The sequence below is a fragment of the Bacillus sp. Brlt_9 genome (genome assembly GCF_051948935.1).
Taxonomy (GTDB): domain Bacteria; phylum Bacillota; class Bacilli; order Bacillales; family Bacillaceae_G; genus Bacillus_A.
This window is the reverse complement of the sequence record NZ_JAYJLO010000019.1, coordinates 1-43,019: the sequence shown is the minus strand read 5'-3', so window position 1 is coordinate 43,019 and position 43,019 is coordinate 1. Positions and strand designations below refer to the sequence as shown.

The following is a 43,019-nucleotide window of genomic DNA, read 5'->3' as shown; positions in this document are numbered from 1 at the left end:
ATTCGCATTTGAAATAAAAGAGGATGGAGAAATTATTAAACATATTGTAAAAGATAAGAAAGAAGAAAAGGCATCGCTTCCTTCTAAGCCAAATAAGCCAACACCGAATGGAGAAGTGAAACCTTCCGCTGATGTGAAGCAGGTGCAACAACCTAATACTCATAATGAAGTGCGTTTACCAGCTACTGGCGGCGTCGGCAATGAATTTACCGCTTTATTCGTTTTAGGAATTAGTTTTATTATTGCAGGTGCTTATGTGTTAAGGATGAAAAATAGAAAAGAAATGTAGAAAAAAACGCCTTGTAATAGAGGCGTTTTTTTAGTATCTCAACTTCATCAACAAACTCTTAATTTCCTCATCTTCCATAAAGAGGTCATGGTGTTTCTGAGTAATCTTTGCAAGTGCAACGTCATGATAGAAAAATTCTGTAAAGAACTTCACGAATGGTTGTGACATTGTTTTCATTGCTTGCCATGACTCTTGTTCTACGCCAGCAAATAAAATTTCACGGTCGTCAACGATGAGCAGTAAGTATCGCTCTAGCGCGTTAGGCTCTTCCGCTGGGATTAGAAAATGCATGTTTTCTAAGTCTGTTTCTACTTTTCCAACTATAAGGGACTCGGTTTTGACGCCTTGTTTTGCCTTTTCTTCTAATAACGGAAGATATTCTAAAAGAGTATCGTTCCAAGCTGAAATACGAATCGATTCTTTTGCACTTTCGATGAGTTCTTTACTTTGAACGCGAATAGACGATTGCATTTTTAAGCTCCACACACGGTCATCTGTAAATGATTTTTTTGATATATTCGTTTCTAATTCTTTAATATTGGATTGAAATTCTGTCGTTAATTTTTCAATTGCTAGTTTGAGTGGTAATGCTGTATACAACTTTTTCTTTTCTGAAACAGAATCCATTACCATCCCTTTATCAATCAGTCGTGCTAATACTTCATATATTTTTGCTTTTGGAACACCAGAATGCTTCACAATCGTTGTGGCATCTAGCGGTTCGTTGCTTGATACGACAACTTCATAAGCTTGGCTTTCATATTGTGAGAAACCGAATTTTTGTAACATAGTTACCTCCGAACGAATGAGATTATATTTTAAGGATAATGAACTATTTGTTTTTGCACAAGTGGTAGTCAGTTTTCTAATTGTATTAAGGTGAGAATTAATTTCAATTTTTTAATTTTATCTATTATACTTAATATAATGATTAATAAGATTTTAATTCAATGCGAAGGGGATGCTTTGGGGGATATGTTAAGAAGTTTACGTTTAAAAATTGCGGTAGTATTTTCGGTGCTTATTTCTATGATGTTCGTAATATTAGGTACAGCTATGTATCAAATACAGAAAGAGAAGGAAGTGCGCTCCTTAGACCAGTATTCTCAAAATACGATGGATCTTGTGACAGAGCAGTTAACTGCATTTATGCAGCGAATTGAAGAAGATATGGGGCATTATGGAAGTCATGATGATATTCAAAATATGCTACAAGATGGAGTTACTCCAGAAGAAGAGAGCTTTATTTTAAAAGAGTTTTCAAGATTCAAAAAGAACCATCCTGATATTTTAGATGTATACATTGGAACGAAAGATAAAAAAACGTTGAGTGCAAATCTTGCTGACGGAGGAAAAGTACCAGAAGGGTATGATCCAACGAGTCGTCAGTGGTATAAAGCATCAGAATCTGATACAAAATCGATTATTTGGGGGCAACCGCAATATGAAATCGCGACAGGTAAGTTAAGTATTGGGGTTTCAAAAGCTATTGTAGGACAGGATGGTTCAGTATTAGGGGTAGTAGCAATGGATGTATCACTAGGAACAATTCAGAAGCTACTCCATAATATTCAATATAATAATGGCGGGGAAATGTTTATCGTAAATGATAAAAATATTGCCATTGTATATCCAGAGCAAGTGGGAAAAGATGTTTCCAAAGAAGCACTTGTAAAAAGTTTGAATAAAGATGAAACAAAATTTGCGGTGACGACATTAGGCGGGAAAGATGTAGTAGCCTATAGTCAACTGTTTGATAAGATGAAATGGAAAATTGGGATTGTTTATCCGAAAGAAACGATTGATGGGCTATTAAATAGTACGAGAAATACAGTCCTTATAATGGCATGTATTAGCTTATTAGTTGGAATCATAGCTTCATACTTGTTCTCAAGAAGGTTAGCAAGACCACTGCAACTATTAACGAATCACGTTCAAAAAGTAGCAGAAGGTGATTTAACGTTGCAAATGAAAGTGACAAGTAAGGATGAAGTTGGAGAGCTGACGAACCATTTTAATCATATGGTTGAGCAAATGAATGAAATGGTAAGTAAAATTAAAAATAGTGTATCAACCGTGCAACAATCAACGAATAATCTACATTATTTAACGAATGAAACTGTAGCAGCTAGTAGAGAAGTGTCAGGTGCAATGGATGACGTGAGTGGAGGAGCTTCTACGCTTGCTAATAGTGTAGATGAAGTGTCAGAGCAGCTCGAGAATATGGCGCAGTCAGTGGAACAAATGAATAACTCTGTTGGTGACATAAAAGACGTGGCTGGCAAAGCTGAAGAGGCATCTAAGCAAGGGCTAAATACGATGCGTAATTTAGTCCGTACAAGGGGTCAATCATCTTCAATTGTTGTTCACACAGAAGAAGCATCTGGAAAGTTAGAGCAAAGAGTTGGATCGATTCAAAATGTTGTAGAGCTTATAAAAGGTATTTCGGATCAAACGAATTTACTTGCTTTAAATGCTTCAATCGAGGCGGCACGTGCGGGTGAACAAGGTAAAGGCTTTGCTGTTGTTGCGGAAGAAGTTCGGAAATTAGCGGAACAATCAAAAGAAGCAACAGTAGAAATTGCGACGATGATTGGTGATGTACAAGTAGAGGTAAGAAGAGTTGTAGAAGTTGTAAGTAAATTGAAAGATATTGCGGATATACAAAATAAAGTTACGACCGAGGCAGAAACGGAATTCCGTACCATTATGTCAGTTGTAAATACGATTAATACGTCAGTGGAACAAATTGTAGCAGAGGTACATAACATCGGTCACGAGCAAGGAGAAATTACAGCGGTAATGCATACAATTGCTGGTACGAGTCAAGAAAGCGCAGCTGTTTCTGAAGAAGTAAATGCTGCAACTGAATCACAAGTGAATCATCTAGAAAAGGTAGCTCATACGATGGAAAGTTTGACGGAGCATATGAGAGACTTAGAAAGATTAGTTGAGCAGTTTAAAATAGAGGAATAACAAATTAGTAAAATGATGAGTATTTCGGTAAAATAGACAATGGATATATAAGAAGCAATTATAGGAGGAAGACTACTATGGCAATTGTTGACGTATCGATTATTCCAGTAGGAACTGGTAACCCAAGTGTTAGTGAATATGTAGCAGAAGTACAAAAGGTGTTAGAGAAAAATGCAGATCGCGTGAAATATCAATTAACACCAATGAATACAGTTATTGAAGGAGATCTTCCTGTCATTCTAGAAGTCATTCAACAAATGCATGAAGTTCCATATACGAAAGGTGCGCAGCGCGTTGCGACAACAATTCGTATCGATGATCGTCGTGATAAAGTAAGTACAATGGAGAAGAAATTAAACTCTGTTCGATCAAAATTATAAAAAAAAGCAGCGATTTTCGCTGCTTTTTTCATATAGGAGGTAGATAAGATGAGTGAAAAGTTTAACGAACAATTTGACGGGTTGTTAGAGAAATACACGGAACTATTACTTGGAGAAAGCAATGAAGAGAGAAAAGAACAGGTGCAGAAGTGGGCACTGTATTCTTACATAGCTAAGACGATGCCGGCTTTAGTAAAGCACTGGAATGAGACGTATCCAGATGCGAAAGAAGAGATGGTGAAGTTAATTACGGATATTAAAAAAATGAATGAAGAGAAGAGAAATGAGCAATAAATAGACTTGAGGTAAATATAATCTTAAGTTTTTTATATTAATATCCTTATATAATTTACATGGAATATAAAGGATTTTATAAGCATGTCGAATATTTTCGACATGCCTATTTTGTGCCTAGTAAACTCCATTTTTCTAAATGTCGAAAAATATTTCAGGCATATTTATAAGCGAGAATATGGGGTTTTAAATGTTTTTATAGTATTTTATAAATTATCTAAATAATTATTTGTATCCAATAATTTTAAACAATGATATAATTTTGAAGAGGGGTAAAAAACAGATAAATCACAGTCATAGGGGTGAATTACATGGAACAATTAATGCGAAATTCGTTTCTTTTCTTGTCAAAAAATAAAGCGCTAACAAAACTGGCTAAAAAGTACGGTTTACGCTTTGGTGCAGGTCGCTTTGTCGCAGGGGAGACAATTGAATTAGCGACAGCAGCTATTCAGGCATTAAACAAGCAAGGACTTTGTGTAACGATCGATTATTTAGGGGAATTCGTTGATAATGAAGCGGAAGCAAATGAAATGGCTAACCAATCGATTGAAGCGATCCGTGCAATCGGAAGAGAAGGTCTTGATTCGCAGCTTTCTTTAAAAATGACTTCTATGGGATTAGATATCTCTGATGAAATCGTAATGAACAATATGCGCCGTATTTTAGAAGCTGCAAAAGAAAATGGTGTGTTTGTTACTATTGATATGGAAGACTATACACGCTGCGGAAAGACAATTGATATCTTTAAACAGTTAAAATCTGAGTATGATAATATTGGTACAGTTATTCAAGCTTACCTATATCGTACAGAAAAAGATATGGAAGAATTAAATGCTTATAGCCCTAATTTACGTCTTGTAAAAGGAGCTTATAAAGAACCTGAAGAGGTAGCGTTCCCTGATAAAAAAGATGTAGATGATAACTATAAAAAAATTATTAAAATGCACTTATTAAATGGAAATTATACTGCAATTGCTTCACATGACGAAGCGATTATTGAATATACGAAAAAACTTGCCGAAGAACACAACATTCCAAGAGACCAATTTGAATTCCAGATGTTATATGGTATTCGTAATGAGCGTCAACTTGAGCTAGTAAAAGAAGGTTACAAAATGCGTGTTTATGTGCCTTATGGAAACGACTGGTATGGCTACTTCATGCGTCGTCTAGCAGAGCGTCCAGCAAACGTTGCGTTCGTATTAAAAGGTATGGTTAAAAAATAACCAAGGAGAAAATACTCCTTGGTTATTTTAATTGCTGAAATGCGTAATGTGCCATTTTCTTCGTATCAGGATACAGCTGGGTGCGAGTAGAAGATAATACAACATTAATGACGCGTTTACCGTCTTTTTCATCCACTGTTACGACCGTATATTTTCCGAGTGCTGATAGACCGCTTTTACTTCCGATTGCATATGGATCGTCATATAGTTCTTCTCGTCCATAGTTTGCGATGTTTGGAGAGCGTTCTGAAGTATGTAGAGTGGTACGTGTTGAATTCATATATTCTAAAACAACTGGGTACTTTAATGCTTCTTTCGTAATCATAGCAATGTCATATGGTGATACTTTGTTTCCGAGTGCATCAGCACCACTTGCGTTTTTAAAAGTCGCATGCTTTGTACCAAGTTCCTTCGCTCTCGCATTCATCATTTTTACAAATTCATTTTTTGACCCTGCAATATGTTCTGCGATGGATTCAGCTATTGGGTCTGCGCTAATGATAAGCATCAGTTTTAATGCCTCATCACGCTTTAATTTTTCCCCAGCACGTAGTTTAATCTTCTTACTTTGACTTTCCGTTTTAATTGCGTTCTCTGTAATCGTAATTTCTTCATCTTCTTTTACATTCTCTAGTAAAAGAAGGGTTGTCATCATTTTGGCTATACTAGCCGGATAAGAGCGTTCGTCTTCTCGTTTTCCATACAAGACTTCACCTGTGTCTGCATCAATTGTAATGGCGTATTGCCCAGTAATGCTAGGTTGATCAGCTCTTACAGCTTGTTGTCTTTGTGCGTAAGAGAAGAAAATCATCCCTGTAAATAGTGTAGCAATCATTACAATCATAACTATTGTTCGTTTCATCATCGTTCCCTCTTTTGTTTTCCATATGTACAAATAAATTGGGCAGAAAAAGCAGCCATTACCCATTATGCCACGTTTTCTGCCCAAAAATATACCGTTATTTTTCGCCCATATTATGCTTCTTATATTGCTGGTTATTACCTTGACGGCCCTTTTCCACACCGTGATTATGCGGACCTGCATTTCCAGTTACACTTGCGGCGCTAATTCCAGCTTTTGAAGGGTTCTTCTTAAGTTTTGCCATATATATTCCTCCAGTTTCGTCAGATTATAAAAAGGAAAAGTGTATTTGAGTGAAGAAAATACATACATATAGCATGAGCAAATAAAAGAAAAATATTTATTTCAGAAAATTTTATCAATAAATATATTGCGAAAATTCAAACTGTATCATATATTTATTAGTAGAGGCTCACTCATTGATTGCGACTTATGTCGAAAAATTGAATGAGCATTCATTCAAGAATAGGGGGAGAATTGGATGTTCCAAATTAAAAAGGCTGCTGTTCTAGGTTCAGGCGTAATGGGTTCGGGGATTGCGGCACACTTAGCTAATATTGGTATTCCGACATTATTGCTTGATATTGTACCACCTGCGCTAACAAAAGAAGAGGAAGCGAAGGGACTTACATTAGAACATAAAAGTGTGAGAAATCGTTTTAGTAATACGGCACTGCAAAAACTATTAAAGCAAAAACCAGCTCCTCTGACAGTGAAAGGAAATCTAGCACTGATTGAAGCAGGTAACTTAGAAGATGATCTTGAGCGTCTAGCTGATGTAGATTGGATTATTGAAGTAGTTGTTGAAAACTTAGATATTAAAAAGAAACTATTTGAAAAAGTAGATGCTGTTCGTAAACCGGGTTCTATCGTAAGCTCGAATACGTCAGGCATTTCAGTTGAAAAAATGGCAGAAGGTCGTTCAGACGACTTCCAGAAACACTTCTTAGGCACACACTTTTTTAACCCACCACGATATTTAAAACTTCTAGAGGTAATACCGACGAAAGAAACAGATCCACAAGTATTAAGCTTCATGAAACTATTTGGCGAAGACGTTCTTGGAAAAGGCGTTGTTATCGCAAAAGACACACCAAACTTTATTGGAAACCGCATCGGTACGTATGGTTTATTAGTAACTCTTCAAGAGATGATAAAACGCGGCTATAGCATTGGGGAAGTTGATTCTGTAACAGGCCCACTTATTGGTCGTCCGAAGAGCGCGACGTTCCGTACATTAGATGTTGTTGGTTTAGATACATTCGTACACGTTGCAAATAACGTATATGAAAACGTAAAAGAAGAAGAGCGTGATGTATTTAAAGTACCAGCTTTCATGCATGACATGCTTGATAAAAAATGGCTTGGAAGCAAAACAGGTCAAGGCTTCTTCTTAAAACAAGGAAAAGAAATTTTAGAATTAAATCCTGAAACGATGGAATATGAAGCTCGTAAAAAATTAAAAGCTGCATCTATCGAGTTAAGTAAACAAGAAAAAGGTTTATCGAATAAATTGAAAGCGCTTGTATATGCGAAAGACCGCGCAGGAGAGTTGTTATGGAACATCATTACACCAACTCTTTTATACTCTGCAAAACTTCATAAAGAAATTGCTGACGATATCGTTGCAATTGACCAAGCGATGAAGTGGGGCTTCGGCTGGGAGCAAGGACCATTTGAAGTTTGGGATGCAATTGGCGTTGAAAAGTCCGTTCAAAAGATGGAAGAAAACGGCGTAGTTGTTCCGACTTGGGTGAAAGAAATGGTAGAGAAAGGTTTCACTACTTTCTACAAACATGATAACGGAGATAGCTACTATTACGATAATGGCGAATATAAGCTAATTGAGCGTAATAAAAAGGCAATTTCTCTTAAACAATTAAAAGCGAAAAATGGCGTATTAAAGAAAAATAGCGGAGCGAGCTTAATCGATTTAGGCGACGGTATCCTTTGCTTAGAATTCCATTCGAAGAGCAATGCAATCGGTATGGATATTACGCAAATGATTAACTACGCTGTTGATGAAGTAGAAAAGAATTACAAAGGTCTTGTTATCGGTAACCAATCGAAGAACTTCTGCGTTGGTGCGAACTTAGCAATGATCTTAATGGAAGCGCAAGATGACAACTACTTTGAAATTGAGTTGGTTGTGAAAAACTTCCAAGATGCAATGACGAAAATTAAATACTCTTCTAAGCCAGTTGTAGCAGCACCATACGGTATGACGCTTGGCGGAGGTACAGAAGTTTGCTTACCAGCAGCGAGCATTCAAGCTTCTAGTGAAACGTATATGGGCTTAGTAGAAGTTGGTGTTGGCTTAATCCCTGGCGGAGGCGGTAATAAAGAGCTATATATTAAGCACTTAAATAAAATGCCAAACGGCGTAGAGTTTGATCTGCAAAAAGTTGCGAATAAAGTATTCGAATCTGTAGCGATGGCGAAAGTTTCTACATCAGCACAAGAAGCTGTATCGAACAACTTCTTAGGCGATAAAGACGGTATTAGTGTGAATGGTGATCACTTACTATATGATGCGAAACAAAAAGCACTTTCTTTATATGAAGCGGGTTATAAAGCGCCGATTCGCAAAAAGATACCAGTTGTTGGTGAAACAGGCTATGCAACACTTGTACTTGGTGCAGAAGCAATGCATTTATCAGGTTACATTTCTGAACATGATCTTCACATTGCGAAGAAACTTGCATATGTCATCGCGGGCGGAAAAGTGCCGTACGGAACAGAAGTTGATGAGCAGTATTTATTAGATGTAGAACGTGAAGCATTTATTAGCTTAGTAAGTGAGATGAAATCACAAGCAAGAATGCAGCACATGCTTGTAAAAGGAAAGCCATTACGTAACTAATAACGAGGGGAGATATCGTTCATGAGAGAAGCTGTCATTGTTGCGGGAGCAAGAACACCAATTGGAAAAGCAAAGAGGGGTTCATTAAAAACAGTTCGTCCTGACGATCTAGGGGCATTAGTAGTAAAGGAAACGTTAAAGCGTGCGAATTATGAAGGACCAATCGATGATTTAATTTTCGGTTGTGCGATGCCAGAAGCAGAGCAAGGTTTAAATATGGCTCGTAATATCGGCGGATTAGCAGGACTTTCTTACGATGTTCCAGCTATTACAATTAACCGTTACTGTTCTTCAGGGTTACAAAGTATCGCTTACGGAGCAGAGCGTATTATGCTTGGTCACTCGGAAGCTGTATTATCAGGCGGAGCGGAATCAATGAGTTTAGTTCCAATGATGGGACACGTTGTTCGTCCAAATAGTCGCCTTGTAGAAGCAGCTCCAGAATATTATATGGGCATGGGACATACAGCAGAGCAAGTTGCTGTGAAATATGGAATTTCTCGTGAAGAGCAAGATGCATTTGCAGTAAGAAGTCATCAACGCGCTGCAAAAGCATTAGCTGCAGGGAACTTCGCTGATGAAACAGTATCGGTAGATGTAACGTTACGTACTGTTGGATCAAACAATAAACTGCAAGAAGAAACAATCATTTTCGCGCAAGACGAAGGTGTAAGAGCAGAAACGACGCTAGACATTTTAGGTAAATTACGTCCAGCATTTAACGTTCGCGGTTCTGTAACAGCTGGTAACTCTTCACAAATGAGTGACGGTGCAGCATCTGTACTATTAATGGATCGTGAAAAAGCAGTGAGTGATGGCATGAAACCACTTGCGAAATTCCGTTCATTTGCAGTAGCTGGCGTACCACCAGAAGTAATGGGAATCGGCCCAATTGCTGCAATTCCAAAGGCGTTAAAATTAGCTGGCTTAGAGCTATCAGATATCGGTCTATTCGAACTAAATGAAGCATTCGCTTCTCAATCCATTCAAGTTATTCGTGAACTTGGATTAGATGAAGAAAAAGTAAACGTAAACGGCGGTGCAATTGCACTTGGACATCCACTTGGCTGTACAGGAGCAAAACTAACACTATCTCTTATTCACGAAATGAAACGCCGCAACGAACAATTCGGTATCGTAACAATGTGTATCGGCGGCGGAATGGGAGCTGCGGGAGTGTTTGAATTACTATAAAAAAAGTGCAGGTGGCTTGCTCAGAACAGGAGGGCGTTGGAAGCCCTGACGAAGAGGCGCTTTTTGCCTCACAGGAAGGGGTGAAACGACCGACTGTTCTAGCCACCGGAACTGGATTATATAAAAAAGTGGAAGCGGCTCGTTCAGAATGTGAGGGGGATGGAGCTTCAGACGTAGAGGCGCTCTTTGCCTCGCAGGAAGAAGCGAAGCCACCGAACATTCTAGCTGCTGGAACTGGATTATAAAAAAGTGGAAGCGGCTTGCTCAGAACGAGACGTCGCCAATGCAAAGAATGGAAGCAACAACGGTTTATAAAAAATAAAATTGAGAGCCAGCTTCTTTCAAAAAGAAAGAAGCGGCTCATGAAAATATGAAGGAGGAAATTTTCATGGAAAAAACAGTAGGAAATGCGGTTAAAGGCGGTAGCTTTTTAGTAGATGAGATTACGATTGATCAAGTGTTTACGCCAGAAGATTTTTCATCTGAGCATAAAATGATTGCAAAAACGACAGAGGACTTTATCGTAAATGAAGTTCTTCCAGAGCTTGAATATTTAGAGCAACATGAGTTTGATCGTTCTGTTCGTCTTTTAAAAGAAGCTGGGGAACTTGGTTTATTAGGCGCTGACGTACCAGAAGAGTATGGCGGAATTGGCCTTGATAAAGTAAGCTCAGCGTTAATCGCAGAGAAATTCTCTCGTGCTGGTGGCTTTGCAATTACTCACGGTGCTCACGTAGGTATCGGATCTTTACCAATCGTATTATTCGGTAACGAAGAGCAAAAGAAAAAGTATTTACCATTACTTGCAACTGGTGAAAAATTAGCTGCATACGCATTAACTGAGCCAGGTTCAGGATCTGACGCATTAGGTGCAAAAACAACTGCACGTTTAAATGCAGAAGGTACACATTACGTATTAAATGGTGAAAAACAGTGGATTACAAACTCTGCATTCGCTGATGTATTTATCGTATACGCAAAAATTGATGGAGAGCACTTCTCAGCATTTATCGTAGAGAAAGAATACGCTGGCGTATCTACAAGCCCAGAAGAAAAGAAAATGGGTATTAAATGTTCTTCAACTCGTACATTAATTTTAGAAGATGCATTAGTACCAAAAGAGAACTTACTTGGTGAAATCGGTAAAGGTCATATTATCGCATTCAACATTTTAAATATCGGTCGTTATAAATTAGGTGTTGGTACAGTTGGATCTGCGAAACGTGCAGTAGAAATTTCAGCACAATATGCAAACCAACGTCAACAGTTCAAACAACCAATTGCTCGCTTCCCATTAATTCAAGAAAAACTTGCGAATATGGCAGCGAAAACATATGCAGCTGAAAGCTCTGTATATCGTACAGTAGGTTTATTTGAAAGCCGCATGAGCACATTATCTGAAGAAGAAGTAAAAGACGGTAAAGCAGTAGCAGCTTCTATCGCTGAATATGCAATCGAGTGCTCTTTAAACAAAGTATTCGGTTCTGAAGTACTAGATTACACAGTAGATGAAGGTGTTCAAATTCACGGTGGTTACGGATTTATGGCAGAGTACGAGATTGAAAGAATGTACCGCGATTCTCGTATTAACCGTATTTTCGAAGGAACGAACGAAATTAACCGCTTAATCGTACCAGGTACGTTCTTACGTAAAGCGATGAAAGGTGAATTACCACTTCTTCAAAAAGCACAAAAATTACAAGAAGAGTTAATGATGATGATGCCAGAAGAAGTAGGCGATGAGCCATTAGCACTTCAAAAATATTTAGTAACTAACGCGAAGAAAATCGGCTTAATGGTAGCTGGATTAGCTGCTCAAAAATACGGTAAAGCATTAGATAAAGAGCAAGAAATTCTTGTGAATATCGCTGACATCGTAAGTAACCTATACGCAATGGAGTCAGCTGTTCTTCGTACAGAAAAAGCAATTAAAACGACTGGTCTTGAAAAGAATAAACAAAAAGTGTTATACACTGAAGTATTCTGCCAAGAAGCATTCAACGAAATCGAAGCAGATGCGAAAGAAACACTTATTGCAGTTGAAAACGGCGACATGCTGCGCATGATGTTATCATCATTACGTAAATTAACACGCCACACACCACTTAACGTAATTCCGAAAAAACGTGAAATCGCTGCGAAAATTTTAGAAGATGAGCGTTACACAGTTTAATAGTTGTAAAGAAAAGTAGTCGTATAAACGGCTACTTTTCTTTTTTTTGTAAAAATGAAATTTTTAGTGACATAAAACTAATGCCATTAGTATAATAAAACTAATGATATTAGTTTTCGTGAAAAGGGAGATGGAAATATGAGAATGATACATGAGCAAACAGTATATCAATTGTCATTTTTGCCAAGAGTGTTTCCTGTGAATTGTTACTTTGTGGAGGAAGAAGATGGTTTAACTTTAATTGATGCGGCTTTGCCATATAGCGCAAAAGGTATTTTACAGGCGGCTGAGAAAATAGGAAAACCAATTACTAAGATTGTATTAACACATGCGCATGATGATCATATCGGTGCATTAGACGCATTAAAGGAAGTACTTCCTAATGTTCCAGTCTATATTTCTAAGCGGGACGCAAAGCTGTTAGAAGGAGATACGACGTTACAAAAGGATGAACCGAATATACCGATAAAAGGCGGTGTACCTAAAAAAGTAAAAACGGTACCTGATGTTTTATTGGAAGATGGCGACCGAGTTGGATCGCTTCTTGCGATTATGACACCAGGACATACGCCAGGTTCCATGTCGTTTCTTGATGTACGGAATAAAGCTCTTATTGTTGGGGATGCATTTCAAACAAGAGGGGGCATGGCTGTTTCGGGACAAATGAAATTTTGGTTTCCGTTTCCGGCGATGGCAACGTGGAGCAAAGAAATATCATTACAAAGTGCAGAAAAGTTAAGCGAATATGAGCCTTCCTTACTTGCGGCAGGACATGGGAAAATGATAAAGGATCCAAGCACTGTCATAAAACTTGCTATTAAGGAGGCTAAGCGGAATATAGAAAGTAGAAAAGAGGGTTAATTGATGTCACCAAGAATCGGACTTACATTACAGAAAATTGTAGAAACAGCGGTAGAAATTGCGGATGCAAATGGAATACAAGAAGTAACGTTAGCTTCATTAGCACAAACATTAGGGGTACGTTCACCCTCGCTATACAATCATGTGAAAGGTTTACAAGATGTACGGAAAAATCTTGGTATTTATGGAATCAAACAGCTGCATAACAGACTGGAAGAAGCTGCTGAGGGTAAACGGATGGATGAAGCAATTCATGCTTTAGGAGAAGCGTATGTAGCATTCGTACGCAAACATCCTGGACTGTATGAAGCAACCTTTTTACGAGATGAAGAAGTAAGAAAAGCAGGTGACGGAATTGTAAAGCTTTGTCTTCAGGTTTTACAACAATACGGCTTAGAAGGAGAGAATGCACTTCATGCGACACGTGGATTCAGAAGTATTTGTCATGGGTTTGCGTCGATTGAACAACAAGGTGGATTTGGTCTGCCGCTAGATTTAGATACAAGTTTACATGTATTATTGGAAACGTTTATTAAAGGATTACATGTTATGCGAAAGTGAATAAGAAGTGAGGTAATCAGAAACCTTAGAAGCGATTCTAAGGTTTTTTTGTGCAGATGATTCGAAAAGAATGGTAGGCTTTTTTTGATGAAATGATATCATTTTACAGGCTTGAAAAATGTATATATCGCTAAGAAAAAGCAAACGAAACTGAATGCGATAGGATCTTGATAGGGACTAGGTTCAGAGCCTTTCTGGATTTCTGTAAGGAAGTCATGTGTTTTCATGTTCATTTCTCCTTTAATTAATAAGTTTTATATGATGCGAGGGTTATGGTGGATAGATAAGAAATTTTTGGAATTTCATCTAATAATTATTCTATAGTAATTTAATTCCAAAAACTATATAATACAAAGATTTCATGATATGTAAAATTGCATATTATTCTTTTTGAAAAAATTGTTATATTATCTATATATTTGTATTAAAGGTTTTTTGTTAAGGTAATGAAAACAAATGGAGGAATAGTATGAGAAAAACAGTATTAGACGCGTATAATGCAGAAAGAGAAGTAGATAACATAACATATAAAAATCTAGTTGTAACGATTGCAAGCATTCTAGGGTTCTCACTCTTAGGGGGATTATTCCTTGCTTTAGCCCTTGGAATTTTTGGAGAAGAGGTATTACGTGCTAATTTAGAGGGATATTATTTACTTCTATTTGATGCAGCGGTTGTTACTATTGTTTTATTTGCTTATAAACCAGTGCTTCATTTTATTAAGAACATATGGGATGTATCTGTTTTAAAAAATGGGAAAACCTACTTGTATTTATTAATAGGTTTTATCATCATTGCATTAACTCAGTATGTAATGTTAGAGTTGTTTAGCTTTGAAAGTGCAGAGCAGCAGCGAGATCAATTAGGAAGCTTAGGACTTCAAAATAGTCTACAAAGTATTATATATGTGTTAAGTGTTGCTATAATTACACCAATTAAAGAAGAAATTTTATATAGAGGTATTTTGTATCGATTTTTTGAAAAGAAATATAGTTTTCTAGTTGGTATCATTATTTCTTCCTTCATCTTTGGGATTCTTCATGGTGGTTTTCCGGTTACGGCAATGATTATGGGGATTGTATTTGCTATGTTATACAAAAAGACGCAATCTATTATACCTAGTATTATTTTACACATCATATGGAACTTACTTGTGAGTATAAGTGTGATTGTGTCTCTATAAAAATAAATACATAACCAGTATAAAAGATGAATGGCTTAGCTATTCATCTTTTATTTTGTATGCACGTGAAAAAGTTAATTCATGTATACAATCAAAAAAGAGCTAAATACTAACAGTGAACGAATAAAGAAAGGTAGGAGTATCCTATGCAAAACTTAACAGAGCTTGAAGTAGAAAACTTACGTCATTTGATCGGTGGACACGCAACAATTATTAACAAGTTGGAGCAGTATGCACAGACGTGTACAGATCCACAACTGAAACAAATGTTACAAAAGGATGCGCAAGATGCACGAAATACGAAGCAACAATTAATGACTTTCCTAGGATAGGAGGAAGCGGAACATGAATGAAAAAGATATGGTAAATGATTATTTAGCAGGATTAAATGCAAGTTTAACGAGTTATGCAAATTATATTTCTCAGTCTGATAATGAACAATTACATCAAACGTTAATCCAAATTCGTAATCAAGATGAGATGCGCCAACGTAATATGTATGAGTACGCAAAGCAAAAAAATTATTATAAACCAGCTGCACCCGCGAATCCAATGATTGTCCAGCAATTAAAAGGTCAATTAAGTGCAGAATAATGGGATGAAAAAACGGGCGAATGAAGTCGCTCGTTTTTTTCTTTTGTGTATGTCAATAAATATATAATAAATATTTTTCCAGTTGTAACAAATATGACGAAAATTGAATATAACAATTCACAAAAAGGACAAAAACTTTGTTCAATAATTCACAAACTATCCATGGTTTCTATCGTGAGAACCTCTATAATGAAGAGTGTAAAGAACAAAAAAATAGATTACATGATCAATTAGGAGAGATTGCTATGAAACGAAATACAAGAAAAATTGCAATTATCGGTACTGGATTAGTTGGATCAAGTTGTGCATATTCCATTGTCAATCAAGGCATTTGCGAAGAGCTATTATTAATTGATATAAATCATGAACGTGCAGTTGGGGAAGCAATGGATTTATCACACTGCATTAACTTTACAAATACAAGAACAAAAGTATATGCAGGAAGTTATGAAGACTGCAAAGATATGGACATTGTTATTATTACAGCAGGACCAGCGCCAAAACCAGGGCAAAGTCGCTTAGATACTTTAGGAGCAAGCGCAAAGATTATGGAAAGTGTTGTTGGCGGCGTAATGGAAAGTGGATTTGATGGTATTTTCTTACTTGCATCGAACCCAGTTGATATTATTACATATCAAGTTTGGAAATTATCTGGATTACCTAGAAATCGTGTAATCGGTACTGGTACATCACTAGATTCTTCTCGCTTACGAACAATTTTATCTGAAATGTTACATGTAGATCCTCGCAGTATTCACGGGTATTCATTAGGGGAACATGGTGATTCTCAAATGGTTGCTTGGTCACACGTAACTGTTGGTGGAAAACCAATTCTGCAAATTTTAGAAGAACAAAAAGAACGATTTGGTGAAATAGATTTAGATGAAATTGTTGAGAAGACTGCAAAAGCTGGATGGGAAATTTATAAACGAAAAGGTACTACTTATTACGGAATCGGAAATTCTCTAGCATATATTGCGAGTTCAATCTTTAACGATGATCACCGTGTCATTGCTGTATCGGCCATTTTAGATGGGGAGTACGGTGAATATGATATTTGTACAGGAGTACCAGCTATTATTACTAGAGATGGTATGAAAGAAGTTGTAGAACTAAACTTAACAGAGGATGAAGAATCTCGATTCGCAAAATCAAACGATATTTTACGTGATTATATGAAAACAATTGGTTACTAACTTATAGGAGAAGGTGAAACAAATGAAGGAATATATAATGTCTCGTGTATTTAAAGCGTCAGCTGGAATCGCGCAAGGTATTTTCGTATCCCTTGGAATTGGTTTACTAATCGAAAATATAGGAAGAATTGTTGATATTCCGTTGCTTATTACAATCGGAGTTGTTGCAAAATCACTTATGGCACCAGCCATTGGTGCCGGAATTGCTTTTATGCTCGGTGCAAATGGTCTTGTAATCTTCTCGGCTATGGTAGCTGGAGCGATTGGTGCTGGATCCATTTCAATTACTGAAGCAGGTCTAATTATTAAAACAGGTGAGCCAATTGGTGCATTATTAACAGCGACTTTAGCTGTATATATTGGTAAACGTTTAAGTGGAAAAACTGCGTTAGATATGATGCTCGTTCCATTTGCAGCAATATTAGGTTCTGGTTTAGTCGGTATTTGGTTATCTCATAATATTACTCCTGTGTTAAATACAGTTGGAGCATTTATTAAAGATAGCTCAGCTGGTAGTCCGTTCATCGCTTCTATCGTCATTGCAGTCGTTTGGGGATTATTACTTATCTCTCCAGCTTCATCAGCTGCGTTAGCAATCGCACTTAGCTTAGACGGTGTTGCAGGTGGTGCTGCTCTTGCAGGCTGCGTAGCTCAGTTTATCGGATTCTCTGTTATCTCAGCGAAAGAAAACAATTTAGGCGGCATATTAGCTCAAGCACTTTGTACTCCGAAAGTACAGTTGCCAAATATCACTAAAAATCCAATGATTCTCGTCCCAACTGTCGTCGCGAGTGCTATAGTTGGTCCAGTATCCGCATTAATTTTCCAACTGGAAGCAGGAAAAGAAATTGCAGGTCTTGGATTAAGTTCTCTTATCGCACCAATTAATTTAATTTCTAGCGAAGGATGGGAAGTTGTCCCAGCGATGGTAATCACTTATATCATCATTCCGGTAGCTGTTTCTTATATACTTTACATTGCTCTTAAAAAAGCAGGTCGTATTCACTCTGGTGATATGACTGTACCGCAATCTTAAATTGAAAATCTCCTTTTATCCCGCATTTAACGGGCAGTAAGACCCCCACCTCAAAATTCAGCGAAAGCAAAGAAGTTAGGTGGGGGATCAACTGCCCGTAAAAGCCCGATTGGTTCAACTAATAATCAGTGGGGGATGAACAAAACCCACACTGATTAAAGTTTCACTTTATATAGAGAAAAGCAGACTGGAAGCCACAGTCTGCTTTTTACATTTTATGATTTTGTTTTACTGGAACACGTACTGTTTCTTTTGCTAATAACAGCTGAACGCCGAAGTAAAGTATACTTGCAAGCGTCATTCCAGAAATGGCATCTACAAATGCGTGTTGCTTCGTAAATAGTGTTGATAAAATAATGAGCGTACCGAAGAACATAAGGATGTAATATTCAAAAGCATGTTGTTCTCTACGTTTAAAGGCAGCTAACATAATGATAAATGTAGTAAGAACGTGAATGCTAGGGAAACAGTTTACCGGTTGATCGATACTATAAATATAGCGGACTAGTTCGGAAAATACGTCAGATCCAACGACTGTTGGACGTGGTACAGTTGTCTGCCAAAAATAATAAATAGAAAAACAAGCAAGTTTTCCAAGAATGATACTACTTAAAGTGACATAATATTGTTTTCGATCCGCAAAGCAGTAATAAATAAGTGCGCCGTATAAGTAAGGAAACCAAAGTAAATAAGGAATAATAAATGCTTTTACAAATGGAATCCAATCATCTACTACAGTTGTGACATCTACTGCGTGTACAGTAGATTTATTTAATACATCGTAAAGGGGACTTACGAGTACGAGTAGAAGTATATAACTTAACGGAAGAAAAGATGAAAGTTTAAATTTCTTCATGATAATCTCCTATGTTTAGTAATGTAAGTAAATTCAATTGATTATAATATAGAAACGTAATTTGGGCTATCGATTTTACTTACATTTTCTTGAATTAACCTTACGTTTTTGTCACTTGACTGAAAAGAAGGGGAGGGTGCTATATGAAGCGTTTATCGTATTTCTTATTTTTTATATTGATATGCCTAGTCGGTGCTGGGTGTGCAAAGGATAAAGAAGGAGAGAAATTAGAATATAACGGAAGAGCACTCGTAATTGGAGTTGTTGGAGAAAAACCGAAAGATACGTTTAGGAATATAAAGTTTGAGGAAATGAAGTTAGAGGAACTGGAAAAGAAATCTAAGGAAGTAGATGGTTTTCTAATAATGAAAGATCACTTTCAAGAAGCCTCAACAGAGCAGTATAAAAATGTATTTTCATCGCTAAAGAAACCAGTGTTTTTTATCGGTTTGCAAGATAAATCATATTCGATTTTTATTACAAAAGGGATAGAGTATAACAGCGCCCGAAAAGATGTAAATGCTATGTATACGCAAGGCTTTGCAAATATCGGAAGTGGGGAAGGACAACAATGGGCAGTTGGTTTATCGAATGGTGGAAATACTGAAGAAAGTATTCACAATATGTATATCGTCGTATTTCAAATAATTGCAGATTATTTGAGTCGATGATGAAGAAGGGTCCTGTAAACGAAGCTTCTCCTTTATTTCGCATGCAGGAATCGGGTACATAGTGGGTTCAACCGATGCCATTGTTTATGAGGTAACTAGTCGAAATTATGGAATACTGTAAATACAATATGCAAATATGCATATTGTATTTATTTGGATATTACGTGTGTTAAAATTAAATATAAGGATTTTTGTATATAAAGAACTGAAATCAGAAATATCCAGTGAATTTTGAGAGGTGTTACATGTTTACAAACAAGAAATTAATTCGTTTTGGTCTAACATTACTTGTATGTTTATTTGTAATTGATTTTACAATCGGTTATTTTCAAGCATATCTTGAATCAGCAGGTATTAAATGGGTAATATCAGAAACTTGGAGAACTATTTTGTTAGATGCCCCTGAAAGTATATTGGTTATTTTAGGTGCAATTACTTTATATGATTTTACAAAAGAAACATCGCCAAAAGACGCATCCATTTAAATGCGTCTTTTTTCTTTGCAGTAATTTCTTCAAAATCATGGAACACTCTCATTATTACGGCCAAAATCGTTAGTTCCTTTTATCTGTACATCTTTGTCATGTAAAGTGTTTTCAGGTTTTGTGACTATAGGGTGAAATGGTTAAATAAACGTTTGTTTAAGATGTATGTTCGGTAGGAAGAAAGCGATGTAGATCAAGGGTTAACAAAGAAAAATGAGGAGTTAATCAAACGTTTGTTTAAGATATACGTTCGGTAGGAAGAAGTCGATGCAGATCAAGAGTTAACAAAGAAAAATAGGAGTTAATCAAACGTTTGTTTAAGATATATGTTCGGCGAGTGATAAGAGAAGAATCTAAAAAAATTATATATTTATTTTTTCTTAACAAATGGCGGAAAAATAAGAAAAATTAGCAGGATTATTAAAAATAATCACGAAATAAGTAAAAGTTTAGCGAATAATCGTTTGAAATAATAAAACGTTTTCTATATGATAAAGGTAAAGGTTAGTAAAAAAGTAGGTGAATTTATGACAGTAACATTTTATTCATATCCAAAGTGTGGCACATGTCAAAAAGCAAAGAAATGGTTTGAGGCAAATGATGTAGCATATGAGATGATTCATATTGTTGAAAATCCACCATCAAAAGAAGATTTACGTAATTTACATGAAAAAAGTGAATTACCATTAAAAAAATTCTTTAATACAAGTGGAATGCGTTATCGTGAACTTGGTCTGAAAGATAAGTTAAAAGATGCAAGTGAAGACGAAATGTACGAGCTTTTAGCATCTGATGGCATGTTGATTAAACGTCCAATTGTAACAGATGGAACGAAGGTAACACTTGGTTTTAACGAAGAGCAGTTTGAAAGTGTGTGGAAAAAGTACCAATAAGGTATTTTTACATAATTAATACATTCACTGGAGGTACAGTCATGAGCATTCCAAATAATTTACGTTACTCTGAAGAACACGAATGGGTAAAAACTGAAGGTAATGAAGTTGTTATCGGTATTACTCACTTTGCACAAGGTGAGTTAGGCGATATCGTATTCGTTGAACTTCCAGAAGTAGGTGCAACAATCGAAGCTGACGAGCCATTCGGAAGCGTAGAATCTGTTAAAACAGTTTCTGAGTTATACGCACCTGTAAGTGGTAAAGTTGTAGCAGTAAACGAAGAATTAAGTGACCAACCAGAACTTGTTAACGAATCTCCATACGAGGGTGCATGGATGGTTAAAGTTGAACTTTCTGATGCAAGCCAAGTTGAGAAGTTATTAACTGCTGAAAAATATGCAGAAATGACAAACCAAGACTAATTATAGTCGACTAAAGGACAGCCTTTGTGCTGTCCTTTTTTATTTTGTGAAAAATAATGAACGTAGAATCATATACTAATTATCGTGTAGGAGAACGTTTTTTATTGTCTAGCTCCAGCGGCTAGATTGTTCGGTGGCTTCGCTTCTTCCTACAAGGCAAAAAGCGCCTTTACGTCAGAAGCTCCATCCCCCTCACAATCTGAACGAGCCGCTTGCGCTTTTCATTGTCCAGCTCCACCTCCTAGCCCTTCATGTCTAAGAACCTTCCGCACGAGAAGACAAAAAGCGTCTTCTGTGCGAAAGAACCTTAGCCAACAGGGCTAAGCAGTCGGTTCCGCTTTTCTTTATGATCCAGCTCCAGCGGCTAGATTGTTCGGTGGCTTCACTTCTTCCTGCAAGGCAAAAATCGCCTTTGCGTCAGAAGCTCCATCCCCCTCACAATCTAAACGAGCCGCTTGCGCTTTTCATTATGATCCAGCTCCAGCGGCTAGAACAGTCGGTCATTTCACTCCTTCACTTGAGGCAAAAGGCGCCTCTAGTTCAGGAGTTCCAATGCCCTCCTGTTCTAAACGAGCCGCTTGCGCTTTTCTTTTGCAAAAATAAACAGGAAACAACATGAAAATAACGAATATACTATATACTAAGTTAAAGGTTGTATAGTATATGGTGATCGGGTGATGACATATGATTTATGTGGAAAAAGTCATTATTGTAGAAGGTACATCAGATAGAAGAAAGATTGAATCTATTATTCGGGAACCGGTGGAAATTGTTTGTACAAATGGTACAATTGGTTTGTCGAAAATGGATGAGCTCGTTGATCAGTTTTTTGATAAGGAAGTGTATGTGCTAGTGGATGCTGATGATGCTGGAGAAAAGTTAAGGAAACAATTTCGCAAAGAATTCCCGCAAGCAGAGCATATTTATATTGATCGCTCGTACCGAGAAGTGGCAACTGCGCCATCTTCACACTTAGCAAATGTATTATGGGGAGCTGACATTGACGTTTATACAGAATATTTACGGTAAGGAATGATAGAAGTGATTGACTGGACAGGAGCCGAAGCAACAGCCCTAATAGAGAACGAAGAAAAAACAGTGTTATATGTATATACTCCAATGTGTGGAACATGCCAATTAGCAAAAAAGATGTTAACTGTCGTTGAGATGACAATTGAAGATTTGAAAATTGGAATGTTAGATTTAAATTATGCTCCGCATTTAGCGAAAGAGTATGGAATCGAAAGTGTACCGTGTTTACTTGTTTTTGAAAATGGGACACTCATGAAGAAGATATATGCATTTCATTCGGTTGAATATTTATATACGGAATTAAAGTAGGCGGCAAAGTTTTTGCCGCCTCGACATATTTCTCGGGAAATATGTCGAGAGGCAGGGTGGTTACAGTATTTGTCGAGCGAAAATAACAGGATTGCTCTTTAGTGAGAGGGAATGGTATGTGTAATAGAAAGTGATATGAAGGATGTGATTTAGGGTGAAATTATATTCTTTGCTGCAATCATTTGTAAATTATGCTAATGGTCAATATCATTTAGAGCCGCTTTTAAGACAAGGAGAAAAAACTGTTAATTTCCGCTTTGGAGATGAGAGTTGTTCGTTACAAATTTCAAGAGATTATATAGAGTTGCTACATGAGGAAAGAGGCACGGAGCAAATCGTTTGTGTAGATGAAGAAGATGTAAAACAATTGGTGAACGGAAATGTACGATTGCAAATGTTAATGAACGATGGGCGTGTACAATATTCGGGAACGTATCGAACGATGCTGTTAGTTGAATCGATGTTTCATATATGTAAACCGATGTCAGTAGGCGCTTAAAATTCTGAAGTTTCATTTTTTGCGAAAATTTCTGTTGACATGGTGTGTGGATGTTGATACAATTCAATTCATAAAATATAGACAATTTCATAAATTACAAATCAGACGAAAATGTAATCTGATTTCTCTTATCAAGAGAGGTGGAGGGACTGTGCCCTGTGAAGCCCGGCAACCGTCAACTTATGTTGAAATGGTGCCAATTCCTGCAAAGCAAATGCTTTGAGAGATGAGAGAGAGGGATAATGTTGTTATATACGCACATAAACCTTTCTGCTTCTCTAGAGCAGAAAGGTTTTTTTATTGTTTGAATGTGGAGGACATTCAAATAATAAAAGTAGTGATAACGGTGGACTACACGCATTAAACATAAAAAATTGCGGAGTCGATCCAAACAAAAAGGGGTGAACATCATGATCTTATTAGAAAATGTAAAGAAAATATATAAAGCAAAAAGCGGTGATGTCACTGCTGTAGATAATGCCAATTTAAAAATAGACAAAGGCGAAATATTTGGTGTTATCGGATATAGTGGCGCTGGGAAAAGTTCGTTAATCAGATTATTCAATCAGCTAGAGAAACCAACTTCTGGTCAAATTACAATTGCAAATCGCGTGATTTCAGCAATTACAGGAAGTGAACTTCGTAAGGCAAGGCAAGAAATCGGAATGATTTTTCAACACTTCAACTTACTTTGGTCACGAACTGTACGAGAAAATATCGAGTTCCCACTTGAGATTGCAGGTGTTGATAAGGCGAAGAGAAGAAAACGTGTGGATGAGTTAATTCATCTTGTTGGATTAGAGGGAAGAGGAGACGCGTATCCTTCTCAGCTGAGCGGAGGACAAAAGCAACGCGTCGGTATTGCAAGAGCATTAGCTAACAATCCACAAGTGCTTTTATGTGATGAAGCAACATCAGCTCTTGATCCAGAAACGACAGATCAAATTTTAGATTTATTATTAGATATTAATAAGCGTCTCGGTTTAACAATTGTACTTATTACACATGAGATGCACGTCATTCGAAAGATTTGTAATCGAGTAGCGGTAATGGAGAAAGGAAAGATTGTAGAAACGGGTCCAGTACTTGATGTATTTCGCAATCCGCAGAAAGACATTACGAAACGATTTGTACAGCAGTTAACGGATTCTGAAGATACAAATGAAACGATTGAAAGTTTAATTGAAAAGTATCCAGATGGTAAAGTCGTTCGTTTGCAGTTTATCGGTGAGGCTGTAGAAAGACCAGTGCTTCAAAGATTAATGCAACGCAGTGATATAGAAGTTAGTATTTTGCAAGGAAATATCGCACAAACGAATAACGGCTCTTACGGTAGTTTAGTCGTTCATTTAAATGGTGAGGAGACAGCGATTCAGCAAGCAATAGAGGGAATACATCAAGATCAAGTAGAGCTGGAGGTGATTGCACATGGATAAGTTACTCACAAATGTTGATTGGAATCAAATGTTAGAAGCAACTGGTGAAACGTTATATATGACGGCAATCGCAGCTCTTGCCACATTTGTTTTAGGACTAATTTTAGGATTGTTACTTTTCATGACGGCGAAAGATAATTTATGGGAAAACAAAACGGTTAATACAGCGATTGGAGCGTTCGTAAACATTTTCCGTTCGATACCGTTCATCATTTTAATTATTTTATTAATCCCATTCACAAAGATCTTGCTTGGAACAATTCTTGGAGCAAGTGCAGCACTTCCGGCTTTAATTATTGGAGCGGCACCATTTTATGCAAGAATGGTTGAAATTGCACTTCGTGAAATTGATAAAGGTGTAATCGAAGCTTCAAAAGCGATGGGAGCAAAAACAAGCACAATTATTTTGAAAGTGTTAATTCCAGAATCATTACCAGCGTTAGTATCTGGTATTACGGTTACGACAATTGCTTTAGTAGGCTATACAGCGATGGCGGGAGTTGTTGGTGCTGGTGGCCTTGGCACACTTGCCTATTTAGAAGGATTCCAACGAGGAAATAACGATGTAACAATCGTTGCGACAATTTGTGTATTACTAGTTGTATTTTTCATTCAGTGGATTGGTGATAGTTTAACGACTCGAATAGATAAACGATAATAAAAAACAGGAGGATGTTTCAAATGAAAAAATTATTACTTACAGCACTTATTTCAACTTCAATTTTTGGGTTAGCTGCCTGCGGTGGGAAAGATAAAGATGAAAAGAAACTTGTTGTCGGTGCTTCTAACGTACCGCACGCTGTTATTTTAGAAAAGGCAAAACCGTTACTTGAGAAAAAAGGAATTGAATTAGAAGTGAAAAAGTTCCAAGATTACGTGTTACCAAATAAATCGTTAGCGGATAAGGATTTAGATGCAAACTACTTCCAGCACATTCCGTATTTAGAAAAAGAAATGAAAGATAAAAAGTATGACTTTGAAGTAGCAGGAAAAATTCATTTAGAACCAATTGGTGTATATTCTCAAAAATATAAAAGTTTAAAAGAGCTTCCAAACGGAGCGACAATTATTATGAGTAACTCTGTTGCTGACCATGGACGTGGTTTAGCAATTTTACAAAAAGAAGGTATTTTAAAAATTAAAGACGGAGTAGATCCAGTTAAAGCGACGCCAAAAGATATTGCGGATAATCCGAAAAACTTAAAATTCAAAACAGATATCGAGCCGGGTTTATTACCACAAGTGTATAACAATAAAGAAGGCGACGCTGTTTTAATTAACTCGAACTATGCAATTGATGCGAAGTTAAATCCAGAAAAAGATGCAATTGCAATTGAAGGTGACGATTCTCCATACGCAAACGTAGTAGCTGTTCGTAAAGGTGATAAAGATAAGAAAGAGATTAAAGCTCTTGTAGAAGTACTACATTCTAAAGAAATTGAAGACTTCATTAATAAAGAATATAAAGGGGCAGTTGTTCCTGTAAAAGAATAATTGCTGCGGAAGGGTTGGTGTATGCTGGCCCTTTTTATAACTACATAATTATACGGGAGAAGGGGATATCATATGAAAAAGATTCTATTGTCAGTTGTTACAGCGCTGTCTGTATTTACATTAGCTGCTTGCGGAGGGAAAGAGGAGAATAAGCTTGTTGTGGGAGCTTCTAACGTGCCGCACGCTGTTATTTTAGAGAAGGCACAGCCGATATTAGAGAAAAAGGGTATTAAATTAGAAATTAAAAAATTCCAAGATTATGTGCTGCCGAATAAAGCGTTAGCGGATAAGGAAATTGATGCAAACTACTTCCAACACATTCCTTACTTAGATAAAGAAATTCAAGAAAAGGGATATAAAATTGTAAACGCAGGAAAAATCCATTTAGAGCCAATGGGCATTTATTCTAAGAAATATAAAAGTTTAAAAGAACTTCCAGATGGCGGGACAGTTATTATGAGTAATAACGTAGCAGAGCGTGGACGTATGCTAGCACTTTTACAAAAAGGTGGCGTTATTAAATTAAAAGAAGGTGTAGATGTTGTTAAGGCAACAGTAAAAGATGTTGTAGAAAACCCGAAAAACTTAAAGTTTAAAACAGATGTTGAACCTGGATTGTCACCGAAGTTATATGAAAATAATGAAGGTGACGCTTTATTCATTAATTCAAACTATGCAATTGATGCGAAATTAAATCCAACAAAGGATGCAATTGCGATTGAAGGATCAGACTCTCCATACGCAAATATTATTGCAGTTCGTAAAGGTGACGAGAAGAAAAAAGAAATTAAAGAGCTAGTAGAAGTACTACATTCAAAAGAAATTCAAGACTTTATTAATAAAGAATATAAAGGTGCTGTACTTCCGGTAAATGAATAAATATAAGGAAAGGACTGGAAAATTACCAGTCCTTTTTTCTTTATATAAATAAGAAGAAAGGTGTATCATATAAAGATGCAAGGGAAATACTTATATACATTTGTGAAAAAATTGTTACTTTTTTTCGTCGTTTGCGATATCATTTTATTTGATATAAGATTAGAATGAGAATAAAATGAGAATATGAACGTTTTAGGAATTTTTAAAATGTATATATAGGATTAATGGAGGTATTGAGATGGCTGGTTCTACATTAACGGTTAAAGACTTACACGTATCAATTGATGGCAAAGAAATTTTAAAAGGTGTAAACCTTGAAGTAAAAGGTGGAGAAATCCACGCAATTATGGGACCTAACGGAACAGGTAAATCAACTTTATCTTCTGCGATTATGGGTCACCCAAAGTATGAAGTAACAGAAGGTAGCATCATCATCGACGGTGAAGATGTATTAGAAATGGAAGTAGACGAGCGCGCACAAGCAGGTCTATTCCTAGCAATGCAATATCCAAGTGAAATTAGCGGAGTAACAAACGCTGACTTCTTACGTTCTGCAATTAATGCACGTCGTGAAGAGGGCGATGAAATTTCTCTTATGAAATTTATCCGTACATTAGATAAAAACATGGAATTCCTAGAAATGGATCCAGAAATGGCACAACGTTACTTAAACGAAGGTTTCTCTGGTGGAGAGAAAAAGCGTAACGAAATTCTTCAATTAATGATGATTGAGCCAAAAATCGCAATCTTAGACGAAATCGACTCAGGTCTTGATATCGATGCATTAAAAGTTGTATCTAAAGGTATTAACCAAATGCGCGGCGAAGAGTTCGGTTGCCTAATGATTACGCATTACCAACGTTTATTAAACTACATCACTCCAGACTTCGTTCACGTTATGATGAACGGTCGTATCGTTAAATCTGGTGGCCCTGAGCTTGCACAACGTCTAGAAGCTGAAGGTTACGACTGGATTAAAAAAGAATTAGGTATTGAAGACGAAACAACAGAGCAAGAAGCGTAAGAGAGGAGCATAAACATGACAATCGGTACATTACCTTTCGATCAAGAAACAATCCGTCAACGCGCAAGCGAAGTAAACGAAGCTGCTTGGTTGACTGAGTTCCGCTTACAAGCTCTTGCACAAGCAACTGAACTTCCAATGCCAACGCCTGATAAAACGAAAATTGAAAAATGGGACTTTATCGGAAAAGGCGACGCTGCTAAGCAAGAGCCTGTAAGTTCTTTAACAGAGCTTCCAGAAGCAGTGAAAAACTTAATCGATGAAAATAACAGCGTATTAGTGCAACGTACTGGTACAACTGCATTCGTTTCTTTAGCAGACGAAGCAAAAGAAAAAGGTGTTATTTTTACAGATATCGTAACAGCTGCAACAGAGCATGCTGAACTAGTACAAAAGTATTTAATGAAAGACGGCGTGAAGGTAGACGAGCATCGTTTAACTGCACTTCATGCTGCATTAATCAACGGCGGTGCATTTGTATATGTTCCGAAAAACGTTGTTCTTGAAACTCCACTTCAAGCTGTATTCTTAGTAGACGGCGAAGAAGCTAACGTATATAACCACGTATTATTCGTAGCTGATGCGAACAGTACTGCAACTTATGTAGAAAACTACGTTGCAAATGAAAATGCTAAAGGTATTGCAAATATCGTAGCAGAAGTAATCGTGGAACAAGGCGCACAAGTGAAATTCGGTGCGGTTGATCTATTAGCAAAAGACGTAACAACTTATGTTAACCGCCGCGGCACAGTAGGACGCGACGGCCGTATTGATTGGGCTCTAGGCCTTATGAATGACGGAAACACAATTTCAGAGAACGTTACAAACTTAATGGGCGACGGTTCATATGCTGATACGAAAACAGTAACAATTGGCCGTGGTAACCAAACGCAAAACTTTACAACTAAAGTTGTTCACTTCGGTAAACACTCTGAAGGTTGGATTTTAAAACACGGTGTACAAAAAGATAGTGCAACATCTATCTTTAACGGAATTGGTAAAATTGAACACGGTGCATCTAAATCAAATGCACAACAATCTTCTCGCGTTCTTATGTTAGATGAGAAAGCACGTGGGGATGCAAACCCAATTCTTTTAATCGACGAAGATGATGTAATGGCAGGTCACGCAGCTTCAGTAGGCCGCGTAGATCCGTACCAATTATACTACTTGATGAGCCGTGGTATTCCAAAACGCGAAGCAGAACGTTTAGTCATCCATGGATTCTTAGCACCTGTAGTAAATGAGCTTCCAATTGAAGGAGTAAAAGCACAGCTTGTTGAGGTAATTGAAAGGAAAGTTCGCTAATGAATATTCATGAAATACGCAAACAGTTTCCAATTCTTGATCAAAAAGTGAACGGCAAACAACTTGTATATTTCGATAGTGCAGCAACTTCTCAAAAACCAATTCAAGTCATTGAAACGCTAGAACGTTACTATAAAGAATATAATTCTAACGTGCATCGTGGTGTTCATACGCTCGGTACGAAAGCTACCGACGCGTATGAAGGTGCACGCGAGAAAGTTCGCAAGTTTATTAATGCGAAATCAATGGAAGAGATTATTTTCACGCGCGGAACGACAACTGCATTAAATACAGTAGCGGCTAGCTATGGTCTTGAAAATGTAAAAGAAGGCGATGAAATCGTTATATCTTACATGGAGCACCATAGTAACATCATTCCGTGGCAGCAAGTTGCGAAGAAAACGGGTGCAACTTTAAAATACCTTCCGCTTCAACCAGACGGTACAATTTCTTTAGAAGATGTTCGTCAAACAGTTACACCGAATACAAAAATCGTTTCTATTATGCAAGTATCAAACGTACTTGGAACGATTAACCCTGTAAAAGAAATCGGAGCAATCGCACATGAAAACGGCGCAATTATGGTCGTTGACGGTGCACAAAGTACACCTCATATGAAAGTGGATGTACAAGATTTAAACTGTGATTTCTACGCATTATCTGCTCATAAGATGTGCGGACCTACAGGTATCGGCGTATTATATGGTAAGAAAGAATTGCTGAACAATATGGAGCCAATTGAATTTGGCGGTGAAATGATTGATTTCGTGGATTTACAAGAATCTACTTGGAAAGAGCTTCCGTGGAAGTTTGAAGCAGGTACACCGATTATCGGTAATGCAATCGGACTTGGTGCGGCAATTGATTTCCTAGAAGAAATCGGTCTTGATAATATTGAAAAGCATGAGCATGAATTAGCGCAATACGCTTTAGAAAGACTATCAGAAGTAGACGGCGTTACAATTTATGGTCCAAAGCATCGCGCTGGTCTTGTTACATTTAATATTGAAGACGTACATCCTCACGATGTAGCGACAGTATTAGATGTAGAAGGTATTGCGGTTCGCGCAGGACATCACTGTGCACAACCGCTTATGAAGTGGCTGAAAGCTTCTTCAACAGCACGTGCGAGCTTCTATTTATATAATACAAAAGAAGAAATTGATACATTTGTTGAATCGCTAATCAAGACAAAGGAGTATTTCACAAATGTCATTTAATAATTTAGATACGTTATATCGTCAAGTTATTATGGATCATTATAAGAATCCTCGTAACAATGGCGTGCTAGAAGATAGTGTTACAGTAAACTTGAACAATCCAACTTGCGGCGATCGTATTCAACTTACGATGAAAGTAGAAGAAGGTATTGTGCAAGAAGCGAAGTTTGAAGGAGAAGGATGTTCTATCTCAATGTCTTCAGCTTCCATGATGACACAAGCAGTAAAAGGTAAGAAAATTGAAGAGGCACTTCAGCTTTCTAAAATTTTCTCTGACATGATGCTAGGAAAAGAGTACGATGACAGCATCGATTTAGGAGATATTGAAGCATTACAAGGCGTATGCAAGTTCCCTGCACGTATTAAATGTGCAACATTAGCGTGGAAAGCGTTAGAAAAGGGCTTAAACGAAGATAAGTAATGTTAAAGGTTCCTAAAAACGAGGTTATCTAAGGAGGGACACACCAACATGGCGAAGCAACTGCCAGATATCGGCGATTACAAATATGGTTTCAAAGACAAAGACGTTTCGATTTTCCGTGCTGGACGCGGTTTAACAAAAGAGATCGTTGAAGAGATTTCACGTATGAAAGAAGAACCACAGTGGATGTTAGACTTCCGTTTAAAATCACTGGATAAGTTCTATGAAATGCCAATGCCACAATGGGGCGGCGACTTAAACGACTTAGATTTCGATGAAATTACGTACTACGTAAAACCATCTGAGAAATCTGAGAAGTCTTGGGATGAAGTACCTGATGAAATTAAAGCAACATTTGATAAATTAGGTATTCCAGAAGCTGAGCAAAAATATTTAGCTGGTGTATCTGCACAGTACGAATCTGAAGTTGTATACCACAACATGAAAGAAGACCTAGAAGCTCTAGGAATCGTCTTTAAAGATACAGATAGCGCATTAAAAGAGAACGAAGATATTTTCCGTGAGCATTTCGGAAAAGTAATCCCACCAACAGACAACAAATTCTCTGCATTAAACTCTGCAGTTTGGTCTGGTGGATCATTCATCTACGTTCCAAAAGGTGTAAAAGTTGATACACCACTTCAAGCGTATTTCCGTATTAACTCTGAAAATATGGGACAATTCGAGCGTACGCTTATCATCGTAGACGAAGGTGCACACGTACACTACGTAGAAGGTTGTACAGCACCTGTTTACACGACTAACTCACTTCACAGTGCGGTAGTAGAAATCATCATTAAAAAAGATGCATATTGCCGTTATACAACAATCCAAAACTGGGCGAACAACGTATACAACCTAGTTACAAAACGTGCGGTTTGTGAAGAAAACGCAACAATGGAATGGATTGACGGTAACATTGGATCTAAATTAACGATGAAATACCCAGCAGTTATCTTAAAAGGCGAAGGCGCTCGTGGTTTAACATTATCTATCGCGATTGCTGGTAAAGGCCAACACCAAGATGCTGGTGCGAAAATGATTCACTTAGCACCAAACACGTCTTCAACAATCGTTTCTAAATCGATTGCGAAGCATGGTGGTAAAGTAACTTACCGTGGTATCGTACACTTCGGACCAAAAGCGAAAAACTCTCGCTCTAACATCGAGTGTGATACATTAATCATGGATAACCAATCTACATCTGATACAATTCCTTATAACGAAATCAAAAACGATTACGTTTCACTTGAGCACGAAGCGAAAGTATCGAAAGTATCAGAAGAACAATTATTCTACCTAATGAGCCGCGGTATTTCTGAGCAAGAAGCTACAGAAATGATCGTAATGGGCTTCATCGAGCCATTCACTCGCGAACTTCCAATGGAATACGCAGTTGAAATGAACCGCCTAATCAAGTTTGAGATGGAAGGTTCTATTGGTTAAATAGAAATGCGGAGCCGACTGTTCAGACCCGTTGGCTAAGGTTCTTTCGCACAGAAGATGCTTTTTATCTTCTCGTGCGGAAGGTTCTTAGACATGAGGGTCTAGGAGGCGAAGCTGGACATATTTAAAGTGGAAGCCACCGAACATTCTAGCCGCTGGAACTGGATAATAGATAAAGTGAAAGCGCCCTGCTATGCAGGGCGCTTTTTTATGTTGTTTTTGGTTCGATTCAGTTTAGACAGTGCAGGCTGGGATACCCAAGTGGGTTTCTAGTCAGATATATCAGCGATTTTTCAAATATATCGATCACAACTTGGAATATATCAGCGATTATTGCAATATATCGACGATTCGACAAGGAATATCGACTTATCAACAAATTACAACATGGCAGAGAGAAGCAAATACCCCTCAACATAAAAATAGAGCTAGCGATAACTAGCTCTAAAATCCGAATCCTACAAATATAAAAGGAATACCTATTAATACAAAGAGAATTAATAGAAGTAAGATAAAAATACCGGCAAATCTCAATTTGCTAGCTTCGTTTTTAGATATTGCAACCATGCTAAACATGAAGCCGAGAATAACGAGAGGGAAGCTAATAAATAGATATAGATTAGGTAAGTAAAGTACGGAAGCGATAAATAAAATACTTCCTATTAATGAAAACACGAGTGAGAGTAAGCTATAAAGTTTAATAAGAACACCTCCTATATAGATGATAATGCAGAAAAATTCATATGGAAAGGGTAATCTTTTGCTTTTTCTCACAATGCGAGTACAATGTAAAATAGCAAGAAAAGACGAAAAGTATTTACAGGATTATTGCGTACGTGTAGCGTAAATGGCAGTAAGGAACTGAGAGGAGGTTTTTTCTCTGAATATAAATAAAGAAACAATCATCCACCTTTATCATACAAACGATATACATAGTCATTTTGAAAATTGGCCGCAAATTTCTCGGTTTGTACAAGGGGAGAAAAAGCGAAGACAAGAAGCGGGAGAGACCGTTTTGACGGTTGATATCGGCGATCATGTGGATCGTTTTCATCGTATTTCGGAAGCGACGAATGGACTTGGTAATACGAAGCTTTTGAATGAGGCGTTATATGATTATGTAACGATCGGAAATAATGAAGGAATTACGTTAGCGAAGGAGCATTTGAATCGTCTATATGATGATGCTGGATTTGAGGTGCTCGTCGCGAATTTATTTGAAAAAGAAGGTGTACGTCCAGCATGGGCAAAACCTTATAAATTACATACAACGACAGATGGAATTACAATTGCTTTTATCGGGTTAACGGTAGCTTATCCAGAGTTTTATCATATGCTCGATTGGCATATTGAAGATCCGCTTATCCATTTAGAGTCTATTTTAGAAGAAGTGCGAGATGAGGCTCATATTACAGTTGTCCTTTCTCATCTTGGAAAGAGCATGGATGAGTATATGGCAGAGCATTATGATATAGATGTTATTTTAGGTGCACATACGCACCATTTATTTGAGCGTGGCGTTCTTATGAATAATACGTTACTTTGTTGTTGTGAAAAGTGGGGACGTTACGTTGGGCATGTTCAGCTTACTGTGGATAAAGAAACGAAGAAGTTGTTGAAAAAGGACGGTAGAGCGATTAAGACAGAACGTTTAGGTGCTTATAGCAAACCGTTATCCACAATTGAATTGCTGCAAGAAGAAAGTAAACAGATTATGGCAGAGCCTGTCGTTCATTTAAAGGAATCATTACCAGTCGATTGGTTTCAGGAGACAGCATTTTCGCATATGTTAGCAAATGCGCTGAAAACATGGTGCGGTGCAGAGATTGGCATGGTGAACGCTGGTGTACTTCTTGAAGGGTTAGATGAAGGTATTGTGACGCGCGGAGATATTCACAGAATTTGTCCACATCCAATTAATCCATGTTTATTAAAAGTTCCGGGGAAAACGCTAAGAGAAGTTATTTTAAAAGCGCGTCGCCCGAATATGGAGAAACTTGAGGTAAAAGGATTCGGATTTCGCGGGAAAGTGATGGGGAAAATGATTTACGCTGGTGTCGAAGTCATTCCAGATACGATTCCTGGGAATAAAATTTTACTAGAAGATGTATTGATTAACGGGGAATCGCTGGAATTAGATCGTATATATACAGTAGGAACGATTGATATGTTTACATTCGGCTACTTATACCCAGAGCTATCCACACTTTCTGACAAACAATATTATATGCCAGAACTACTTAGAGATGTGTTAACAGACATGTTAATAACTCATACATCTTCCGTCAAACTATAGGCTAGTTAACTTGTAACACTCATTTTTCTCTTGTCATACAGATAAGAAAGAGAGGAGTGTGAACTATGGTTAATGTGGAGCCAATTATAATTGATAATTATACGTTTATTGCGGTTAGCGTCAAACTTCCAAAGACAAATTTGCTAGCTGTAATGAGCGATAAAGGATATATTATGTGCGGTGCATTAGATGTAGGTCTTTTAAATGAGAAGTTAGGGGATCGAGGAATTATTGCTGGCCGTGCGGTTGGTGTAAGAACGATTGAACAACTTCTTGAAGCGCCGTTAGAATCAGTAACGGTTGAAGCCGAAGCGTTAGGTATTACGGCCGGCACAATCGGAAAAGAAGCATTATTAAAAATGAGATAAGCATATATCGTCCCTCCTTCTTGCATAGAAATGATATAAGAAGGAGGTTTTTTATGAGTATATTTCGTTCGAAAAATTCGCGGTTTCGAAGGGGACCTATTTCTTTTCGGCACATACTGCTTATGTCGTTTATTCTTTTTATCATATTACTCGTGCAAGGATTATGGATTGTGAATAGTAGCATTCAGCCGACATTAATTAAATATGGAGAAGTAGAGACGCATAAAATGGCGACAGCCGTTATGACGAAGGCGGTAAAAGATAGGATTAATGAAGGATTCGATGTTGATTCATTAATGAAAGTACAAAATGATAAAAACGGGAAAGTATCCACAATTAATTTAAATACGAAGCAAGTAAATGAAATCGTAACGTCAACGACCATGTACATAGAAAAATATTTACAGCAAGTAGAACAAGGGGATTTGAAAGGGCTAGGTATTTCTGAAAAAAATGGAGCAACGATGGCAGTTCCTTTTGGTCGTGTAACGGATAATGCGCTTCTTGGAAATATAGGACCTGATATTCCAATTGATTTCACGACGATTGGTCATGTAAATACAGATATTAAACAAAAAATTGAACCGCACGGAATCAATACGACAGCAATTCAAATTATTATGGAGATGGAAGTCACGTTGCAAGTGATTATTCCATTTCATACGAAAGAAATAAAAGTGAAGCAAGACGTTCCAATTGCAACGCGTATTGTTCAAGGGGAAGTGCCTACGTATTATGGAAGCGGAAGTGTTGTTGTACCTGATAAAAAGAAAACGGATAGTTAGCTGTAAATAAAAAATAACCGTAGCATATTGCTACGGTTATCGTTTTGTATTTGCGCGTTCTTTTCGCTCCCAAAGACTTAAATGCATGTATGGATCGAAAGCCCATTCTGTATAGCCATTATCTTTATACATACCGAAATGTAAGTGGGGCGGGAATTTTCCAGCTGTGCCGGGAGGGCCGTAACCGGTGCTACCAACAAATCCGATTACTTTTCCGGGTTCGACAATTTGTCCGAGCTGTATTTCTTTTGAGAATCCGCCTAAATGAGCGTAGTAATGGTAATTATTATGAAGGTCGCGAATGCCGATGCGCCATCCGCCAAGGCGATTCCAGCCCTTTGTTTCAATGATGCCATAGCAAGTGGATCTTACTGGTACGCCATAGCCTGCAAAAATATCGGTTCCTTCATGAATTCTCCTTCCCCCAAAACTTCTTCCAGCACCGAAAGTACTACGGTAGCTATGGTCACTACGAATTGGAAGAGGGAAAGCATTTCCTTCTAAATTAATACGTCCGTAATGTTTATAAATTTGGGCGTATTCGGAAATTAATTCGACTGTTTTCGCACGTCTATAATATTCCCAAAGCATAATGTGAACACGGTCTTCGGACGTTCCTTGTTTCTTTAAAATGGTCGCTGCTGTATGCAGAAGATCACGGTCGTTATTTGCATTTGCAAATCCATCTTTGTCCCCATCTAAACCGATTCCGCCAAATAGAGAAATTGTATGGGGAAGGGTATCGTTACCATTAACAGGTCCAGCCCATATTTCTGGTTTGAAATAAAGGGAAATGATGGCATCTGGTTTTTTCGGAATATCTTTTCTTACGCTCCGTATATTTCTTTCATATTGATCCATTGCAGCTAAGTAATACCACGGAATGCCTGAAGATTGCTCGGTTTCTTTATATAGTGCCATGCGCTTTTCGTATATGCTTTGCTGATTATCTTCACCGTAAGCGATGTTTTGGTGGAGAAGAAAGCAAATCGAAAGCAAAAGAGAAATTTTTCGAAGCATGAAATAGACTCCTTTCACAACATCACTCTTTTTAGTGTGGGATATACGGAGTATTTCATTATAGGGAACGATTGGAAAAAATCTTAGAATCTTCATTTGAGCAAATCGCTTTCATACGTTAGAATAGATATGTTACATTGAAAGAAGCGAACACGGTAAACTATTTCATATTGTGCGGAGTTGATAACCATGACAAAACAAACAGAATATAAGCGCAAGCCCGAATGGTTGAAAATTAAGTTAAACACGAATGAAAACTATACAGGCTTAAAGAAAATGATGCGTTCTAAGAATCTTCATACAGTTTGTGAAGAGGCGAAATGTCCGAATATTCATGAATGCTGGGCTGTAAGAAAAACAGCAACATTTATGATTTTAGGTGCGGTTTGTACACGTGCTTGTCGTTTCTGTGCGGTTAAAACAGGCTTACCAACTGAGCTTGATTTACAAGAGCCAGAACGCGTAGCAGATTCTGTAGTACAAATGGGCTTAAAGCACGTTGTTATAACAGCGGTTGCACGTGATGATTTAAAGGACGGCGGAGCAGCTGTTTTTGCTGAAACAGTACGCGCTGTACGTCGTAAAAATCCATTTACGTCAATCGAAGTATTACCATCTGATATGGGTGGAGTAGAAGAAAACTTAAAAATGTTAATGGATGCAAAACCAGATATTTTAAACCATAACATTGAAACAGTACGTCGATTATCTAACCGAGTTCGCGCTAGAGCAAAATATGACCGTTCATTAGAGTTTTTACGTCGAGCGAAAGAAATGCAGCCTGATATTCCAACTAAATCGAGCATTATGGTGGGCTTAGGGGAAACGAGAGAAGATTTAATTGAAGCAATGGATGACCTACGTGCAAACAATGTGGATATTTTAACTCTTGGACAATACCTACAACCATCTAAGAAGCATTTACCAGTTCTTAAATATTACCCACCAGCAGAATTTGCAGAGCTTAAAGAAATTGCACTTAGCAAAGGATTTAGCCACTGTGAAGCTGGCCCGCTTGTGCGTTCTTCTTATCATGCGGACGAGCAAGTTCGCTCTGCTAAAGAAAAAACAGCAGAAGCAAAATAATGAAAAAAGGGAGCTAATGATTAGCTCTCTTTTTGTTTATCCCGCTTTAATGGGCAGTAAGACCCCCACTGATTAAAGTTTCACTTTATACTCTAAAACAGTATTTGGACATGTTAATAAAATCTTTTTTAATTCCTCTGTGGATAATTCAATTGTAAATTCAGGTACACCAGGTGTAATTAAAATTTTATCGTAAGCGTATATAGCGCTATCCACAATAATCGTTACATGCTGTGAATAACCGAAAGGAGCGACACATCCTGGCGTACAACCAGTTTTGTCTCGCATTTCATCAGGAGAACAGAGAGATAAGCGTTCTCCAGTTATTTCTTTCATCTCTCCTCGGTTGAACCTTGTGCCCTCTAATGTGAAAAATACGTAATAATCTCCAGACTTTGATTTTAAAAATAAGCTTTTGCTTGGAGTACCGTGTAAGCCAAGCCTTTCACGTACGATACGATCTGTTTCATAATCGAGTACTGGTTCGTGTTCAAACTTTTCGTAAGAAGCATTTGTTTTATGTAGTAAAGCAAGTACATCTTCGTACATATGGAGTGATACCCCTTTCTATTGTTAGTACAGTTTCTTCTCGTGGCGTCAACTGAATGTGTTGGAAAGAGATATTACTTGGATGGTGCTCCCCATAATCGCTTTATAGTACATTGTTCATCGATTATAATTTCATAAACATCAGGATTCGTTAAAGCTCTCCATTCATGAAAGCTGATCGTGTGATCAAAGTGCTTTAAAATGAGCGTAAGTAAGTTTCCATGTGTAACGAGTAGTGTTGTAGTATGGTTTAATTTTAAAACGTCTTGGATAAGCGATATAGCACGGTCTGTTGCTTGTTTTGTTGACTCTCCGCCTGAAAAGGCAATATCTATATTTGTAAAAGTAGATTCTAGTTTTTGCATCCAATCGTCCATTGGAACGTCGCTTAATATGCGTTCAGCTAATCGTTCGTCTTCTTGGATAGACAAGTTAGCTTGGAGCGCATAAGGCCGAATAGAATCGATAGCTCGCACAAATGGGCTTGAAATAATCTGATCTATTTGTGGTTGGGTTTCTAAGAGGAATGTAGCAAGGGTGTTTGCTTGGTTTTTTCCTGCAATCGTTAATTCCGCACCACGTTCTTGGCCAGTTGCTGAACAATGTCGTATTACAATCAATTTCTTCATAATTCATCCCCATCTTTCAAGTTGACGCTATATACTTCGACAAATGTGGAAAAAATTCCTTTTTATTGGAAACAGCATATTGATTGAAATGTGTGGAAAAGTAATGTGGATAATGAACATTTGAGGTGCAATGATGAAAAAATTGATATGTATTATATTCATTCTTTGTTTTTTTATACACTTGTCCACAACATATGCAGAATCGAATACAAAATTAAATTATCCAAGCAACCAAAATAAATCGTTTGTGAGTGAAGATGTATTTTATGAACAGTTAGATAAGAAAATCTACAAAGAATACAACAATGCAGCATATAGCGTTCGGAAAAAGATCTTATTTAAAGAAGTGCCTGATGAAGAATTTTCTTTCTTACAAAAAACAGCCGCTGGTTGTCGGAGTAGTGTGGTGTTTCAAGAATTTTTTATTCACCCTGATCGCCAAGTCTATTTTTTCGCTTCCTTTTCTCAAAATGAAGTAGACGAATTTCGTAAGTACATTGTTATAGATGCAGAAACGAAGAGGGAGTTGCAAGCGGGGAAAAGCTATCGTCATTATGATAATCCTTATAAAAAATAACCCACCAATTGGTGGGTTATTTTTACGCCGGCACACTCATTAATTTTTCTTTCATTTTACGAATAAGAACAACAGCACCAATTGTAAAGAGAAGGGTAATTCCTTCTGCAACGAAGATGTTGATTGTTTTTGTTTGGTAAAGTGCCGCGAAAAAGTCTACAAATGCGTGGAATAATATAGCGTAAACAAGGAAGATATATTTCTTCTGTTTTACTGCGTATAAGACAAGCATTGTAAAGGCGATTTGCAGTACAAGAGCCATAATTCTTTCTAAGCTGCCAAGGAAGTATAAATAAGCAGGCTGTTCTATTAACATATCCTTTACAACATTTAATTGTGGTAGTTTTTCCGCCATTTGAGCGAAGCTACCGTTGTTAATAGCATTTGCGAATATAAGTGTCTGTAATGCGGAGAATCCGCCAACTAAAATAGACTCTATCCCGCCGTGACCAATTCCGTAAGCAAAACCATCTTTATATTCTTGATATTTTTTTAGTAGGAAGAAGAAGGCAACGAAACGTCCTAATTCTTCAAAAATACCAGCGGTTAGTCCGCCATAAAGTGCAAAGACAAATGGATTTTCTAAAATTGGAGCGATTGCCGGATTCCCGCGCATAAATAGGTGGAATGGTGTCTCGAGAATTTGGGTAAATCCAATAAAAATAAGAGCACCAACGCCGACTACTTTCCAATTAATATGATATTTTTTACGAAAATAAACAAACGCAATAATGGGTACCAGAATCGAAAGCACAAGTTGAATTGTGATACTGGCAATTACCGTATTTGAAACCATACTTTCACCGCTTTCTAATATATGTACATATCTATTATGCATGAAATATAGTGGAGATGAAACTTTTAACAAAAAATGAATGTACTTATTGACTCTAACGTTGCGTCATACTTTATCGTATGTATTAAGGGGGAGATACACATGACAATGAAGGTAAAAGAAGTAGCTAATTTAGTTGGAGTTAGTGTGCGCACACTGCATCATTATGATGAAATTGGGTTGTTAACCCCAGACGAGACGACAGAGTCTGGATATCGTCTGTATTCCAATGAAAATTTAGAGACATTGCAGCAAATTTTATTTTTTAAAGAACTAGGCTTCCCTTTGAAGAAAATTAAAGAAATTATCATGAGTCCATCATTTGACCGAGAAGAAGCACTGCAGCTTCATAAAAAAATGCTTCTTGAAAAGCGTGCTAGGTTAGATAAAGTGATTGCGACGATTGATAAAACAATTCAACATACAAAAGGAGAGATTGAAATGACGAACAAAGAGAAATTTGAAGGCTTCGATTTCAGCCATAATCCGTACGAAGAAGAAGCGCGTGAAAGATGGGGAGACGCAGCTGTAGATAAAGCGAATGAATATGCGAAAGGTATGTCAAAAGACAAGCAAGAAGAGTTCAATGCGATTTACAGAAATTTAGCGGCGCTTAGACACGATGCACCAGATTCTAAAGAGGCACAAGAAGCAATCGGTGTATGGTACGATTACTTGCAAAACTTCGGTGAATATTCATTAGATGCTTTTAAAGGACTCGGTCAAATGTACGTCGCTGATGAGCGCTTCACGAAAAATATTGATAAGTTTGGCGAAGGGTTAGCGCAGTTTATGTGTGATGCGATGGAGGTTTATGCGGATCGTAAGAAATAGTCAAAAATAAAGAAGGTGGAGGTTTTCTCCATCTTCTTTATTTTTTTATCATATCATTCAAAGTCTGATCCCCTGTATTGTTCAAATGAGGGTTTTTACTCATTTCACGCTTTAACATATCGAGGCTTTGCGTATATTCTGTATCATTTAATGCGCCAGATTGAAGTCCTTGAATTTGAGAAATCAACTTTTGGTCTGTTGATACATATGCTTTATAATAGCGAGGAACGATGGACAAAGCAGCTTTATATACTTGATCTGCTACGAGTTTCTGATCCGTTGTGTTTGCACGGTATACAACAAATACTTCATCATCGGTAACGAGCGTAGCGGCGTTTGTAACGTCAGGAAGTTTGACTGCCATGCTTGTAATCATTTCAGCGACTTTCTCACGGTTAATGGCTCCTACTTGTTTGTTAGATACTTCATGCTTTTGTTTAGATGAATAGCCGACTCTCGTTAATCGTGTATTTGTATTTTCCGTATGATACATGTCGTTTTTATTGGAAACAAGAACACGACTTCCTTCTTCACGTTCCATTTCGGCTTTATTATTTGTTTGACAGCCTGCAAATAAGGAAAGAGTGAGGAGAGAGAGTATAATTTGTTTTTTCACGATGTATCACCTCCTTCTCCATAGCATGCACTAATTTTCAATTTTTTGTATTTGAAATTGTTGGTTGGTATGCTTTGTGATACGATAAAAAGAAGAATGCTTAGAGAGGAAGTTAATGATGGAGCAAAAGCAAGAGCAAGAGATGCATGCTACGGTGAGCATTAATAATGTTCAGTACGAAGTAATTAAAAACTTTCGTGATGGTTTTAGTGAAGAAGCATTTAAAGAGCGTTATGCAGAAATTTTAAATAAATATGATTACATCGTTGGGGACTGGGGTTATGAGCAACTTAGATTGCGCGGTTTCTTTGATGATAGTAATCAACGTTCGACATATGATACGAAAATTAGTACTTTATCAGAGTATTTATACGAGTACTGTAACTTCGGTTGTGCACACTTCGTATTACGAAAAGTGAAGAAGTAAAAAAATCCTCTTACGATTGTAAGAGGATTTTTTGCATTATAAACAAATCGAGATATGATCACCTTCAGAAAGTATTGCGTTTGGTTTCATTTGTTGCCCGTTCAATTGAATATCCCGGCTTTTAATTTTATCCACAATGCGTGTACGGCTCCAGTCGGAAATATATGTGGATAAAGCTTTATCCATTCGGTGAGAACCGAAAACGATATCTAATACGATCGTGATTTCGGCTATGCCGTTTTCTTTATGTTGCGTAATGGAAATAGTAGTACTTGTTTCTGTTTGATCTTGCTGGGTCATATCGATCGTTTCAACGTGATCAGTAAATGCTTTATAAATACGAAGTTTTTGATTCCAAGTATGGTCTTTCGGACATTTATAAATGGCAAAGCGGTATATATTTTTTCCGTTGGCGTTATGCCTACGAATATTCGTATCGGTAAATAGGGTAGTGCGTCTGCAATTTTTACAATACTTTTTGATTGTATTTTGCTCATTTTCATATAAACTCCAAGAAAGTTGTACTTTCTGCATTTTCCTTCACCTCTTATAGTAGTGGTAAAGGAACGTAATACAGCTATTTGGATGTCTTGTAGTATGAAGACATGGGAAAAAGACAAAAATAAAAGGAGGTTCCCTTAGGAACCTCCGTAAACATCATACTACAGATGCATCACGTTCCTTTGTAATGGGAATGGGCAGACTACTCCCTTGAAAAAGCACGGTGCTTTTTTGAGAGTAATGCTATCCAATTGCTGGTCCATTACAAAGTAAATGTTGGCATACGTCGTAAACGTCCTTTCTATCATGCCTTTCGAGAGGACTCCCACCTCTAAACGTAAGTGAAGGTGGTGAGGTGAATCGAAAGAAATATTTTATTTTCAAGAAAAAGGGAATATATGTTCCTT

General features: G+C 37.3%; 50 protein-coding genes and 1 riboswitch. Of the genes, 39 read left to right on the top strand and 11 right to left on the bottom strand.

Annotated features, from left to right (window positions below; all coding sequences use genetic code 11):
- Positions 1-289: LPXTG cell wall anchor domain-containing protein (locus VF726_RS30620; RefSeq protein ID WP_440173962.1), on the top strand; the 289-nt coding region annotated here is incomplete at its 5' end.
- A 30-nt stretch (positions 290-319) separates the two neighbouring features.
- On the opposite strand, the gene VF726_RS30615 is transcribed toward VF726_RS30620, so the two are convergent.
- On the bottom strand, positions 320-1,078 hold the full coding sequence (locus tag VF726_RS30615; RefSeq protein WP_098520846.1) for a TrmB family transcriptional regulator: 759 nt from the start codon (positions 1,076-1,078) through the stop codon (positions 320-322).
- Between the two features lie 186 nt (positions 1,079-1,264).
- Between VF726_RS30615 and VF726_RS30610 the strand changes: the two genes are divergently transcribed.
- The 4 genes from VF726_RS30610 (at position 1,265) to VF726_RS30595 (ending at position 5,168) form a co-directional block, all read left to right on the top strand.
- Positions 1,265-3,265 (top strand): methyl-accepting chemotaxis protein, encoded by a 2,001-nt coding sequence (locus tag VF726_RS30610; protein ID WP_440173960.1) that lies wholly within the window; start codon positions 1,265-1,267, stop codon positions 3,263-3,265.
- Between the two features lie 77 nt (positions 3,266-3,342).
- Positions 3,343-3,645: an MTH1187 family thiamine-binding protein gene (locus tag VF726_RS30605; RefSeq protein WP_001018862.1), complete on the top strand. Its 303-nt coding sequence runs from the start codon at positions 3,343-3,345 to the stop codon at positions 3,643-3,645.
- Positions 3,646-3,693: 48 nt separating this feature from the next.
- Complete coding sequence (locus VF726_RS30600) at positions 3,694-3,939, top strand: YusU family protein (protein WP_063222157.1); 246 nt, start codon at positions 3,694-3,696, stop codon at positions 3,937-3,939.
- 311 nt (positions 3,940-4,250) lie between these two features.
- A complete protein-coding gene (locus VF726_RS30595) occupies positions 4,251-5,168 on the top strand; it encodes a proline dehydrogenase family protein (protein WP_000436782.1) in 918 nt (305 codons plus the stop codon).
- Between the two features lie 22 nt (positions 5,169-5,190).
- On the opposite strand, the gene VF726_RS30590 is transcribed toward VF726_RS30595, so the two are convergent.
- Entirely contained in the window at positions 5,191-6,030 is an 840-nt protein-coding gene (locus tag VF726_RS30590; protein WP_132133571.1) for a D-alanyl-D-alanine carboxypeptidase family protein, read from the bottom strand.
- A 97-nt stretch (positions 6,031-6,127) separates the two neighbouring features.
- Positions 6,128-6,274 (bottom strand): YuzL family protein, encoded by a 147-nt coding sequence (locus tag VF726_RS30585; RefSeq protein WP_001096344.1) that lies wholly within the window; start codon positions 6,272-6,274, stop codon positions 6,128-6,130.
- A 237-nt stretch (positions 6,275-6,511) separates the two neighbouring features.
- On the opposite strand from VF726_RS30585, the gene VF726_RS30580 reads away from it, so the two are divergent.
- The 11 genes from VF726_RS30580 (at position 6,512) to VF726_RS30530 (ending at position 17,691) form a co-directional block, all read left to right on the top strand.
- Entirely contained in the window at positions 6,512-8,893 is a 2,382-nt protein-coding gene (locus tag VF726_RS30580) for a 3-hydroxyacyl-CoA dehydrogenase NAD-binding domain-containing protein (protein ID WP_440173957.1), read from the top strand.
- Positions 8,894-8,914: 21 nt separating this feature from the next.
- Positions 8,915-10,087, top strand: coding sequence for an acetyl-CoA C-acetyltransferase (locus tag VF726_RS30575; RefSeq protein WP_001206342.1), 1,173 nt, complete (start codon positions 8,915-8,917; stop codon positions 10,085-10,087).
- A gap of 11 nt (positions 10,088-10,098) precedes the next feature.
- Positions 10,099-10,332 carry a hypothetical protein gene (locus VF726_RS30570; protein ID WP_000752426.1) on the top strand — a complete coding sequence of 78 codons (234 nt, stop codon included), beginning with the start codon at positions 10,099-10,101 and terminating at the stop codon, positions 10,330-10,332.
- 143 nt (positions 10,333-10,475) lie between these two features.
- Positions 10,476-12,260: an acyl-CoA dehydrogenase family protein gene (locus VF726_RS30565; protein ID WP_000416287.1), complete on the top strand. Its 1,785-nt coding sequence runs from the start codon at positions 10,476-10,478 to the stop codon at positions 12,258-12,260.
- Between the two features lie 138 nt (positions 12,261-12,398).
- Positions 12,399-13,121 carry an MBL fold metallo-hydrolase gene (locus VF726_RS30560; protein WP_440173955.1) on the top strand — a complete coding sequence of 241 codons (723 nt, stop codon included), beginning with the start codon at positions 12,399-12,401 and terminating at the stop codon, positions 13,119-13,121.
- Between the two features lie 3 nt (positions 13,122-13,124).
- Positions 13,125-13,682, top strand: a complete 558-nt coding sequence (locus tag VF726_RS30555) for a TetR/AcrR family transcriptional regulator (RefSeq protein WP_440173953.1) — start codon at positions 13,125-13,127, stop codon at positions 13,680-13,682.
- Between the two features lie 469 nt (positions 13,683-14,151).
- The gene (locus tag VF726_RS30550) at positions 14,152-14,865 is read left to right on the top strand and encodes a lysostaphin resistance A-like protein (protein WP_440173952.1); all 714 of its coding nucleotides are present in this window, start codon (positions 14,152-14,154) and stop codon (positions 14,863-14,865) included.
- Positions 14,866-15,011: 146 nt separating this feature from the next.
- Entirely contained in the window at positions 15,012-15,197 is a 186-nt protein-coding gene (locus VF726_RS30545; protein ID WP_001180555.1) for a hypothetical protein, read from the top strand.
- A 13-nt stretch (positions 15,198-15,210) separates the two neighbouring features.
- Positions 15,211-15,459, top strand: a complete 249-nt coding sequence (locus tag VF726_RS30540) for a spore coat protein (RefSeq protein WP_440173951.1) — start codon at positions 15,211-15,213, stop codon at positions 15,457-15,459.
- Between the two features lie 245 nt (positions 15,460-15,704).
- Positions 15,705-16,655: an L-lactate dehydrogenase gene (locus tag VF726_RS30535; protein WP_440173949.1), complete on the top strand. Its 951-nt coding sequence runs from the start codon at positions 15,705-15,707 to the stop codon at positions 16,653-16,655.
- Positions 16,656-16,677: 22 nt separating this feature from the next.
- Positions 16,678-17,691: a PTS transporter subunit IIC gene (locus VF726_RS30530; RefSeq protein WP_000666176.1), complete on the top strand. Its 1,014-nt coding sequence runs from the start codon at positions 16,678-16,680 to the stop codon at positions 17,689-17,691.
- 208 nt (positions 17,692-17,899) lie between these two features.
- Here the strand turns inward: VF726_RS30530 and VF726_RS30525 are convergent, their stop codons facing one another.
- Entirely contained in the window at positions 17,900-18,547 is a 648-nt protein-coding gene (locus tag VF726_RS30525; protein WP_440173948.1) for a phosphatase PAP2 family protein, read from the bottom strand.
- A 143-nt stretch (positions 18,548-18,690) separates the two neighbouring features.
- Here VF726_RS30525 and VF726_RS30520 point away from each other — a divergent pair, with 143 nt between their 5' ends.
- The 16 genes from VF726_RS30520 (at position 18,691) to sufB (ending at position 32,089) form a co-directional block, all read left to right on the top strand.
- Entirely contained in the window at positions 18,691-19,218 is a 528-nt protein-coding gene (locus tag VF726_RS30520) for a hypothetical protein (protein WP_440173946.1), read from the top strand.
- Between the two features lie 245 nt (positions 19,219-19,463).
- On the top strand, positions 19,464-19,703 hold the full coding sequence (locus VF726_RS30515; RefSeq protein WP_440173945.1) for a DUF3937 family protein: 240 nt from the start codon (positions 19,464-19,466) through the stop codon (positions 19,701-19,703).
- Positions 19,704-20,230: 527 nt separating this feature from the next.
- Entirely contained in the window at positions 20,231-20,596 is a 366-nt protein-coding gene (locus VF726_RS30510) for an arsenate reductase family protein (RefSeq protein ID WP_000218967.1), read from the top strand.
- Positions 20,597-20,637: 41 nt separating this feature from the next.
- Positions 20,638-21,021, top strand: a complete 384-nt coding sequence (gcvH, locus tag VF726_RS30505; protein ID WP_000026896.1) for a glycine cleavage system protein GcvH — start codon at positions 20,638-20,640, stop codon at positions 21,019-21,021.
- Between the two features lie 684 nt (positions 21,022-21,705).
- Positions 21,706-22,050 carry a toprim domain-containing protein gene (locus VF726_RS30500; RefSeq protein ID WP_000640869.1) on the top strand — a complete coding sequence of 115 codons (345 nt, stop codon included), beginning with the start codon at positions 21,706-21,708 and terminating at the stop codon, positions 22,048-22,050.
- 3 nt (positions 22,051-22,053) lie between these two features.
- Positions 22,054-22,362 carry a thioredoxin family protein gene (locus tag VF726_RS30495; protein ID WP_002008881.1) on the top strand — a complete coding sequence of 103 codons (309 nt, stop codon included), beginning with the start codon at positions 22,054-22,056 and terminating at the stop codon, positions 22,360-22,362.
- Positions 22,363-22,516: 154 nt separating this feature from the next.
- Entirely contained in the window at positions 22,517-22,861 is a 345-nt protein-coding gene (locus VF726_RS30490) for a hypothetical protein (RefSeq protein ID WP_000781217.1), read from the top strand.
- A gap of 125 nt (positions 22,862-22,986) precedes the next feature.
- A riboswitch (SAM riboswitch) is annotated at positions 22,987-23,094 on the top strand.
- 177 nt (positions 23,095-23,271) lie between these two features.
- Positions 23,272-24,297: a methionine ABC transporter ATP-binding protein gene (locus VF726_RS30485; RefSeq protein ID WP_000601756.1), complete on the top strand. Its 1,026-nt coding sequence runs from the start codon at positions 23,272-23,274 to the stop codon at positions 24,295-24,297.
- Positions 24,290-24,955: a methionine ABC transporter permease gene (locus tag VF726_RS30480; RefSeq protein WP_144615265.1), complete on the top strand. Its 666-nt coding sequence runs from the start codon at positions 24,290-24,292 to the stop codon at positions 24,953-24,955. Before VF726_RS30485 ends, VF726_RS30480 begins: the two co-directional genes overlap by 8 nt.
- A 23-nt stretch (positions 24,956-24,978) precedes the next feature.
- The gene (gene metQ, locus VF726_RS30475; protein ID WP_440173943.1) at positions 24,979-25,791 is read left to right on the top strand and encodes a methionine ABC transporter substrate-binding lipoprotein MetQ; all 813 of its coding nucleotides are present in this window, start codon (positions 24,979-24,981) and stop codon (positions 25,789-25,791) included.
- A 72-nt stretch (positions 25,792-25,863) separates the two neighbouring features.
- The gene (gene metQ / locus VF726_RS30470) at positions 25,864-26,670 is read left to right on the top strand and encodes a methionine ABC transporter substrate-binding lipoprotein MetQ (RefSeq protein WP_440173941.1); all 807 of its coding nucleotides are present in this window, start codon (positions 25,864-25,866) and stop codon (positions 26,668-26,670) included.
- Between the two features lie 238 nt (positions 26,671-26,908).
- On the top strand, positions 26,909-27,694 hold the full coding sequence (gene sufC / locus VF726_RS30465; RefSeq protein WP_000929163.1) for a Fe-S cluster assembly ATPase SufC: 786 nt from the start codon (positions 26,909-26,911) through the stop codon (positions 27,692-27,694).
- Positions 27,695-27,709: 15 nt separating this feature from the next.
- The gene (sufD, locus tag VF726_RS30460; protein WP_048528319.1) at positions 27,710-29,002 is read left to right on the top strand and encodes a Fe-S cluster assembly protein SufD; all 1,293 of its coding nucleotides are present in this window, start codon (positions 27,710-27,712) and stop codon (positions 29,000-29,002) included.
- Positions 29,002-30,222, top strand: a complete 1,221-nt coding sequence (sufS, locus tag VF726_RS30455; protein ID WP_001020767.1) for a cysteine desulfurase SufS — start codon at positions 29,002-29,004, stop codon at positions 30,220-30,222. Before sufD ends, sufS begins: the two co-directional genes overlap by 1 nt.
- A complete protein-coding gene (gene sufU / locus VF726_RS30450) occupies positions 30,212-30,643 on the top strand; it encodes a Fe-S cluster assembly sulfur transfer protein SufU (RefSeq protein WP_000009525.1) in 432 nt (143 codons plus the stop codon). The genes sufS and sufU overlap by 11 nt, the downstream gene beginning before the upstream one ends.
- Before the next feature lie 48 nt (positions 30,644-30,691).
- Positions 30,692-32,089 (top strand): Fe-S cluster assembly protein SufB, encoded by a 1,398-nt coding sequence (sufB, locus tag VF726_RS30445; protein WP_001118827.1) that lies wholly within the window; start codon positions 30,692-30,694, stop codon positions 32,087-32,089.
- 444 nt (positions 32,090-32,533) lie between these two features.
- On the opposite strand, the gene VF726_RS30440 is transcribed toward sufB, so the two are convergent.
- Entirely contained in the window at positions 32,534-32,764 is a 231-nt protein-coding gene (locus tag VF726_RS30440; RefSeq protein ID WP_000492051.1) for a hypothetical protein, read from the bottom strand.
- A 205-nt stretch (positions 32,765-32,969) separates the two neighbouring features.
- Here VF726_RS30440 and VF726_RS30435 point away from each other — a divergent pair, with 205 nt between their 5' ends.
- From VF726_RS30435 to yunB, 3 genes are all read left to right on the top strand, one after another.
- Positions 32,970-34,385 (top strand): bifunctional metallophosphatase/5'-nucleotidase, encoded by a 1,416-nt coding sequence (locus tag VF726_RS30435; RefSeq protein WP_440173965.1) that lies wholly within the window; start codon positions 32,970-32,972, stop codon positions 34,383-34,385.
- Between the two features lie 65 nt (positions 34,386-34,450).
- Complete coding sequence (locus VF726_RS30430) at positions 34,451-34,753, top strand: YunC family protein (RefSeq protein WP_440173937.1); 303 nt, start codon at positions 34,451-34,453, stop codon at positions 34,751-34,753.
- 53 nt (positions 34,754-34,806) lie between these two features.
- Positions 34,807-35,538 (top strand): sporulation protein YunB, encoded by a 732-nt coding sequence (gene yunB, locus VF726_RS30425; RefSeq protein WP_166704731.1) that lies wholly within the window; start codon positions 34,807-34,809, stop codon positions 35,536-35,538.
- Positions 35,539-35,574: 36 nt separating this feature from the next.
- Here the strand turns inward: yunB and VF726_RS30420 are convergent, their stop codons facing one another.
- On the bottom strand, positions 35,575-36,558 hold the full coding sequence (locus VF726_RS30420; protein WP_440173936.1) for a M23 family metallopeptidase: 984 nt from the start codon (positions 36,556-36,558) through the stop codon (positions 35,575-35,577).
- A gap of 189 nt (positions 36,559-36,747) precedes the next feature.
- Here VF726_RS30420 and lipA point away from each other — a divergent pair, with 189 nt between their 5' ends.
- Entirely contained in the window at positions 36,748-37,644 is an 897-nt protein-coding gene (gene lipA / locus VF726_RS30415) for a lipoyl synthase (protein ID WP_000166375.1), read from the top strand.
- Positions 37,645-37,716: 72 nt separating this feature from the next.
- Here the strand turns inward: lipA and VF726_RS30410 are convergent, their stop codons facing one another.
- Positions 37,717-38,193, bottom strand: coding sequence for a YbaK/EbsC family protein (locus tag VF726_RS30410; protein WP_440173934.1), 477 nt, complete (start codon positions 38,191-38,193; stop codon positions 37,717-37,719).
- Positions 38,194-38,267: 74 nt separating this feature from the next.
- A complete protein-coding gene (locus VF726_RS30405; RefSeq protein WP_440173933.1) occupies positions 38,268-38,822 on the bottom strand; it encodes a histidine phosphatase family protein in 555 nt (184 codons plus the stop codon).
- A gap of 133 nt (positions 38,823-38,955) precedes the next feature.
- Between VF726_RS30405 and VF726_RS30400 the strand changes: the two genes are divergently transcribed.
- The gene (locus VF726_RS30400; RefSeq protein ID WP_440173932.1) at positions 38,956-39,399 is read left to right on the top strand and encodes a hypothetical protein; all 444 of its coding nucleotides are present in this window, start codon (positions 38,956-38,958) and stop codon (positions 39,397-39,399) included.
- A 22-nt stretch (positions 39,400-39,421) separates the two neighbouring features.
- Here VF726_RS30400 and VF726_RS30395 read toward each other — a convergent pair whose 3' ends face one another.
- The gene (locus VF726_RS30395; RefSeq protein ID WP_440173963.1) at positions 39,422-40,237 is read right to left on the bottom strand and encodes a YhfC family intramembrane metalloprotease; all 816 of its coding nucleotides are present in this window, start codon (positions 40,235-40,237) and stop codon (positions 39,422-39,424) included.
- Between the two features lie 99 nt (positions 40,238-40,336).
- Between VF726_RS30395 and VF726_RS30390 the strand changes: the two genes are divergently transcribed.
- Positions 40,337-41,068 carry a MerR family transcriptional regulator gene (locus VF726_RS30390; protein WP_440173930.1) on the top strand — a complete coding sequence of 244 codons (732 nt, stop codon included), beginning with the start codon at positions 40,337-40,339 and terminating at the stop codon, positions 41,066-41,068.
- A gap of 37 nt (positions 41,069-41,105) precedes the next feature.
- On the opposite strand, the gene VF726_RS30385 is transcribed toward VF726_RS30390, so the two are convergent.
- Entirely contained in the window at positions 41,106-41,684 is a 579-nt protein-coding gene (locus tag VF726_RS30385) for a YhcN/YlaJ family sporulation lipoprotein (protein ID WP_440173928.1), read from the bottom strand.
- A gap of 115 nt (positions 41,685-41,799) precedes the next feature.
- On the opposite strand from VF726_RS30385, the gene VF726_RS30380 reads away from it, so the two are divergent.
- Positions 41,800-42,111, top strand: coding sequence for a YutD family protein (locus VF726_RS30380; protein WP_002003766.1), 312 nt, complete (start codon positions 41,800-41,802; stop codon positions 42,109-42,111).
- Between the two features lie 36 nt (positions 42,112-42,147).
- Here the strand turns inward: VF726_RS30380 and VF726_RS30375 are convergent, their stop codons facing one another.
- Positions 42,148-42,645: a cytoplasmic protein gene (locus VF726_RS30375; RefSeq protein ID WP_440173927.1), complete on the bottom strand. Its 498-nt coding sequence runs from the start codon at positions 42,643-42,645 to the stop codon at positions 42,148-42,150.
- Positions 42,646-43,019 lie beyond the last annotated feature (374 nt).

Bases quoted from the DNA above. Each gene is read 5' to 3' on its own strand.
- metQ (WP_440173943.1), top strand. From the start codon at position 24,979: ATGAAAAAATTATTACTTACAGCACTTATTTCAACTTCAATTTTTGGG.
- sufB (WP_001118827.1), top strand. From the start codon at position 30,692: ATGGCGAAGCAACTGCCAGATATCGGCGATTACAAATATGGTTTCAAA.
- VF726_RS30580 (WP_440173957.1), top strand. From the start codon at position 6,512: ATGTTCCAAATTAAAAAGGCTGCTGTTCTAGGTTCAGGCGTAATGGGT.
- yunB (WP_166704731.1), top strand. From the start codon at position 34,807: ATGAGTATATTTCGTTCGAAAAATTCGCGGTTTCGAAGGGGACCTATT.
- VF726_RS30585 (WP_001096344.1), bottom strand. From the start codon at position 6,274: ATGGCAAAACTTAAGAAGAACCCTTCAAAAGCTGGAATTAGCGCCGCA.
- gcvH (WP_000026896.1), top strand. From the start codon at position 20,638: ATGAGCATTCCAAATAATTTACGTTACTCTGAAGAACACGAATGGGTA.
- lipA (WP_000166375.1), top strand. From the start codon at position 36,748: ATGACAAAACAAACAGAATATAAGCGCAAGCCCGAATGGTTGAAAATT.
- VF726_RS30510 (WP_000218967.1), top strand. From the start codon at position 20,231: ATGACAGTAACATTTTATTCATATCCAAAGTGTGGCACATGTCAAAAA.
- VF726_RS30515 (WP_440173945.1), top strand. From the start codon at position 19,464: ATGTTTACAAACAAGAAATTAATTCGTTTTGGTCTAACATTACTTGTA.
- VF726_RS30480 (WP_144615265.1), top strand. From the start codon at position 24,290: ATGGATAAGTTACTCACAAATGTTGATTGGAATCAAATGTTAGAAGCA.
- VF726_RS30565 (WP_000416287.1), top strand. From the start codon at position 10,476: ATGGAAAAAACAGTAGGAAATGCGGTTAAAGGCGGTAGCTTTTTAGTA.
- VF726_RS30375 (WP_440173927.1), bottom strand. From the start codon at position 42,645: ATGCAGAAAGTACAACTTTCTTGGAGTTTATATGAAAATGAGCAAAAT.
- VF726_RS30555 (WP_440173953.1), top strand. From the start codon at position 13,125: ATGTCACCAAGAATCGGACTTACATTACAGAAAATTGTAGAAACAGCG.
- VF726_RS30485 (WP_000601756.1), top strand. From the start codon at position 23,272: ATGATCTTATTAGAAAATGTAAAGAAAATATATAAAGCAAAAAGCGGT.
- VF726_RS30405 (WP_440173933.1), bottom strand. From the start codon at position 38,822: ATGAAGAAATTGATTGTAATACGACATTGTTCAGCAACTGGCCAAGAA.
- VF726_RS30495 (WP_002008881.1), top strand. From the start codon at position 22,054: ATGATAGAAGTGATTGACTGGACAGGAGCCGAAGCAACAGCCCTAATA.
- VF726_RS30390 (WP_440173930.1), top strand. From the start codon at position 40,337: ATGACAATGAAGGTAAAAGAAGTAGCTAATTTAGTTGGAGTTAGTGTG.
- VF726_RS30575 (WP_001206342.1), top strand. From the start codon at position 8,915: ATGAGAGAAGCTGTCATTGTTGCGGGAGCAAGAACACCAATTGGAAAA.
- VF726_RS30605 (WP_001018862.1), top strand. From the start codon at position 3,343: ATGGCAATTGTTGACGTATCGATTATTCCAGTAGGAACTGGTAACCCA.
- VF726_RS30400 (WP_440173932.1), top strand. From the start codon at position 38,956: ATGAAAAAATTGATATGTATTATATTCATTCTTTGTTTTTTTATACAC.
- VF726_RS30420 (WP_440173936.1), bottom strand. From the start codon at position 36,558: ATGCTTCGAAAAATTTCTCTTTTGCTTTCGATTTGCTTTCTTCTCCAC.
- VF726_RS30520 (WP_440173946.1), top strand. From the start codon at position 18,691: ATGAAGCGTTTATCGTATTTCTTATTTTTTATATTGATATGCCTAGTC.
- VF726_RS30500 (WP_000640869.1), top strand. From the start codon at position 21,706: ATGATTTATGTGGAAAAAGTCATTATTGTAGAAGGTACATCAGATAGA.
- VF726_RS30550 (WP_440173952.1), top strand. From the start codon at position 14,152: ATGAGAAAAACAGTATTAGACGCGTATAATGCAGAAAGAGAAGTAGAT.
- VF726_RS30530 (WP_000666176.1), top strand. From the start codon at position 16,678: ATGAAGGAATATATAATGTCTCGTGTATTTAAAGCGTCAGCTGGAATC.
- VF726_RS30380 (WP_002003766.1), top strand. From the start codon at position 41,800: ATGATGGAGCAAAAGCAAGAGCAAGAGATGCATGCTACGGTGAGCATT.
- VF726_RS30430 (WP_440173937.1), top strand. From the start codon at position 34,451: ATGGTTAATGTGGAGCCAATTATAATTGATAATTATACGTTTATTGCG.
- sufU (WP_000009525.1), top strand. From the start codon at position 30,212: ATGTCATTTAATAATTTAGATACGTTATATCGTCAAGTTATTATGGAT.
- sufC (WP_000929163.1), top strand. From the start codon at position 26,909: ATGGCTGGTTCTACATTAACGGTTAAAGACTTACACGTATCAATTGAT.
- VF726_RS30545 (WP_001180555.1), top strand. From the start codon at position 15,012: ATGCAAAACTTAACAGAGCTTGAAGTAGAAAACTTACGTCATTTGATC.
- VF726_RS30525 (WP_440173948.1), bottom strand. From the start codon at position 18,547: ATGAAGAAATTTAAACTTTCATCTTTTCTTCCGTTAAGTTATATACTT.
- VF726_RS30590 (WP_132133571.1), bottom strand. From the start codon at position 6,030: ATGAAACGAACAATAGTTATGATTGTAATGATTGCTACACTATTTACA.
- VF726_RS30395 (WP_440173963.1), bottom strand. From the start codon at position 40,237: ATGCATAATAGATATGTACATATATTAGAAAGCGGTGAAAGTATGGTT.
- VF726_RS30600 (WP_063222157.1), top strand. From the start codon at position 3,694: ATGAGTGAAAAGTTTAACGAACAATTTGACGGGTTGTTAGAGAAATAC.
- VF726_RS30595 (WP_000436782.1), top strand. From the start codon at position 4,251: ATGGAACAATTAATGCGAAATTCGTTTCTTTTCTTGTCAAAAAATAAA.
- VF726_RS30615 (WP_098520846.1), bottom strand. From the start codon at position 1,078: ATGTTACAAAAATTCGGTTTCTCACAATATGAAAGCCAAGCTTATGAA.
- VF726_RS30560 (WP_440173955.1), top strand. From the start codon at position 12,399: ATGAGAATGATACATGAGCAAACAGTATATCAATTGTCATTTTTGCCA.
- sufS (WP_001020767.1), top strand. From the start codon at position 29,002: ATGAATATTCATGAAATACGCAAACAGTTTCCAATTCTTGATCAAAAA.
- metQ (WP_440173941.1), top strand. From the start codon at position 25,864: ATGAAAAAGATTCTATTGTCAGTTGTTACAGCGCTGTCTGTATTTACA.
- VF726_RS30535 (WP_440173949.1), top strand. From the start codon at position 15,705: ATGAAACGAAATACAAGAAAAATTGCAATTATCGGTACTGGATTAGTT.
- VF726_RS30540 (WP_440173951.1), top strand. From the start codon at position 15,211: ATGAATGAAAAAGATATGGTAAATGATTATTTAGCAGGATTAAATGCA.
- sufD (WP_048528319.1), top strand. From the start codon at position 27,710: ATGACAATCGGTACATTACCTTTCGATCAAGAAACAATCCGTCAACGC.
- VF726_RS30610 (WP_440173960.1), top strand. From the start codon at position 1,265: ATGTTAAGAAGTTTACGTTTAAAAATTGCGGTAGTATTTTCGGTGCTT.
- VF726_RS30410 (WP_440173934.1), bottom strand. From the start codon at position 38,193: ATGTACGAAGATGTACTTGCTTTACTACATAAAACAAATGCTTCTTAC.